This window comes from Pseudomonas sp. KH_021 (genome assembly GCF_057838865.1).
In genome coordinates, this window is the sequence record NZ_CM174477.1 from 3,996,325 (window position 1) to 4,053,462 (window position 57,138).

General features: G+C 61.3%; 47 protein-coding genes and 7 pseudogenes (2 of these 54 cut by a window edge). 27 read left to right on the forward strand and 27 right to left on the reverse strand.

Annotated elements, in window-relative coordinates; all coding sequences use genetic code 11:
• The 5 genes from AC3IX4_RS18350 to AC3IX4_RS18370 all read right to left on the reverse strand — a co-directional run.
• Nucleotides 1-636, reverse strand: partial view of an acyl-CoA dehydrogenase family protein gene (locus tag AC3IX4_RS18350; RefSeq protein ID WP_489256828.1) — the 5' portion only. The gene continues 507 nt to the left of window position 1, outside the view; 636 of the gene's 1,143 nt are visible here — the first part of the coding sequence; the start codon lies at nt 634-636; the stop codon falls past the left edge of the window.
• Nucleotides 637-705: 69 nt separating this feature from the next.
• Nucleotides 706-1,539, reverse strand: coding sequence for an SDR family NAD(P)-dependent oxidoreductase (locus tag AC3IX4_RS18355; protein WP_489256829.1), 834 nt, complete (start codon nt 1,537-1,539; stop codon nt 706-708).
• Between the two features lie 33 nt (nt 1,540-1,572).
• Entirely contained in the window at nt 1,573-2,001 is a 429-nt protein-coding gene (locus AC3IX4_RS18360) for a MaoC family dehydratase (protein ID WP_489256830.1), read from the reverse strand.
• 10 nt (nt 2,002-2,011) lie between these two features.
• A complete protein-coding gene (locus AC3IX4_RS18365) occupies nt 2,012-2,449 on the reverse strand; it encodes a MaoC family dehydratase N-terminal domain-containing protein (protein WP_489256831.1) in 438 nt (145 codons plus the stop codon).
• Nucleotides 2,450-2,492: 43 nt separating this feature from the next.
• Nucleotides 2,493-3,677: a lipid-transfer protein gene (locus AC3IX4_RS18370; RefSeq protein WP_489256832.1), complete on the reverse strand. Its 1,185-nt coding sequence runs from the start codon at nt 3,675-3,677 to the stop codon at nt 2,493-2,495.
• Nucleotides 3,678-4,176: 499 nt separating this feature from the next.
• Between AC3IX4_RS18370 and AC3IX4_RS18375 the strand changes: the two genes are divergently transcribed.
• Nucleotides 4,177-5,325, forward strand: coding sequence for an acyl-CoA dehydrogenase family protein (locus AC3IX4_RS18375; RefSeq protein WP_489256833.1), 1,149 nt, complete (start codon nt 4,177-4,179; stop codon nt 5,323-5,325).
• Nucleotides 5,326-5,387: 62 nt separating this feature from the next.
• Nucleotides 5,388-6,191, forward strand: a complete 804-nt coding sequence (locus AC3IX4_RS18380; protein ID WP_489256834.1) for an enoyl-CoA hydratase/isomerase family protein — start codon at nt 5,388-5,390, stop codon at nt 6,189-6,191.
• 101 nt (nt 6,192-6,292) lie between these two features.
• Here the strand turns inward: AC3IX4_RS18380 and AC3IX4_RS18385 are convergent, their stop codons facing one another.
• Nucleotides 6,293-9,058, reverse strand: a complete 2,766-nt coding sequence (locus tag AC3IX4_RS18385) for a winged helix-turn-helix domain-containing protein (protein ID WP_489256835.1) — start codon at nt 9,056-9,058, stop codon at nt 6,293-6,295.
• 2,319 nt (nt 9,059-11,377) lie between these two features.
• Here AC3IX4_RS18385 and AC3IX4_RS18390 point away from each other — a divergent pair.
• Nucleotides 11,378-11,545, forward strand: a complete 168-nt coding sequence (locus AC3IX4_RS18390; protein WP_489256836.1) for a hypothetical protein — start codon at nt 11,378-11,380, stop codon at nt 11,543-11,545.
• A 59-nt stretch (nt 11,546-11,604) separates the two neighbouring features.
• Here AC3IX4_RS18390 and AC3IX4_RS18395 read toward each other — a convergent pair whose 3' ends face one another.
• The 6 genes from AC3IX4_RS18395 to AC3IX4_RS18420 form a co-directional block, all read right to left on the reverse strand.
• Nucleotides 11,605-12,087, reverse strand: coding sequence for an FAS1-like dehydratase domain-containing protein (locus AC3IX4_RS18395; protein WP_489256837.1), 483 nt, complete (start codon nt 12,085-12,087; stop codon nt 11,605-11,607).
• Between the two features lie 9 nt (nt 12,088-12,096).
• Nucleotides 12,097-13,281 (reverse strand): acyl-CoA dehydrogenase family protein, encoded by a 1,185-nt coding sequence (locus tag AC3IX4_RS18400; RefSeq protein WP_489256838.1) that lies wholly within the window; start codon nt 13,279-13,281, stop codon nt 12,097-12,099.
• Nucleotides 13,282-13,307: 26 nt separating this feature from the next.
• Complete coding sequence (locus tag AC3IX4_RS18405) at nt 13,308-13,877, reverse strand: DUF2889 domain-containing protein (RefSeq protein WP_489256839.1); 570 nt, start codon at nt 13,875-13,877, stop codon at nt 13,308-13,310.
• Between the two features lie 84 nt (nt 13,878-13,961).
• On the reverse strand, nt 13,962-14,792 hold the full coding sequence (locus AC3IX4_RS18410; protein WP_489256840.1) for an SDR family NAD(P)-dependent oxidoreductase: 831 nt from the start codon (nt 14,790-14,792) through the stop codon (nt 13,962-13,964).
• Nucleotides 14,793-14,826: 34 nt separating this feature from the next.
• The gene (locus AC3IX4_RS18415; protein WP_489256841.1) at nt 14,827-16,014 is read right to left on the reverse strand and encodes a lipid-transfer protein; all 1,188 of its coding nucleotides are present in this window, start codon (nt 16,012-16,014) and stop codon (nt 14,827-14,829) included.
• A gap of 37 nt (nt 16,015-16,051) precedes the next feature.
• Nucleotides 16,052-17,098 (reverse strand): acyl-CoA dehydrogenase family protein, encoded by a 1,047-nt coding sequence (locus AC3IX4_RS18420; RefSeq protein WP_489256842.1) that lies wholly within the window; start codon nt 17,096-17,098, stop codon nt 16,052-16,054.
• Between the two features lie 302 nt (nt 17,099-17,400).
• Here AC3IX4_RS18420 and AC3IX4_RS18425 point away from each other — a divergent pair, with 302 nt between their 5' ends.
• Nucleotides 17,401-20,079: a winged helix-turn-helix domain-containing protein gene (locus AC3IX4_RS18425; protein WP_489256843.1), complete on the forward strand. Its 2,679-nt coding sequence runs from the start codon at nt 17,401-17,403 to the stop codon at nt 20,077-20,079.
• Between the two features lie 1,091 nt (nt 20,080-21,170).
• Here AC3IX4_RS18425 and AC3IX4_RS18430 read toward each other — a convergent pair.
• The 3 genes and pseudogenes from AC3IX4_RS18430 to AC3IX4_RS18440 form a co-directional block, all read right to left on the reverse strand.
• Nucleotides 21,171-21,404: pseudogene (locus tag AC3IX4_RS18430) on the reverse strand (acyl-CoA dehydrogenase family protein); the annotation flags it as partial.
• A 33-nt stretch (nt 21,405-21,437) separates the two neighbouring features.
• The gene (locus AC3IX4_RS18435) at nt 21,438-22,523 is read right to left on the reverse strand and encodes a Zn-dependent alcohol dehydrogenase (protein WP_489256844.1); all 1,086 of its coding nucleotides are present in this window, start codon (nt 22,521-22,523) and stop codon (nt 21,438-21,440) included.
• A gap of 46 nt (nt 22,524-22,569) precedes the next feature.
• A complete protein-coding gene (locus tag AC3IX4_RS18440) occupies nt 22,570-23,982 on the reverse strand; it encodes a coniferyl aldehyde dehydrogenase (protein ID WP_489256845.1) in 1,413 nt (470 codons plus the stop codon).
• 157 nt (nt 23,983-24,139) lie between these two features.
• Here AC3IX4_RS18440 and AC3IX4_RS18445 point away from each other — a divergent pair, with 157 nt between their 5' ends.
• Nucleotides 24,140-26,818, forward strand: coding sequence for a winged helix-turn-helix domain-containing protein (locus AC3IX4_RS18445; RefSeq protein WP_489256846.1), 2,679 nt, complete (start codon nt 24,140-24,142; stop codon nt 26,816-26,818).
• Between the two features lie 7 nt (nt 26,819-26,825).
• Here AC3IX4_RS18445 and AC3IX4_RS18450 read toward each other — a convergent pair whose 3' ends face one another.
• Nucleotides 26,826-27,464: a TetR/AcrR family transcriptional regulator gene (locus AC3IX4_RS18450; RefSeq protein WP_489256847.1), complete on the reverse strand. Its 639-nt coding sequence runs from the start codon at nt 27,462-27,464 to the stop codon at nt 26,826-26,828.
• Between the two features lie 11 nt (nt 27,465-27,475).
• Nucleotides 27,476-28,261, reverse strand: a complete 786-nt coding sequence (locus AC3IX4_RS18455; RefSeq protein ID WP_489256848.1) for an enoyl-CoA hydratase/isomerase family protein — start codon at nt 28,259-28,261, stop codon at nt 27,476-27,478.
• Between the two features lie 142 nt (nt 28,262-28,403).
• Here AC3IX4_RS18455 and AC3IX4_RS18460 point away from each other — a divergent pair, with 142 nt between their 5' ends.
• Genes AC3IX4_RS18460 through AC3IX4_RS18470 form a run of 3 tightly spaced genes read left to right on the forward strand, consistent with a single transcriptional unit; the run spans nt 28,404 to nt 31,622 of the window.
• Complete coding sequence (locus AC3IX4_RS18460; RefSeq protein WP_489256849.1) at nt 28,404-29,546, forward strand: acyl-CoA dehydrogenase family protein; 1,143 nt, start codon at nt 28,404-28,406, stop codon at nt 29,544-29,546.
• Nucleotides 29,547-29,554: 8 nt separating this feature from the next.
• Nucleotides 29,555-30,709, forward strand: a complete 1,155-nt coding sequence (locus AC3IX4_RS18465) for an acyl-CoA dehydrogenase family protein (protein ID WP_489256850.1) — start codon at nt 29,555-29,557, stop codon at nt 30,707-30,709.
• Nucleotides 30,696-31,622: an NAD(P)H-dependent flavin oxidoreductase gene (locus tag AC3IX4_RS18470; protein WP_489256851.1), complete on the forward strand. Its 927-nt coding sequence runs from the start codon at nt 30,696-30,698 to the stop codon at nt 31,620-31,622. Before AC3IX4_RS18465 ends, AC3IX4_RS18470 begins: the two co-directional genes overlap by 14 nt.
• Before the next feature lie 129 nt (nt 31,623-31,751).
• Here the strand turns inward: AC3IX4_RS18470 and AC3IX4_RS18475 are convergent, their stop codons facing one another.
• Nucleotides 31,752-32,492, reverse strand: a complete 741-nt coding sequence (locus AC3IX4_RS18475) for a transglutaminase-like cysteine peptidase (protein WP_489256852.1) — start codon at nt 32,490-32,492, stop codon at nt 31,752-31,754.
• Between the two features lie 198 nt (nt 32,493-32,690).
• On the opposite strand from AC3IX4_RS18475, the gene AC3IX4_RS18480 reads away from it, so the two are divergent.
• Nucleotides 32,691-32,981, forward strand: coding sequence for a hypothetical protein (locus AC3IX4_RS18480; protein WP_489256853.1), 291 nt, complete (start codon nt 32,691-32,693; stop codon nt 32,979-32,981).
• Between the two features lie 116 nt (nt 32,982-33,097).
• Here AC3IX4_RS18480 and AC3IX4_RS18485 read toward each other — a convergent pair whose 3' ends face one another.
• Together AC3IX4_RS18485 and AC3IX4_RS18490 are read right to left on the reverse strand one after the other, a co-directional pair.
• Nucleotides 33,098-33,325: a zf-HC2 domain-containing protein gene (locus AC3IX4_RS18485; protein ID WP_489256854.1), complete on the reverse strand. Its 228-nt coding sequence runs from the start codon at nt 33,323-33,325 to the stop codon at nt 33,098-33,100.
• Nucleotides 33,319-33,924, reverse strand: coding sequence for an RNA polymerase sigma factor (locus AC3IX4_RS18490; RefSeq protein WP_489256855.1), 606 nt, complete (start codon nt 33,922-33,924; stop codon nt 33,319-33,321). The genes AC3IX4_RS18485 and AC3IX4_RS18490 overlap by 7 nt, the downstream gene beginning before the upstream one ends.
• A 305-nt stretch (nt 33,925-34,229) precedes the next feature.
• Here AC3IX4_RS18490 and AC3IX4_RS18495 point away from each other — a divergent pair, with 305 nt between their 5' ends.
• The 3 genes and pseudogenes from AC3IX4_RS18495 to AC3IX4_RS18505 all read left to right on the forward strand — a co-directional run.
• Nucleotides 34,230-34,520 (forward strand): type II toxin-antitoxin system ParD family antitoxin, encoded by a 291-nt coding sequence (locus tag AC3IX4_RS18495; protein ID WP_489256856.1) that lies wholly within the window; start codon nt 34,230-34,232, stop codon nt 34,518-34,520.
• Nucleotides 34,521-34,870: 350 nt separating this feature from the next.
• Nucleotides 34,871-35,038 (forward strand): annotated as a pseudogene (locus tag AC3IX4_RS18500) (antitoxin Xre/MbcA/ParS toxin-binding domain-containing protein); the annotation flags it as partial.
• Nucleotides 35,038-35,403: pseudogene (locus AC3IX4_RS18505) on the forward strand (RES domain-containing protein); the annotation flags it as partial. The pseudogenes AC3IX4_RS18500 and AC3IX4_RS18505, both read left to right, overlap by 1 nt.
• On the opposite strand, the gene AC3IX4_RS18510 reads toward AC3IX4_RS18505, so the two are convergent.
• The gene (locus tag AC3IX4_RS18510) at nt 35,379-36,686 is read right to left on the reverse strand and encodes an Nramp family divalent metal transporter (protein WP_489256857.1); all 1,308 of its coding nucleotides are present in this window, start codon (nt 36,684-36,686) and stop codon (nt 35,379-35,381) included. The pseudogene AC3IX4_RS18505 and the gene AC3IX4_RS18510 overlap by 25 nt on opposite strands.
• Before the next feature lie 328 nt (nt 36,687-37,014).
• Here AC3IX4_RS18510 and AC3IX4_RS18515 point away from each other — a divergent pair.
• Nucleotides 37,015-37,209 (forward strand): annotated as a pseudogene (locus AC3IX4_RS18515) (Mut7-C RNAse domain-containing protein); the annotation flags it as partial.
• Nucleotides 37,210-37,840: 631 nt separating this feature from the next.
• Here the strand turns inward: AC3IX4_RS18515 and AC3IX4_RS18520 are convergent.
• Nucleotides 37,841-38,236, reverse strand: coding sequence for a DoxX family protein (locus AC3IX4_RS18520; RefSeq protein WP_489256858.1), 396 nt, complete (start codon nt 38,234-38,236; stop codon nt 37,841-37,843).
• Between the two features lie 489 nt (nt 38,237-38,725).
• Here AC3IX4_RS18520 and AC3IX4_RS18525 point away from each other — a divergent pair, with 489 nt between their 5' ends.
• Complete coding sequence (locus AC3IX4_RS18525) at nt 38,726-40,564, forward strand: multicopper oxidase family protein (RefSeq protein ID WP_489256859.1); 1,839 nt, start codon at nt 38,726-38,728, stop codon at nt 40,562-40,564.
• Nucleotides 40,565-40,600: 36 nt separating this feature from the next.
• Nucleotides 40,601-41,236, forward strand: a complete 636-nt coding sequence (locus AC3IX4_RS18530) for an SCO family protein (protein ID WP_489256860.1) — start codon at nt 40,601-40,603, stop codon at nt 41,234-41,236.
• Nucleotides 41,237-41,510: 274 nt separating this feature from the next.
• Here the strand turns inward: AC3IX4_RS18530 and AC3IX4_RS18535 are convergent, their stop codons facing one another.
• From AC3IX4_RS18535 to AC3IX4_RS18545, 3 genes are all read right to left on the reverse strand, one after another.
• Entirely contained in the window at nt 41,511-41,999 is a 489-nt protein-coding gene (locus AC3IX4_RS18535; RefSeq protein ID WP_489256861.1) for a malonic semialdehyde reductase, read from the reverse strand.
• Between the two features lie 25 nt (nt 42,000-42,024).
• Nucleotides 42,025-43,577 (reverse strand): IS3 family transposase gene (locus AC3IX4_RS18540; RefSeq protein WP_489256773.1). Its coding sequence is split into 2 segments (ribosomal slippage): nt 42,025-43,115 and nt 43,115-43,577, totalling 1,554 coding nucleotides; the frame shifts between segments, so codons are not numbered across the junction.
• A gap of 32 nt (nt 43,578-43,609) precedes the next feature.
• Nucleotides 43,610-43,813 (reverse strand): hypothetical protein, encoded by a 204-nt coding sequence (locus tag AC3IX4_RS18545; protein ID WP_489256862.1) that lies wholly within the window; start codon nt 43,811-43,813, stop codon nt 43,610-43,612.
• A gap of 674 nt (nt 43,814-44,487) precedes the next feature.
• Between AC3IX4_RS18545 and AC3IX4_RS18550 the strand changes: the two genes are divergently transcribed.
• Complete coding sequence (locus tag AC3IX4_RS18550; protein WP_489261317.1) at nt 44,488-45,906, forward strand: short-chain fatty acid transporter; 1,419 nt, start codon at nt 44,488-44,490, stop codon at nt 45,904-45,906.
• 279 nt (nt 45,907-46,185) lie between these two features.
• Here AC3IX4_RS18550 and AC3IX4_RS18555 read toward each other — a convergent pair whose 3' ends face one another.
• Both AC3IX4_RS18555 and AC3IX4_RS18560 read right to left on the reverse strand, forming a co-directional pair.
• On the reverse strand, nt 46,186-47,475 hold the full coding sequence (locus AC3IX4_RS18555) for a type II toxin-antitoxin system HipA family toxin (protein WP_489256863.1): 1,290 nt from the start codon (nt 47,473-47,475) through the stop codon (nt 46,186-46,188).
• Nucleotides 47,472-47,795, reverse strand: a complete 324-nt coding sequence (locus tag AC3IX4_RS18560; RefSeq protein ID WP_489256864.1) for a helix-turn-helix domain-containing protein — start codon at nt 47,793-47,795, stop codon at nt 47,472-47,474. The genes AC3IX4_RS18555 and AC3IX4_RS18560 overlap by 4 nt, the downstream gene beginning before the upstream one ends.
• A gap of 377 nt (nt 47,796-48,172) precedes the next feature.
• Here AC3IX4_RS18560 and AC3IX4_RS18565 point away from each other — a divergent pair, with 377 nt between their 5' ends.
• From AC3IX4_RS18565 to AC3IX4_RS18615, 11 genes and pseudogenes are all read left to right on the forward strand, one after another.
• Complete coding sequence (locus AC3IX4_RS18565) at nt 48,173-48,529, forward strand: integrative conjugative element protein, RAQPRD family (RefSeq protein WP_038612044.1); 357 nt, start codon at nt 48,173-48,175, stop codon at nt 48,527-48,529.
• Nucleotides 48,526-48,759, forward strand: coding sequence for a TIGR03758 family integrating conjugative element protein (locus tag AC3IX4_RS18570; protein WP_092234917.1), 234 nt, complete (start codon nt 48,526-48,528; stop codon nt 48,757-48,759). The genes AC3IX4_RS18565 and AC3IX4_RS18570 overlap by 4 nt, the downstream gene beginning before the upstream one ends.
• 53 nt (nt 48,760-48,812) lie before the next feature.
• Complete coding sequence (locus tag AC3IX4_RS18575) at nt 48,813-49,139, forward strand: TIGR03745 family integrating conjugative element membrane protein (protein ID WP_489261318.1); 327 nt, start codon at nt 48,813-48,815, stop codon at nt 49,137-49,139.
• A gap of 10 nt (nt 49,140-49,149) precedes the next feature.
• Nucleotides 49,150-49,263 (forward strand): annotated as a pseudogene (locus tag AC3IX4_RS18580) (DUF3487 family protein); the annotation flags it as partial.
• Nucleotides 49,251-49,478: pseudogene (locus AC3IX4_RS18585) on the forward strand (DUF3438 family protein); the annotation flags it as partial. The pseudogenes AC3IX4_RS18580 and AC3IX4_RS18585, both read left to right, overlap by 13 nt.
• A pseudogene (locus tag AC3IX4_RS18590) lies at nt 49,468-50,904 on the forward strand (TIGR03752 family integrating conjugative element protein). The pseudogenes AC3IX4_RS18585 and AC3IX4_RS18590, both read left to right, overlap by 11 nt.
• Nucleotides 50,885-51,319: a TIGR03751 family conjugal transfer lipoprotein gene (locus tag AC3IX4_RS18595; RefSeq protein WP_489256865.1), complete on the forward strand. Its 435-nt coding sequence runs from the start codon at nt 50,885-50,887 to the stop codon at nt 51,317-51,319. The pseudogene AC3IX4_RS18590 and the gene AC3IX4_RS18595 overlap by 20 nt, the downstream one beginning before the upstream one ends.
• Nucleotides 51,319-54,180, forward strand: a complete 2,862-nt coding sequence (locus AC3IX4_RS18600; RefSeq protein ID WP_489256866.1) for a conjugative transfer ATPase — start codon at nt 51,319-51,321, stop codon at nt 54,178-54,180. Before AC3IX4_RS18595 ends, AC3IX4_RS18600 begins: the two co-directional genes overlap by 1 nt.
• Before the next feature lie 16 nt (nt 54,181-54,196).
• Complete coding sequence (locus tag AC3IX4_RS18605; protein WP_489256867.1) at nt 54,197-54,946, forward strand: DsbA family protein; 750 nt, start codon at nt 54,197-54,199, stop codon at nt 54,944-54,946.
• Between the two features lie 176 nt (nt 54,947-55,122).
• Nucleotides 55,123-55,311 (forward strand): hypothetical protein, encoded by a 189-nt coding sequence (locus AC3IX4_RS18610; RefSeq protein ID WP_489256868.1) that lies wholly within the window; start codon nt 55,123-55,125, stop codon nt 55,309-55,311.
• Between the two features lie 906 nt (nt 55,312-56,217).
• Nucleotides 56,218-57,138 carry the 5' portion of an acetyl-CoA C-acyltransferase family protein gene (locus AC3IX4_RS18615; RefSeq protein ID WP_489256869.1) on the forward strand. 267 nt of this gene lie beyond the right edge of the window, so 921 of the gene's 1,188 nt are visible here — the first part of the coding sequence; the start codon lies at nt 56,218-56,220; its stop codon lies off the right edge, out of view.

The following is a 57,138-nucleotide window of genomic DNA, read 5'->3' on the forward strand; positions in this document are numbered from 1 at the left end:
GGAAGTGTCCTGGGCGTGCATGCCGACCTTGCTCAGCAACTTGCCACGGCGGAACCCCGGGGTGGTGGTGTCGACCATGAACAGCGACACACCTTTGGACCCTTGGCTGAGATCGGTCTTGGCAACCACCAGCACCATGTCGCAGGTCTGGCCGTTGCTGATAAAGGTCTTGGCGCCATTGATAACGTAGTGGTCGCCCTCCTTCACCGCGCGGGTGCGCACCGACTGCAGGTCGGAACCTGCGCCGGGTTCGGTCATGGCAATGGCACAAATGATTTCGCCGGAGCCAATCTTCGGCAGCCAGTGTTTTTTCTGCGCCTCGGTGCCGGATTCAAGAATGTAGTGCGCCACGATGTGGCTCAGGCCCAGTCCCAGGCCGCCGCCGAAACCGCTCATGGTCTGCACCACGCAAGCGTAGTGGCCGATGTTGCCGCCAGCGCCACCGTATTCCTCGGCCACATCGGGCAAGATCAGACCCAGCTCGCCGGCCTTGAGCCAGGCCGATCGGTCGGCGTAGTGCTGCTCGCGCCAGTGCAGTTCGTTCGGCTCCATGTACTCCTTGGCAAAACGCTGGACCATGTCGCGAAACTGCTCCAGGTCTTCGGTCATCCAGGGTGAACGGTAGTTTTCCAGCATTGCACAGACCTCATGTTCAAAGCGCCCCTGGCGCTGCTTCGGCGCCAGGGGTGCAGGGCAAAGGAGCGATCAGAAGTTGGAGCCGGGGCCGCCGCCGCAGTAGATGACTTGGCCGGAGCAGAAATCGGATTCAGGCAGGCAGAGCATCACCACGGCGCCTGCGGCTTCCTCGGGTTTGCCTGGGCGACCGAGCGGGATGGTCAGGGCGGCGCTGTCCAGGCGCGACTGCTGCACGCCCACCTTGATTTCTCGCCCTTCGATATTCACGGTCTTGCTGTCTTCACCGGCCAGGGCCTGGGTCAGGCGGGTTTCGATCAAGCCGAAGGCCACCGCGTTGACGTTGACCTTCAGGCGGCCCCACTCCTTGGAGAGGGTCTTGGTCAATCCGAGCAGGCCGGCCTTGGCCGAGGAGTAGTTGCTCTGGCCAATGTTGCCACCGGCAGCACCGGAGGAAATGTTGACCACTTTGCGCAGCACCTCGCGGCCTTCGGCTGCTTCTTTCTTCGCCGCGGCGCTGATCACAGGCTGAGCGGCGCGCAGGATGCGGAACGGCGCCGTCAGGTGGCAATCCATGATGGCGTACCACTGCTCGTCGCTCATCTTCTGGATCACGTTGTCCCAGGTGTAGCCGGCGTTATTGATGATGATGTCGACAGCGCCATAGTTGTCGACTGCCGTCTTGACCAGGCGCTCGGCGAAGTCGGCGGCGGTGACGCTGCCCACGCAAGCCACAGCCTCACCACCGGCGTTGCGGATGGTCGCGACCACGGCTTCGGCCGGTTCCGCGTCCAGGTCGTTAATCACCACTTTGGCGCCGTAGGCCGCCAGTTGCAGGGCTACTTCACGCCCGATACCACGACCGGAGCCAGTCACCAGAGCCACTTTGCCTTCAAGCTTTTTCATCAATCGATTCCTTAAATGCGGGTGAGTAGAGGTTCAGGCCAGGGCAACCACGGCTTCGCCGAGCAGCTTGTCTTCGCCGTACTGGTTGGCGCAGCGAATGGCCAGGCGTACACGCTTTTCGCCGTTCTCTTCGAATTTCTCGGTGACCTTGCCGCTGCAGGTGGGGACATGACCCAGTTGCGTGATACCGGTGAAGCGAACAGCCAGGCTGCGGACCTGCTGTTGCGGCACCCATTGGGTGAGCAGCCGGCCCAGGTAAGCGGCCGAGAGCATGCCGTGGGCAAATACATCCGGCATGCGCGACTTGCGGGCAAAGTCGATGTCGACGTGGATCGGGTTGTGGTCACCCGAGGCGCCGCAGTACAAAGCCAGGGTGGTACGGTTGACGGGCTGCAGCTTGAGCAGCGGTACTTCATCGCCGACCTGGATATCGGAATACTGAATGTGATTGGCAAGGGACATCGGCAATTCCTCAGCGCTGGACAAGAGACGAGCGGACATCGGCGATGTGCTCGCCATGCTGGTTGGTCACCCGTGACTCGGTGACCACAAATTGCAGGGCGCCGCCCTTCTTCTCGTAGACGTCCGAGATCACCGCCTCGAAGGTCAGCACGTCGCCGGCATAGGCCATCTGGTGGTACTCAAACGACTGCTCGGCGTGCAGGATGCGACCGAGGTCGAAATCCACCAGGGTGAGAAAGGTGTTCAGGTCGCGCCCCTCACCTTCCAGGCATTTGAGAAAGGTCGCTGGCACCGGCAGCGACTTGTGCCCCGCCGCCCTGGCGACGGCTTCGTCGGTGTAGACCGCGTCAGTTTCGCCAATGGCCTTGGCAAAGAAGCGCAAGCGGCCCTTCTCGACGTCGACGGCGAATGACCCGAGCTTGTGCCCGATCAGATTCTTGTCAGCCATGTGTCTCATTCCTCTTGTTGTTGTGGGGAAATAACAAACCGGCTCAGTTGCGGCCGTACATTGTCACCACGCAGGCGCCACCCAGGCCCAGGTTGTGTTGCAGGGCGATGTTCAGCCCGTCGACCTGGCGCTTGTCGGCGCTACCGCGCAATTGATGGGTCAGCTCGTAGCATTGGGCCAGGCCCGTGGCGCCCAATGGATGGCCCTTGGAAAGCAGGCCGCCGGACGGGTTGGTCACCACCTGGCCGCCGTAGGTGTTGTCGCCATCGAGCACGAATTGCTCCCCGCCACCGACCTGGCACAGGCCCAGGGCTTCGTAGGTCAGCAGTTCGTTGTGAGCGAAGCAGTCATGCAGCTCGACGGCACGCACGTCCTGCGGCCCGAAGCCGGATTGCTCGTAGACCAGGTTGGCGGCGCGCTGGGCCATGTGAAAACCGGCGTAGGCGATCATCGACGGCGGATCGAACGACTCCACGAGGTCGGTGACCAGCGATTGGCCCAGGATCACCACATCGCTGCGCAGGCCATGCTTTTTGGCAAAGGCGGGCGAGCAGACGATGGCTGCGGCGGCGCCACAGGTCGGTGGGCACGCCATCAGGCGGGTCATGACCCCCGGCCACATGACCTTGTCGTTCATCACCTCTTCGGTGCTGACAACGTTCTTGAACAACGCCAGTGGGTTGTTAGCGGCGTGGCGGCTGGCCTTGGCGCGAATGGCGGCAAAGGTTTCCATGCGTGTGCCGTACTTCTGCATGTGTTCACGACCGGCGCCGCCAAAAGTTTTCAGGGCGCGCGGCAGGTCGACATCGCTCGTCAGGTCGTTCATCACATGGATGACACTGGCACGGGTCATGGGGCGATCGTCCCAGTGCGACTTCAGCGCACCGGCTTGCATCTGCTCGAACCCCAATGCCAGCACGCACTCGGCCTGGCCGCTCTGCACCGCAGCGCGGGCCAGGTACAGGGCCGTGGAGCCGGTGGAGCAGTTGTTGTTGACGTTGACGATCGGGATGCCGGTGCGGCCGACTTCATACAGGGCGGTCTGGCCGCAGGTAGAGTCGCCGTAGACATAGCCCGTGAACGCCATCTGTACCTTGTCATAATCAATGCCGGCATCTTTGAGCGCCAAGCGCGTTGCCTGAGCACCCATGTCGGTATAACTCGGGCTCGCACCGGGCTTGGAGAAAGGGATCATGCCGACCCCGGCTACCACCACTTTGTCGCTCATCGATTTGTGTCCTTTGCCATGCACGTTCAGTTGGGTACCCGCCGGCCGGCTGGTGGTCGTTGTTGGCCATCCTAGAAGTGGTAATGGTGGTGCTACGACCGTCGAAGGGATGAAGTTGCAGATCAACCGGGAGGCGTTCAAAGGAACGTGGCGAGGGAGTAGGAGCAGACCTTGGTCGCGATGCAGACGCCATGGTGTATCTGACCGAGCGCGGTGAAGCTATCGTGAGCAAGCTTTACTCCCACGCCGATCTCCGTTTTACCCCGATATCGAGCAGTGAGCTTTTGATGTTGTGGGAGCCAAGCTTGCTCGCGATGAACGCACCGCGGTTTGTCTGATGCACCGCGGCGAGGCCATCGCGACCAAGGTCTGCTCCTACATGACACCCATACGAACGATGCTGCGCATAGTCCGCAGCATCATCCCTTTGGCACTCCCCGGCGCTGGGGGAGGTTCCCTAGGATGGCTGTACCGATCCCCATCGACCCCAAGGACCGCAATGAGCGACTACAGACCCTCCTGGCTAACCGAAGACATGGCCATCTTCAAAGAATCGGTGCGCCGCTTTGCCGCCGAAGAGCTGGTGCCCCATGAAGAACGCTGGGCCAAGCAGCAGCACGTCGACCGCCAGACCTGGTACAAGGCCGGCGAGATGGGCATGCTTTGCCCCGGCATCCCAGAGGAGTACGGCGGCGGTGGTGGCAGTCACGCGCATAACGCCATCGTCGGCTACGAGCTGGCCTATGCGATCGCCACGAGCCTGGGCACCAACGTGCACAGCGCCATCAGCGCCCACTACATCCTGCGCTATGGCAGCGAGGCGCAAAAACAACGCTGGTTACCGCGCATGGCCCGCGGGGAGCTGGTGACCGCCATCGCCATGACCGAACCCGGTGCCGGTACCGACCTGCAGAACGTCAAGACCAAAGCCATACGCGACGGCGACCACTACGTTATCAACGGCTCCAAGACCTTCATCACCAACGGCTACCTGGCCGACCTGATCCTGTTGGTCTGCAAGACAGACCCGAGCCTGGGCGCCAAGGGCATGTCCATCATCGTCCTGGAAACCAAGGACCTGCCGGGCTTTCGCCGCGGACGCATCCTCGACAAGCTCGGCCAGAAAGGCCAGGACACCTCCGAGCTGTTTTTCGATGACATGCGCGTACCGGTCGAAAACCTCCTCGGCCCGCAGGAAGGCCAGGGCTTTGTCCAGCTGATGCAGCAACTGCCGGAAGAGCGCATGTTCATTGCCATGAATGCGCTGGGTTCCATGGAGCGTGCGGTGGAAGAGACCCTGCGGTACACCCAGGACCGAAAAGTGTTCGGCAAGCCGCTGCTGGACATGCAGAACACCCGCTTCAAACTGGCAGAAATGCAGACCACCGTGACCATCGCCCGGACCTTCATCGACGACTGCATGAACAAGATGGTCAACCACCAACTCGATGCAACCACGGCGGCCAAGGCCAAGTGGTGGACCTCGACCCAGGCGTGCGAAATCATCGACGAGTGCCTGCAACTGCACGGCGGTTATGGCTACATGCTCGAGTACCCCATCGCTCGGCTGTACATCAACACCCGCCCAATGCGCATCTATGGTGGCTCCAATGAGGTCATGAAAGAGCTGATCGCGCGCACTTTTTAAAGCTTCGGCTCGCCCCGGCTACTGATAGCGGGGCGACTGTGACGCTGGAACGGAGATTTCTCATGCCGATACTTGAGTTTTCAAGGCACGAAGGCGTGGCAACCCTGGTGATGTCGCGCCCGGGTGTCAAAAATGCCTACAACGCCGAAATGAACACCGCCCTGCTCGATGCCCTTGAGGAGATTCGCCGCGATCCGCAGATACGCGCGGTGGTACTGACCGGCGCTGGCGACGATTTTTGCGCAGGCGGCGATGTGGGCGATATGTCGCGTATGGAATTTACCGCAGCACAATTGCGCGCACGCATGGAGGCCGTCAACCGCACAGTCATCGCCCTGGCCACACTGCCCTGCCCGGTCATCGCCGCGGTGGATGGTGTGGCCGTGGGTGCGGGTTTCAGCCTGGCGCTGGCGGCGGATTTCATTGTGGCGTCCGAGCGGGCGCGATTTTGCATGGCATTCGCGCGTATTGGCGCGGTGCCCGACATGGGCGCCACCTACAGGCTGCCGCGCCTGGTTGGCCTGCAAAAGGCCCGCGAGCTGATCTATTCGGCACGCGAAATCGATGCAGCGCGGGCCCTGGAGATGGGCATCGTGCTGGAGGTCGTGCCTAACGGCGAGGTGCACGCACGGGCAAGGGAGCTGGCGCTGAGCATGACCGCCCTGTCGCCGGTGGCGTTCGAGATGACCAAGCGCCTGCTGGACCACTCGCTGAACAATGACTTAGGTCGCCAGTTAGCCGACGAAGCCAGCGCGCAGGCTATTGCCATGTCTTGCGACTATTTCAAGCAAGCGACCGCGCGTTTCATGCGCAAGGAGCCCTTCCTGTATCGCTGGCCACGGTCGGCAAGGAGTGAACGCCAATGAACACCGCCATTCCCGATAGCGTTGCGTTGATTGTCGACGGCGAGCGTCTGGTGGCCCGTGGCAAGGCGACCTTTATTGGCAACGCCTTGCGCCAGCGCTGATCACAGCGCGGTGTTGTCGGGCAGTTTCAAGTCCAGGTCGCGCGCCTTGGCAATCGCCTCGTCGCGGCCTGTGACCCCCAGCTTGTAGAAGATGTTCTTCATGTGCCACTTCACCGTTTCCGGTGACAGGCTCAACACCCGCGCAATCTTTTTGTTCGGCAGTGCCCGGGCCACCAGGCTGAGCACATCGCACTCACGGGCGCTGAGCAGTTTCGGCGCACTGTCTTCCTCGGCAGGTTCGGCGCTGGACGCACTGTTGCGGGCAATCTCCAGAAGGCGGCGGGTGTAGAACGCCAGTACCGGGTCGAGCACCTGCTCACTCTGGACCGCTTCAAGCAGGGCGCACACCCCCGGCCAGGCATCGAGCAGGCTGCGCACAAGGCTCAGTCGATGGCCCTGGTGCAGGGCCTCGATGATCAGCTGGCGGGCCTCCTGCGGGTGGTTGCACCTTTGCTCGCTGACTGCCCGTTGCAACAGCATGGGCACCACCCGCCGCCACCGGCGCTCGCGCACCGACGTGTCGATCAATGCCGCCAGGCCCGCGCTGGCACCCGCGTAGTCACCACGGTGCAGCAACCGTTCGCTGGCGGCGCGACGGACGATGGTCCGGGTTTCCAGGGCTGTGCCCGGCCCCTGCGGATTGAGTCGCACGTCTATTTGCTCCAGGCACTGCAGCGCAGCATCGGCCTGTTGCTCATGACCACTGTGTTGCGACCAACGCATACGCAGGACCAGAGCCGAGGCCCGCAACCGATCCAGCCCATAGCGCTCGGCATGTTGCTCAAGGCGCTCAACCCAGTGCCAGGCTTGTGACTGTCGGCCGGCCAGCCAATGAGCCATGGCCAAGGTTTGCATCGCCTGCAACACGCCGTCGGGAATCGCCACCCGCTCCAACAGCTTCATCCGCGGCTCTAGCAGCTCGATCGCGGCCTCGTAATCACCGTGTTCATAGAGGGCGGTGCCGAGTAACCCGGCTGCCATGCTGCTGACGATCAAATAAGTAACGCCATGGCTTTCGGCCTCGGTGAGCACCTCACGGTACAGCTGCTCAGCCTCGGTGATACGACCTTCAAGTGCCAGGCTCATGCCGTTCAGGCAGCGGCCCATCAGGCTGCGACGCGGCGAGCCCTGCAGGTATTCGCCGCCTTCAAGCACGGCCCTGGCCTGCTCGAATTCGCTCTGGTACATGTAAAACCAGGCCAGGATATTGCTGCGCCCCGAATAGGCAAATTCATCGGCGTCGGCCGGAATGGCGAGTAACTCGGGCAGCACCTCAAGCACTGCCTCGCTGTCGTCCCGGCACAACGCCAGGCTCGCTTGCAGCACGGTGAACACATGCTGTTGCTTGCGATCCAGTGCTGGATATTGGCGTTGCAGCAGCGCCATGCTCTGCTGAACCGCGGGGAAATTGCGCGCATACAGCGACAAGTGCGCCAATACCAGTTGCAGCCCGATCCGGGTATCAGTCTGCTCCTGAGGCAAGCGACGCAACAACGCCGAAACCTGACTAAGATTGCCCCGGCTCAACAGGTCGTAGGCACAGGCCTCGACGATGTCCGCCGCCGCTTGCGCGTCGCCGGCCTGAACGGCGTGACGCACAGCCTCGTCGAGATGACCATGCTCACTGAACCAGACACGGGCGGTGGCGTGCAGGGCCGACAGGTTTTCCTCCGGCTGCGTCTCGAGGCGTTCGCGCAGCACTTTACCGAGCAAAGGATGCAGGCGATACCAGGTTTCCCGGTCGTGACTCTTGACCTGGGTGATGAACAGGTTGTCGCTGTCCAGTCGGGTCAATTGGGTGAGCATTTTCGCAATGGCCTGGGGTTTGCCGAGCAGCGTTGCACAGAGCGAGGCACAGAAGCGCTCGCAGATGGACACGCAGGTCAACAGGCGCAAGTCATCAGGTTGCAACCGCACCAGCACTTCACGTTCGAAATAGCTGGCAAATGCGCCCGGATCGCGGACCTGTACAGGGTCAAAGCGAGTGCCCTGTTTGTTTTTGAGGTCGACGGCAAACAGCTGCAGGCCGGCCACCCAGCCATCGGTCAGCTCATGCAACACGGCGGCATCGCGTGGGTCGATGCTGCCCAGTTGCTCACGCAAAAAGCGCTCCGATTCTTCAGCACTAAAACGCAGGTCGCGCAGGTCGAAATCACTCACCTGCCCACGTGCCCGCTGCCGCGCCAGGCTCAGTGGCATGCTGATGCGCGTACAGAACACCAGGTGCAGCCTGGGCGGTGCGTAATCAAGCAGCCACTGTAGCGCCTGGACGATGCGCGGATCCTGCACATGGTGCAGGTCGTCGAGCATCAATACCAGTTCACGGCCATGCTGCTCGATACTTTGCACCAGGGTGATGATCCAATGCTCTACCGCCATTTCACCGTTGTCGCGCCCGAGCAGGAAACCGGCATCACGCACCAGGTCGGCATTGATTTCGGCAAGGCTCGCTTGCAGGCAATGGGAGAAGCGCTCCAGATCATTGTCTTCGGCCGCCAGCGACAGCCAGGCGACATCGAAATTCAACGCCAACAATTCTCGTCGCCAGGCCAGCAAGGTGCTGGTCTTGCCTGAACCCGCCGGGCCCTGGATCACGACACAGCGCTGACGACGCGCCTCCAGCAGTCGTCCCAGCAGGCCTTCACGGGCGACCAGGCGGCGCGCACCACGGGGTGGAACGACTTTAGTGTCGACGTTGTAATGATCTGTGTGGTCGATGTGGGTCGATGGACGCTGTGCAGTGCCTGAATCGGGCGGTAACGGCATGATCGAAAGCTTCCAGGAGGGCGGGCAACGCGACGCCACAGTGTAAGGGCTATTGCTGTGCTTGCCGATACAGGATTCTTATCGGGCGAGACATCTAAAGTATTGTTCGCTGCCACCTCGCCTTGCCTTCCTCCCTTCATTCTCAGGGTGAACCGCAGAGTGCCTGTCAACAGATCGCACGAGCCCCACGAGGTGCCCGCCTTGGTTTTTTCTTTGTTCTTGAGATCGAGCGCCGCCCGCGCGGCGCATCGCGGCTAAAGCCGGCTCCTACATTTGTTGCAACGTGCCATGGCCTGTGAGAGTGGAGTTGTCAGCCACGCGCAATCCCCCCGAAACCACAAAAATCCAAAGCCGAACTACCAAGGCTAACAACCCCGATCCCGCAGGCCATGGCACGTTGCAACAAATGTAGGAGCAGACCTTGGTCGCGATGCGCCGCGCGGGCGGCGCTCGATTTGGGCAACAGCGCAAAACCCAAGGCAAGCGCCTGGAGGCCTTGATACAGCCTCCCTCCCTTCATTCTCAGGATGAACCGCAGAGTGCCTGCCAACAGATCGCATGACCCCCACGAGGTGCCTGCCTTGGTTTTTCCTTTGCTCTTGAGATCGAGCGCCGCCCGCGCGGCGCATCGCCGGCTAAAGCCGGCTCCCACATTGGTTGCAACGCGCCATGGCCTGTGAGAGTGGAGTTGTCAGCCACGCGCAATCCCACCGAAACCACAAAAATCCAAAGCCGAACTACCAAGGCTAACAACCCCGATCCCGCAGGCCATGGCACGTTGCAACAAATGTAGGAGCAGACCTTGGTCGCGATGCGCCGCGCGGGCGGCGCTCGATTTAGGCAACAGCGCAAAACCCAAGGCAAGCGCCTGGAAGCCTTGATGCGGCCTTCCTCCCTTCATTCTCAGGGTGAACCGCAGAGTGCCTGGCAACAGACCGCATGAGCCCCACGAGGTGCCTGCCTTGGTTTTTTCTTTGTTCTTGAGATCGAGCGCCGCCCGCGCGGCGCATCGCGACCAAGGTCTGCTCCTACATTGGTTGCAACGCACCATGGCCTGTGAGATTGGAGTTGCCAGCCACGCGCAATCCCACCGAAACCCAAAAAGATCCAAAGCCGAACCACCAAGGGCTAACAACGCCGATTCCACAGAAAATGGCACGTTGCAATAAATGTAGGAGCAGACCTTGGTCGCGATGCGCCGCGCGGGCGGCGCTCGATCTAGGCAACAGCGCAAAACCCAAGGCAAGCGCCTGGAAGCCTTGATACAGCCTCCCTCCCTTCATTCTCAGGGTGAACCGCAGAGTGCCTGCCAACAGATCGCATGACCCCCACGAGGTGCCTGCCTTGGTTTTTCCTTTGCTCTTGAGATCGAGCGCCGCCCGCGCGGCGCATCGCCGGCTAAAGCCGGCTCCCACATTGGTTGCAACGTGCCATGCCCTGTGAGAGTGGAGTTGTCAGCCACGCGCCCCCCACCCGAAACCACAAAAATCCAAAGCCGAACCACCAAGGCTAACAACCCCTACCCCACAGGCCATGGCACGTTGCAACAAATGTAGGAGCGACGGGGGCGCCTTTGGTCGCGATGCGCCGCGCGGGCGGCGCTCGATTTGGGCAACAGCGCAAAACCCAAGGCAAGCGCCTGGAAGCCTTGATACAGCCTCCCTCCCTTCATTCTCAGGATGAACCGCAGAGTGCCTGCCAACAGATCGCATGACCCCCACAAGGTGCCCGCCTTGGTTTTTCCTTTGCTCTTGAGATCGAGCGCCGCCCGCGCGGCGCATCGCCGGCTAAAGCCGGCTCCCACATTGGTTGCAACGTGCCATTGGCCTGTGAGAGTGGAGTTGCCAGCCACGCGCCCCCCCGAAATCACAAAAATCCAAAGCCGAACCACCAAGGCTAACAACCCCTACCCCACAGGCCATGGCACGTTGCAAAAAATGTGGGAGCCGGCTTTAGCCGGCGATGCGCCGCGCGGGCGGCGCTCGATTTGGGCAACAGCGCAAAACCCAAGGCAAGCGCCTGGAGGCCTTGATACAGCCTCCCTCCCTTCATTCTCAGGATGAACCGCAGAGTGCCTGCCAACAGATCGCATGACCCCCACGAGGTGCCTGCCTTGGTTTTTCCTTTGCTCTTGAGATCGAGCGCCGCCCGCGCGGCGCATCGCCGGCTAAAGCCGGCTCCCACATTGGTTGCAACGCGCCATGGCCTGTGAGATTGGAGTTGTCAGCCCCGCGCCCCCACCCGAAACCACAAAAATCCAAAGCCGAACCACCAAGGCTAACAAAGGCCCGTGGTACGTTCATCGAGGTGGATGGGGTCGTGCAGCCAGCACCGGCGCCGCGCTTCAGCCGCACACCGGCGTCTACGCCGACACCACCTCGAGCCGCTACGGTCGCCGGTAGCACCGAGGCATTGGCGGGCTGGCTGAATGATGAGCGCATCGCGCGATGGACCGCTCAAGGCGTGATGGGCGACAACCCGCAGTAACGCAGTACCCTGTCCAGGACTGCAATGCGGGACAACCAGAGTCGCCCCGCATTGTCTGCTCAAGATGTAGGCCGCACGCGCATCATGCGCAACGGCGTGTACACCATCACTGTCTCACCACGCTGATTAACCACCGAATTGCGAGTGCGCACCAGCCCCCGCCCAGGGTTGGAACTGATGCGTTGCTCTACCACCTCGCACTGCACCTGCAGGGTGTCACCGACAAACGTCGGCCCCTGCATATTCAAGTTGGCGTTGAGAAAGGCCAATCCCGAGGCCTGGAACGAGGGCGCCACCAGGCCTTCGGCGAAGGTATAGACCAGCCCACCCGGAACCACCCTTCCCGGGATTCCCATCTCCTCCCTGTCGCAAGGTTCGGCGTTGGTGAACAGCTCTTCGGTGAGCCAGGTCAAGTTGGCGAAATTCACCAGGTCGGTTTCAGTCACCGTCCGTTTTTTGCTGTAGAAGCGAGTGCCCACTGGCAGGTCATCGCAGTAGATACCGACGTGTAACGACAAGACTGAAGGTTCATCGATGGTCATAGCCACCCCTCAATAGGACTTGGGCATGCCAAGTACCTTCTCGGCAATAAAGCACAGGATCATTTCCCGGCTGACCGGGGCGATGCGCGGGATCATTGCCTCACGCAGGTAGCGCTCGACGTGGTACTCCTTGGCATAGCCGTAACCACCGTGGGTCATCACCGACGTTTCGCAGGCGTGGTATCCGGCCTCGGCGGCCAGGTACTTGGCTGCCCCCGCTTCCACGCCGCACTCTTCGTTGCGATCGAAGCGGGCCGCTGCGTGAAAGGCCATCAGGTTGGCGGCCTCAAGCTCCATCCAGCACTTGGCCAGCGGATGCTGGATGGCCTGGTTCAGGCCGATCGGGCGGTTGAAGACTTCCCGTTCCAGGGCATAGCTGGACGCGCGGGCCAGCGCCGCGCGGCCAAGGCCCACGGCTTCACCCGCGACCAGGATGCGCTCGGCGTTCATGCCATGGAGGATGTACTTGAAGCCCTTGCCTTCTTCGCCGATACGATCAGCCACCGGCACCCGCAGGCCATCGATGAACACCTGGTTGGTGTCGACGGCCTTACGGCCCATCTTTTCGATTTCATGCACATCGATACAGCTGCGATCGAAATCGGTATAGAACAGGCTCAAGCCCTCGCTCTTGTTCCTGACCTCTTCAAGTGGCGTGGTGCGCGCCAGGATCAACATTTTCTCGGCGACGCTGGCGGTGGAGATGAAGGTCTTGACCCCGTGCAGCACATAGTGATCACCATCACGCACGGCGCGGGTCTTGAGCTGGGTGGTGTTCAGGCCGGTGTTGGGTTCGGTGACCATGAAGCAGGTGCGATGCTCGCCTGCAATCAATGGCGGTAGCATGCGCAGCTTTTGCTCCTCGGTGCCGAACTCGACCACCGGGTTCAAGCCGAAGATATTCATGTGCACCGCCGAAGCGCCGCTCATGCCCGCCCCCGATTCGGCGATGGCTTGCATCATCACCGTCGCATCGCTAATGCCCAGCCCCGAACCCCCGTAGGCTTCGGGAATACAGATGCCCAGCCAGCCGTCCCGGGCCAGGGCCTGGTGGAAGTCATCGGGAAAACCGCCGACTTTGTCTTTTTCCAGCCAGTAGTCGGCGTCGAAGCGCTCGCAGATTTTCAGGATCGCCTGGCGAATTTCTTGGTGCTCCGGCGACAGGCTTGAGGCGGTGGAGTGCAGTGGCAGCATAAGAAAGGCTCCAATTGGAAATAATGTCAGGCCTTGGGCAGCCCTTGGGGCCACAACAGGCGTACGGCATCGCCGTTTTCGCGATAGGCGTGGCAGGTGCCAATCACCCAAGGGCGCACAACAATTTCGCGCTGCTGGCCACCGTCGGCCCTCAGGCTGGCCTGGGCCCGGTAGGTGGAAAACAGGGTCTGCATCGCCGTGGTGGCCATGCGTTCAAGCAACTCAGACAGGTGCGTACAGCCGCCCACGCCACCGACGATTTCCTTCATCTGACGCTTGAAGCCCGGGGCAATTTTCAGCCCTTGCAGCCGCGAATAGGCGCTGCTGATCTCGGCGCAGAACGGGCTGGCGCCTACCGCGGTGGTGGCGGCAATGCTCTGGATGACCATGTCGGTATCAATGGTCATGACCAGGCGCATGTCGTGGATGGTGCCGCCCTCACCCACCGTGTGGAACGGCAGGTCGGTGGGCGCGTTGGTCAGGTCTTGCAGGCGCCCTTCGATATCGAACAGGCCGTCACTGCGTTGGTAGCCCTGGCAAAGGATTTCACGGGTGTGCAGCAGTGTGCGGGTGAACGCTGGCGTGGTAGTCGTCATAGGACTGCTTCTCTTTGAGCCGGGTCGCACGATTGGCGGGTGTGTGCCGGGAACGACAGGCCGTTCCCGGCACGCCAGCAAGGCTTAGAAGCCGCCGCGACCGCCGCCACAGATGATGGTCTGGCCGGATACATAGTTCGATTCTGGAATACAGAACATGTACACGGAGCCGGCCGCTTCTTCGGCGGTGCCCGGACGCCCCAGGGCGATCTCGCGGCTGGCGGCAGCGATGCGGTCAGGGTGCACACCGACCTTGATGTCGCGGCCTTCGACCTGCACGGTCTTCTCTTCGGTGGTGGGCTGGGTCAAGCGGGTTTCGATAAAGCCGAACGCCACGCAGTTGACGTTGACCTTCATCCGCCCCCACTCCTTGGCCAGGGTCTTGGTCATGCCCATGATGCCGGCCTTGGCCGAGGAGTAGTTGACTTGACCGGCGTTGCCCTGAGTGCCGGATACCGAGGAAATGTTGACCACCTTGCGGAACACCTCCTGGCCGGCCTCGGCTTCCGCCTTGCTGGCTTCACGAAAGTACGGGTAGGCAGCACGCAGGATGCGGAACGGCGCTTTGAGGTGGCAATCGAGAATGGCGTCCCATTGCTCGTCGCCCATCTTCTGGATGACGTTGTCCCAGGTAAAACCTGCGTTATTGACGATGATGTCGATGCGCCCGAACGCTTGCAGCGCGGTCTGCACAATGCGCTCGCCAAAGTCTGCATCCGATACGTTGCCGATGCAGGCAACCGCGTCGCTGCCCAGGGCACGAACCTCGGCGATCACTTCTTCAGCCGGTGCTTGATCCAGGTCATTGATGATCACCCGGGCGCCCTTTTCGGCAAATTTCAATGCCACGCTGCGGCCGATACCACGGCCGGAGCCGGTGACGATGGCGACTTTTCCTTCCAGTGTCTTTTCCATGGAACCTGTCTCTTGTTGTTGAGGGAGTAAAGCGTTACGGCTTGCCATACAGGGTGACCACGCAAGCGCCCCCCAAGCCGAGGTTGTGCTGCAAACCGTGCTGCAGGCCTTCAACCTGGCGTGCACCCGCGCTGCCGCGCAGTTGATGAGTCAGCTCATAGCACTGGGCCAGGCCCGTGGCGCCCAACGGATGGCCTTTGCACAACAGCCCACCCGAAGGGTTGGTCACCACCCGACCGCCGTAGGTGTTGTCGCCATCGAGGATGAACTGCTCGGCGCCGCCCTGCGGGCACAGGCCAAGGGCTTCGTAAGTGAGCAATTCGTTGTGCGCGAAGCAGTCGTGCAACTCGACCATGCGGATGTCCTGCGGGCCGACACCGGCTTGCTCATACACCGCGCCCGCGGCGCGCTCGGTCATGTAGGCACCGACAAAGCCGGTCATGGTCTTGGGCTCGAAAGACTCCACAGGATCGGTCACCAGGGACTGGCCGAGGATCGCCACGTCGCGGCGCAGGCCATGTTTGCGGGCAAATGCCGCTGAGCAGATGATCGCCGCCGCTGCACCACAGGTCGGCGGGCAGGCCATCATGCGAGTCATCACCCCTTCCCACATCAGCTGGTCGTTCATCACCTCATCAGTGGTGACGACTTTCTTGAACAACGCCAGCGGGTTATTGGCGGCATGGCGGCTGGCCTTGGCGCGGATCGCGGCAAAGGTGCTCATCTGCGTGCCGTACTTGCGCATGTGCTCGCGCCCGGCACCGCCGAAGGTGATCAGGTTGCGGGGAATGTCGCCGGCATCGGCACACAGTTCATCCTGGATCGGCAGGTAGTCACCCCGTGGCAGCGGACGGTCGTCGAAGTTGGAACGGGTCGGCCCCGGCCGCATCTGTTCGAAGCCTACCGCCAGGGCGCACTCGACCTGGCCGCTCTGTACCGCGGCGCGAGCCAGGTACAAGGCACTCGAGCCGGTGGCGCAGGCATTGTTGACGTTGAACACCGGAATCGCGCTACGCCCGACCCGGTACAGCACGGCTTGACCGCAGCTGGTATCGCCATAGACGTAGCCGGCGAAGGCCATCTGAACCTGGTTGTAGTCAAGGCCGGCGTCGGCCAAGGCCAGGCGCACGGCTTCTGCGCCCATGTCGATGTAGCTGGGGCTGGCGCCTGGCTTGCTGAACGGGATCATGCCGACCCCGGCTACGAGTACGTGTTCACTCATGATGATGTCCTGGATGGTGGGTCAATCGATGGGGGTGTCACATCGCGTCAGCGATGAATTCATGCAGGGGCCAGTGGCCCGGGCTCGACGCAGGACCAGGTGACTGTCCCCTGCTGTCGGCCAACAGGTGCAAAAGCTGTTCTGCGCAGTTGTTCAGGGTTTGCCGGGCAAACACCGCGGCGATGGCCACCTGGCCGGCCGCCAGTGGCTGCTCCAGGTGCTTCAGTAGGTAGTGGTCGACCATCAGCCGCAGGGCCACCGTTTGCGCCTTGATGTCGGCCAGTTGACGGCGGGTAGCCGGGTGGTTCCAGGGGCGCTCGGCGCGGTCATCAGCCTGTTTGGCCTGCTCCAGGGTCAAGGCCAGCAACTGCTCGAGGTAGGCTGCGGAAAAAATCGCCACCAACAGGGACTCCTGGCTCAATGCCGCGTCCAGGTAGGCCTGGCCCTTGCCCGCTGCGCCGAGCAGGTTGGCCACCGGCACACACACATCAAGCAGACGAACGTCGATGCCACTGGTATGCTCGCGGCCTGGGACACAGTGAAGGCCCCCACGGTTGCGCTCGACCATGATCAAGCTCATCCCCGTCTCGCCATCGCCCGCTGCGGTCTGGCAGGCGAGCAGCAACAGGTCGAAGTCGCCTGCAGTGCCTTGTGTGCAGGTGCTGCCGTTGATTCGCCATGTGTCGCCCTCGCGCACGGCCTTGGCCGTCTGGGCCACGGCCAGGGCTAGAATGGCTTGGCCGCTGCAGATAGCCGGCAGCCAGCGTTGCTTCTGCTCGTCACTGCCCAGGCTTTCAACACAGGGGGCCAGGGTGTCTGAATGCAGTGCCAGCGACCGGTCATAGATGCCCGCACGGGCAAACTCCTCGCTGATAATCGCGGCATGACCGAAATCACCGCCCCCACCAAATTGCGCCGCAAGGGTCACGCAGAGCAGTCCTTCACGCCCGGCCTTCAACCACAGCGGTCGGTCCAGGCTCTCGCCAGCCCGCAGACGCGGCAGGTAGTCGCGCTCGATAAACCGGCGCACTGTCGTGCGGAACAACTCGTGGTCTTCGCGGTAAAGCGTGCGTTGAACGTCCATCCAGGAACCTTTTGTGCCGCAGCCCGATTACAAGGCGAGAACGGGAAAAGCCCGTTGCATCGTGTCCTGGTCATCGTTGCATGCGCAGTGGCTCGACGAGAGCCACCCCCACCGGGTGGGCCTGTTTCCAAGGCAGGCCCTGTGCACAATAATCGGGCAGCACCGCCCGGATGCACCTCAGACCATTGTCGCAGGCAGCACCCGCTCATCGGCGGCGCATGGCACTATGCGCCGCCGCAGAATAATAATTCGATCGCCTGCGCCGGCAGTCTGGGCCGCAGGGGACACCCGTGGAGGTTTCAATGCCAGTTGCACATGACGGGGTTCTTACCTCCAGAACCTCCACCAAATATGCCTGCCCAAAATCCGCCGAGAGCCATCTGCCACGCTCGCGCCTGCTGCAGCAAATGGCCCAGGCCGACACCACGCGCCTGATCCTGATTCGCGCCGCCGCAGGCTTCGGCAAGACCACGCTGATGCAGCAATACCGTGAACATTGCCTGGCGACCGGTAAACTGACGCTGTGGATCAACCTTGAGCCCGCTGATAATGCGTTGCCGCGGTTCCTGCGCCTGCTGGTCGATGGCTTGGCGCCGTTTCTACCGCTGGTCCTGGAGCCGGACTCAGCGCCCCTGATCGACGACCTGCTCGAGCAGATGGCTGCCAGCCCCCTGCCCTTTGCCCTGTTGCTGGACGAAGTCGAGGTCATTCAGAACCCCGAGGTGCTCGACTTCCTCCAGCAACTGGTAGAGGTGATGCCGTCGGGCAGCGTCCTGGCCATGGCCTCGCGCGCCACCCCCGCCATTGGCCTGGGCCGCATCCGTGCCCGTGGCCAGTTGATGGAAATCAGGCCGGGGGACCTGCGCTTGACCCCGGAAGAATCCATGACGTTTATCCGCGACAAGCGCCAGATCCCGCTGCGCGACAACGAGCTGGCCACTTTGTACCGGCGCACTGAAGGCTGGATTGCCGGTTTGTACCTGGCCAGCCTGTCGCTCAAGGATCGCGACGACCACGCTGCCTTCATCGACTCGTTCTCAGGTTCCAACCTGGAGTTGGCCGAGTACCTGACCGAAGACATCCTGATGCGCCAGAGCGAAGACTGTCGCTTGTTCCTGATGCAAACCAGCGTTCTCGAAGAGTTCTGCGTACCGCTGTGCCAGGCGGTAACCGGGCGCAGCGACAGCGCGGCGATGCTCGAACACCTGGACCGCACCAACCTGTTCCTGGTGCCTGTGGACAGCCAGCAACAGTGGTTCCGTTACCATCACCTGTTTGCCAGTTTCCTGCGCCACGCGCTGGAGCGCCTGCATCCCGATCAAGTCAAGGGCCTGCACCAAACCGCGGCCCACTGGTTTTTCAGTGTCGAGCAGCCCATTCCGGCGATCGAGCATCTGTTTAGCGCAGGCCTGCACGACGAAGCCGCCAAATGCCTGAACCAGCACCTGGACACCCTGATTGCCATCGGCCGCACACGCCTGCTGCTGCGGTGGCTGGACCGCATTGCCGAGCCAACCCGGGAAGCCTACCCCGACCTCAGCAAGTCCTATGCCTGGCTGCTGGCCACCACCACACGCATGAAGGACGCCATGCACGTCGCCCGCCGTCTGGAACAGGTGAGCGGACCTGACTACGCCTACGTCGCCCAGGTGTTGCACTGCCTGCAACTGGGGGCTACTGATCACGCCGAGCAGTGCTGCAGCTTGGGGCTGGCGCTGCTGGCCAGTATGCCCGCCGATGAAGTCGAGCTGTACATGGTGCTGGCAAGCTCAGTGGCCATGAACCTGGTAGCCAATGGCCGCTACGACGAGGCCCGCCACTTGTTGTCGACAGCACTGCGGCGAGATCCTCGGATCAACGTCAGCTTCCTGCGCCATACCTTCAGCGTCAACGAGAGCATCCTCGACCTTATCCAGGGGCGCTTGAGCAACGCCTTGGTACGCATGCAGAGTTCGGTGGAAACCCCGCACAGTAGCGGCCAGCGCAAACCCCACGAGGCCAAACTCTCGCTGGATATCTTCAACGGTTTGCTGATGTACGAGATTGCCGCCTTCGATCAGGCGCAGGCGCACCTGTCGCGCTGCCTGTACTTTGCCAAGCAGGTGATCTCCCCAGAGAACCAGATCATCACCCATGTACTGACGGCGCGTATTGCCTACAACAATGGCGACCGAACTACCTGGATGCGCTGTCTGGTGGAGTTGGAGCAGATTGGTCAACAGGTCGGCTCCCGTCGCTTGCAGTGCTCGGCCTGGCTGGAACGGGTGCGAGTGGCGATTCTCGAACAGCGCCTGGATGTGGCTAGCCAGGCCCTGCACTCGGCCGAACTGAACGGCGACTGGGACCGGCCGGACTTTATTCGTTTTGCCAATGATGTCGACACCCCGAGTATCGCCCGCCAGCGTTTGCGCATCGCTCAGGGCGAAGGCGCGGTGGCGGCCAAATGCTTGCGCATCGCCATTGAGCAGGCCCGACAGTGGCAGCATGTGCGCCGCGAACTGAAACTGCACATTCTGCTGGCCATGGCCCTGGACAGCCTGCAGCAACCCCAGGAGGCTTTCCTGGCGCTCAACGATGCGTTGCGCCTTGCCAGTCACGAGGGCTTCCTCGGCACCTTTATCGAAGAAGGTGAACGCCTGGCTAGCCTGATGCAACGCTGGGCCTTGGCGGGCAAGCCGCGTTGCAAGGAATTGGGTATCGAGCCTGGCTTCGTCGACGACCTGCTACAGCACCTGGGGGCCCGCACGGGTGATATGGAAACGGTCCAGGACGACAACGGTGCGCATAAAGTACTGACCGGGCGCGAGTATCAGGTCCTCCAGCTCTTGGCTGTTGGCCTTAAGAACCGCGACATCGCCGAAAAGGTGTTCCTCTCCGAGTTCACGGTCAAATCGCACCTGCAGAAGATCTACGCCAAGCTCGACACCAAAGGCCGCACCGAAACCCTCGCCATTGCCCGGGCACGTGGCTGGATTGCCTGAGCCACACAAGGTGCCTGCCTTGGTTTTTTCTTTGCTCTTGAGATCGCGCGCCGCCCGCGCGGCGCATCGCCGGCTAAAGCCGGCTCCCACATTGGTTGCAACGTGCCATGGCCTGTGAGATTGGAGTTGTCAGCCACGCGCCCCCCACCCGAAACCACAAAAATCCAAAGCCGAACCACCAAGGCTAACAACCCCTACCCCACAGGCCATGGCACGTTGCAACCAATGTGGGAGTCGGCTTTAGCCGGCGATGCGCCGCGCGGGCGGCGCTCGATTTAGGCAACAGCGCAAAACCCAAGGCAAGCGCCTGGAAGCCTTAAAACGGTCTTCCTCCCGTCATTCACAGGGTGAACCGCAGAGTGCCTGTCAACAGATCGCATGAGCCACACAAGGTGCCTGCCTTGGTTTTTCCTTTGCTCTTGAGATCGAGCGCCGCCCGCGCGGCGCATCGCGACCAAGGTCTGCTCCCACATTGGTTGCAACGTGCCATGGTCTGTGAGAGTGGAGTTGTCAGCCACGCGCCCCCCCCGAAATCACAAAAATCTAAAGCCGAACCACCAAGGCTAACAACCCCTACCCCACAGGCCATGGCACGTTGCAACAAATGTAGGAGCGACGGGGGCGCCTAGACCTTGGTCGCGATGCGCCGCGCGGGCGGCGCTCGATTTTGGCAACAGCGCAAAACCCAAGGCAAGCGCCTGGAAGCCTTAAAACGGTCTTCCTCCCGTCATTCACAGGGTGAACCGTAGGGTGCCTGTCAACAGATCGCATGAGCCACACAAGGTGTCCGCCTTGGTTGTTCCTTTGCTCTTGAGATCGAGCGCCGCCCGCGCGGCGCATCGCCGGCTAAAACCGGCTCCCACATTGGTTGCAACGTGCCATGGCCTGTGAGAGTGGAGTTGTCAGCCACGCGCCCCCCCCCCGAAACCACAAAGACCTAAAGCCGAACCACCAAGGCTAACAACCCCTACCCCACAGGCCATGGCACGTTGCAACAAATGTAGGAGCAGACCTTGGTCGCGATGCGCCGCGCGGGCGGCGCTCGATCTCAAGAACAAAGGAAAAACCAAGGCAAGCGCTTGGAAGCCTTTTTACACAGCGGCCATCAGTTCGCTGTAGGCCTGCAGGTGATGGTCGTCATCACCCAACTGCCGCGCGACCATCAACAGGTGCTTGGCGTGATGCGACAGCACGTATTCCCAGGTCAAGCCGATACCGCCGTGCAGTTGAATGCCCTGGTCGGCGACATAGCGCGCCGCGCGGCAGACAACAAACTTGGCGGCAGCCAGGGTGCGACTGCGCTCATCGCTGTCAGGCTGGTCGGCCGCCGCAGGCCAAGGCACTGCGGCGGCGGGCAGTTACTGGTCGAAGACGATGACCGAGCGGGCCAGTTCGCCCCGCCGCAGTTCGTTGAAGGCGTCGTTGATCTGCTCAAGCTTGATGCGCTGCGAGATCATCTCGTCGAGTTTCAGGCGGCCCTGCATATAGAAGTCGGTGAGCCGTGGCAGGTCGACCGGGAAGCGGTTCGAGCCCATGAATGAGCCCTGGATACGGCGCTCGTGCAGCAGCATCAACGGGTCGATATCCAGTTTTACACCCGGTTTGATCATGCCGATGATGGTCGCGCAGCCGCCACGGGCGAGCATGGTGAACGCCTGTTCGGCGGTTTGCTTAAGGCCGATGCACTCAAAAGAATGGTGTACGCCGCCCCGGGTCAGTTCCTGCACCTGCTGGACCGGGTCGCCGTTTTTCGGGTTGATCACATCGGTGGCGCCGAACTGCCTGGCCAGTTCCAGCTTGGAGTCCTGCATATCGATGGCGATGATGCGCCCGGCCCCGGCCAGCGCTGCACCGTTGATGGTAGCCAGGCCGATACCGCCGCAGCCGATCACCGCCACCGTCTCGCCAGGACGGACTTTGGCCGTGTTGAATACCGCGCCGGTACCGGTGGTGACCGCACAGCCGAGCAAGGCCGCGCGGTCCAGGGGCATGTCGCGGCGAATGGCAACCAGGGCGTTCTCATGCACCAGCATCTGCTCGGCATAGGCCGACAGGTTGATGAACTGAGTCATCGGCTTTTGCACGTAGGTCAGGCGCGACTCTTCGCCCTTGCCACGCTTGGTGTCTGGCGATACGCACAGCGACAGGTGGCCGGTGACGCAGTGTTCGCAATGGCCGCAATAGGCCGACAGGCAGGTCACCACATGGTCACCCGGCTTGACCGTGCGCACCAACGAACCGACCTGTTCGACAATGCCTGAGGCTTCGTGGCCCAGCACCACCGGTGCCGGGTGGGGATAGTGGCCGTCGACAAAGTGCAGGTCGGAATGGCAAACACCGACGGCAACGGTGCGAACCAGTACTTCGCGCGGGCCGGGCTTGCTGATACCCACCTCTTCGATGGTCAAGGGCGAGCCAGGGGTATGGAATACGGCAGCTTTCATATTATTGTTCTCTTTAATAGCGGGGCCGGACAGTGACGAGGGCGATTCAGCGCTTGATCAGTGAGCCGACCAACTGGCGCACCTGATCGGTATAGGGCGGACGCATCAGGTCCGGGCTATCGGCGGCACGTAGCACGGCCTTGGCGTGGCTGAAGGTACGGAAGCCATCGAAGCCGTGATAGGCGCCCATGCCACTGGCACCGACACCGCCGAATGGCAAAGTCTCAACGCCTGCGTGACGCAGTACATCGTTGACGCACACGCCACCGGACGTGGTGCGGTTGAGTACGAAGGTTTCTTCCTCGGCATGGTTGCCGAAGTAGTAGAGCCCCAGTGGCCGCGGACGGCTGTTGATGTAGGCGACCACGTCCTGAATGTCGTTGTAGGGCTTGATCGGCAGCAAGGGGCCGAAGATCTCGTCCTGCATGACCTTGAGGCTGTCATCAGGGTCGATCAGCAAGGTCGGCACGATTTTGTGGTGGGGCTGGTCGGCAAAGTTTTCCTCGGCCGGGTTCAGTTCGAGGATTTCCACACCGCCAGCGCGGGCTTCACTGAGGTAATCCTGCAGCCGCTGAAAATGCCGGGCGTTGATCACCGAGGTGTAATCCGGGTTGTCCTTCAGAGACGGGTACAGCCTGGCCACCGCCGCTTTGGCCAAGCTGACGAACTCTTCCACCTGCTCCTTGGCGACGAACACATAATCCGGGGCCAGGCAGATTTGGCCTGCATTGTGCAGTTTGCCGGTGATGATCTTGGTCACTGCCGCTGGCAGGTCAGCAGAGCGGGATATGATCGTCGGCGACTTGCCACCCAGCTCCAGGGTCACCGGCACCAGGTTCTCGGCCGCTGCGCGCATGACCTGCTTGCCGATGCTGGTGGCACCGGTGAACAGCAGGTGGTCGAACGCCAGCCCACAGAACGCTTGGCCGACAGCGGCGCCACCGGTGACGATGGCCACTTCGTCTTCGGCATACACCGTGGGGAAGATCCGCGCGATCACGGCGTTGGTGTTCGGGTTGAATTCTGACAACTTGATCATCACCCGATTGCCCGCCGCCAGGGCGCCGGCCAGGCCATTGAAGATCATGTTGCCGGGAAAATTCCAGGCCGTGAGGATCCCGACCACACCCAGCGGCTGGTACCGCACCCAGGCTTGGCCGCGGTCGGTGTGGCGCGGCTCATCGGCCATCCACTCGGCAACCTTGCTCTTGGTGTACTTCATCGATGCCAGGGGGCTCAGTACGTCGAACATCCGTGAGAAGTCCTCACTGCGATGACCGAAGTCGGCGACCAGGGCAGCAATCAGCTCCTCGTGGTGATCCACGAGCAGGCCGATGGCACGATCGATCAGTTCGCAGCGCTGCCCGGCGGTCCAGGGCTCATTGGCGAGGCTCGCAACACGTTGTTTTTCCAACAGGGCACGAACGTCGACACCACTCAGGTTTTCTTGGGCACTCATGCGGTTTCGTCTTCCTTAAAAAGGGATCGGTTCGAGAGCTGCCAATCGCGTATAGGCGCCGTTACACTCACGGCTAGAACCGCGATTCGGGGGCTGCTCTGGATGTTTGATACTAGGAAGGCCGACACCGCCCCGACGACAACCAAAGGTAGGATGCATGGAAGGTTTTCAACGTAGTTCCAACGAACCAGTACAGGGAGTAGTGCCGTTCATTCGACCGGGCAAATTCCTTGCGCCGTCGTACCTTGCGGGGCGACTGGAACGCCCTGCCCTGCTTCCTGGCGAGCACCAGCAGGACCTGCGCCTGCTGTTGATCAGCGCCTGCGCCGGCGCAGGCAAAACCACCCTGCTCGCGCAGTACCAGGCGCAGAGCCTCGCCGAAGGCAAGCGGGTGTTGTGGTGCACGCTGGACGAGACGGACAACGACCTGCCGCGCCTGCTCGCGACCCTGGGGCGCGGCTTGGGTGAGCTGGGCCTGGCGGCCAATAGCTTTGGCACCGCCGACCCAGCCCAGACCCTGCTGGAGCAAATCGCCACGTGCCCGGACGCCTTTGCGCTGCTGCTGGACGACGTCCAGGCCATCGACAACCCTCAGGTACTCAGCTTTTTCCAGCAATTGCTCACCATGCTACCCACCCACGCCACCCTCGCCCTGGCCTCGCGCAGCACTCCGGCGCTCAACCTGGGGCGCTTGCGTGCTCAAGGTCAGTTGCTGGAAATCGGCAACGAGGCGTTGCAGCTGAGCCTTGAGCAAGCCGGCCAGTATTTGCGCGAGGTCCGTCAGCTGTCATTGAGCCAAGATGACATCACCAGGCTGTACCAGCGCACCGAAGGCTGGATCACCGGCCTGTACCTGGCCTCGCTGTCGTTGCAGCGCCACGACGATGCGCCAGCGTTTATCGATGCTTTCAGCGGCGCCAGCCCGGCATTGGCCGAATACCTGGCTGAGGATGTGCTGGCAAGGCTTGATGAAGCCAGTCGCCAGTTTCTGCTTGAGACCTGCGTACTGCAGCAGCTCACTCCCGCCCTGTGCGATGCCGTCGGCGCGCGCAACGACAGCCAGGCCATGCTCCAGGCCCTGGGACAAGGCAACCTGTTCATTGCCGCAACCGACGAACAACGCCACACGTTTCGTTATCACGGCCTGTTTGCCGAGTTCCTGCGCCACACCCTGAAGCAACGCCATCCCGACCGGTTCACGCAGTTGCACCACGACGCGGCGCGTTGGTATTTCGCTGCCGACCGCCCTGTAGAGGCGCTGGAACACCTGTTCGCCGCCGAGGATTTCGATGAAGCCGCCAGCCAGTTGGTCCTGCATATCGACACATTGCTCGAGAACGGTCACGCCGGCCTGTCGATGCGCTGGCTGGCGCGTATCCCCGAGCACATTCGTGAGCAACACCCCGGCTTGGGCATCGCCTACGCCTGGGCACTGACCCATGCCCGTCGCTATAAAGAAGCCCTGCACCTCATGGAAAGCCCGGCATTGGCTGACCAACCCCACCATGTTCGCTGCCTGTTGCTGCTGATCAACGATCGGGTCGCTGAGGCCATGCAAACCAGTGAGGAACTGCTGAAGCGTTTGCCGACGCATTCCGGCTCAGCCTTTAGGGTCACCGCCTTCGTGCTCGCCTCTTGCATGCTCTTCAGCGGTCGTTACGACGAGGCCCGGCAATTGCTTGGCAGCGATAAACTGCGTGAAGCCCAAGGCGAGTCGCCCTACTTGCGGGATGTCACCGATGGCCTGGAGGCCATGCTGGATATTACCCAAGGGCAGCTCGACAACGGCCTAAGCCGATTGCTGGCCGCCCACCGACGCAATCGAGAGACGCTGACCGGCACCTCGCCGCTCGGTTTCCCGCTGGGCTTTCCGGTGTTGCAGACCACTTTGTGCCTGGTGATGTACGAAACCGACGCCCTGGAGCAGGTGCAACACAAACTCATCGAACTGTTGCCCTACGCCCGGGACTATGGGGGTCCGGATTCGTTGATCACCACCCATGTGCTGTTGGCCCGTATCGCCTACCTGCACGGGGATCGACCGGGGTGGATGCGCTACCTGGCCGACCTGGACCAACTGGGTCGAATCGCCGGTTCCACCCGTATTCTGTGTTCCACCTGGCTTGAGCGAGCGCGCGTCGCCACCCTGGAAAAACGCCTGGACACCGCCGACCATGCCATGCGCTCGGCCGAGCAACTCAGTGATTGGGACCAGCCTGGGGTCGTGATGACGGCCAACGATGTGGACACCCCCTTCATCGCTCGCCAGCGCCTGAATATCGCTCAGGGCGTCAGCAACCCGGAGGACATCCAGCAAGCCCTGGAGCAAGCGTTACAGCGCAATCAGCACCGACGCGCGCTGAAGCTGCGCCTATTGCTGGTATTGGCTTTTGAAGCTCACAAACAGCCTGCAGAGGCCCTGGAGCAATTGACCCGTGCCTTGCGTGCCGCCAGTGCAGTGGGCTTTATCCGTACCTTTCTCGATGAAGGCGCCACCTTGGCGGCGGTGCTGGAACGTTGGTCAGTGACTTACCATGGCCAGGAAACCGCACTGGGGATCGAGGCCCGTTTCGTCGCCCATTTGCTGCAACGCAACCAACAAGCGGCCGCGCCACAAGCCAAAGCCGAGGACAGTACGCCCAACAGTCTGTCTGCGCGTGAATTGCAGGTGCTGCGCCTGCTCGCACTGGGTTATCGCAACCGCGAGATCGCCGAAAAAATGTTCCTCTCGGAACTGACAGTCAAATCCCACCTGCGCAAGATCAATACCAAGCTGGGCGCGGGCGGCCGTACCGAAGCCGTATCGATTGCCCGGACCCGAGGCTGGCTCGACTGATCGAGGGTCAGCAAGCCAAGGCCGTGTCGAGGAAATCGAGCAACTGCCTGTGCAGCACGGCCAGCTCTACACCTTCTGGATCGAGCAGAAACTGCAACATCGAACCGCGCAGCGTGCCGAGGATCAGCACGGCGCTGGCCAGAGGGTCAATGCCTGCGCGAATCTCGCCCTTGGCAATGCCTTCGCTGATGCAGGTGGCCAGGTGCTGTTGCACCGAGCGGTTGTACTGCGCCAGGATCGGCGCGGTTTCCGAGTCCTGGGTCACCGCTTCAGTCATCAATGACAACAGCGCGCGGCTGTTGACCCAGCCACTGTCGCTGCGCCCCAGGTAGACGCTGACGAAGCCCTTGAGCGCATCCAGGCCAGGACGCCACTTGGGCGCCTCGACCTGCACCAGGCTCATGAAGTTGTCATTGACGTACCCCGCCAGGGCCCGCAGCAGCCCGGCCTTGCTGCCGAAATGGTGAGTCGCCAGGCCACGGCTGTAGCCGGCCTCCTCGCCGACTTCAGACAGGGTCATGCCGACCCAGCCCTTGCGCGCCACGATCTCTCGCGCCGCCTGCAACAACCGTTGTTCAGCTTCGCAACGGCGCTCGGCCTGGGTACGGCGCGCACCGCCAGGGACAGTTTTATCAGCGGGTTCCATCGGGTATTTCCTTACTCACCAGTAAAAACGGGTTGGCGACGTTCGGCCATGGCACGGGTGCCTTCGGCAAAATCGGCACTGACGATCTGCCACTCCTGCTCACTGGCTTCACGGTCAATGATCTGGTCCACGGCATCGGCCAGGCCCATGCGCAAGGTTTCGCGACTCGACATCACAGCACCTGGCGCGCTGGCCGCGATTTCCTCTGCCAGCGCGCGGGCGGCCTGGCGCTCCTGGCCAGGCTCGGCCAGCACATCGGCAAGGCCAATGCGCACCGCCTCACGGCCATCGATACGCCGGCCAGTGGCAATCAGCAACGCAGCCATCTGCGGGCCGATCAAGCGCGGCATGGTAACCGAAATCCCGAAGCCCTGATGAATCCCCAGGCGGTTGAAGTTGGCCGAGAACCGGGCTTTTTCGCTGGTCACACGAAAATCACCGACCAGCGCCAGGCCCAGGCCACCACCCACTGCCGCGCCTTCGACCACACAGATCAGCGGTTTGCGGGTGCGGAACAGGCGCACAGCCGATTTGTAGACGCGCCGAGGGTATTGCGGGTCGCCCGCGTCGGCGCCAGAGAAATCAGCACCGGCGCAGAACACGTTGCCCTCGGCTTCAAGGATGGTCACCCGGCAGGCGGGCAATTGATCAAGGTAGTCGAGGGTATCGGCCAGGTCCTTGATCAACTCGGCATCAAAAAAATTCAGCGGCGGGCGGCCAAAACGCAAGGTCGCAACATGGCCGTCGAGCGCCAGGGTAAGGCCGCGGCCAGGAACAAAGGGGGATTGAGTAGACATGCACGCTCCAGATCTGAACACAGGAATAACGCCTGGCAGCCACTTGATTCGCTGTCGGAGTTGCTGCTAGCTTATTTACTTGCTATCCGTTCAGCAAGTTAGAAAACCACACCCGCCCCTTCAACGACATGAGCACAACGCCATGCAGGCACTCGATATCCGCCGCTGTCACCTGGACGCCAAGGCCAATACCTTGCGCGCCGAGGTGCGCGAATTTCTCGCCGATGCGCTCAAGGATTTCCCCCCCGAACAACGCGCACGCAACTGGAACGGGGCTGACCCCGACTTCAGCCGCAAGCTGGGTGAGCGCGGCTGGCTGGGCATGACTTGGCCCAAGCGCTACGGCGGCCATGAACGCAGCGCCCTGGAACGCTACGTGGTGCTGGAAGAGCTGCTGGCCGCTGGCGCACCCGTGAATGCGCACTGGATCGCCGAACGCCAGTCTGGCCCCTTGCTGATGAAATTCTCCCCCGACGTGCTCGCCCCTCGACTGTTGCCGGCCATTGCCCGAGGCGAGTTGCTGTTCTGCATCGGTATGAGTGAGCCAGACGTTGGCTCGGACCTGGCCTCGGTGCGCACCCGTGCGCAAAAGACCGAGGGTGGCTGGCGGGTCAATGGCAGCAAGGTCTGGACCACCGGCGCCCAGCGCTGTCACTACATGGTGACCTTGTTGCGTACCGGCCCCAAGGAGGCCGACAACCGACATGCCGGTCTCTCGCAGCTGCTGATCGACATGCAGGCCCCTGGCGTCACGGTGCGGCCGATCTACAACATGCTCGGCGAGCACGATTTCAACGAAGTGTTCCTGGAAAACGTGTTTGTTCCCGACGACTTCCTCATCGGCCAGCCAGGCGATGGTTGGAAGCAAGTGGGCGCGGAGCTGGCGCTGGAACGCAGCGGCCCCGAACGCTACCTCAGTTGCACCCAGCTGTACCTGGAAATGCTCGACGCCGCCGACCCCGAGGACGCCCGTCATCGCGTCAGCCTCGGCCGGGTCGCGGCGCGCTATGCCGCGTTGCGGCAGATGTCCCTAGGCGTGGCAGGCATGCTTGCCCGCGGTGAAAACCCGGCGACACCCGCGGCATTGGTCAAGGACCAGGGCGCGCTGCTCGAACAGTCATTGCCCGACCTTGCCCACGAGCTGTTTGGCGGCAGTCGCCAACCCGGCAGCTCTCTCGACCAGGTAATGCGTTACCTGACCCAAACCGCCCCGTCGTTCTCCCTGCGTGGCGGCACCCGCGAAATTCTTCGTGGAATCATTGCCCGAGGATTAGGCCTGCGATGAACCAGCCCATGAACATTGAAAACGCCGATAGCAGCGCCCCGTCGCCCTTGCAATCACTGATCGCCGACAGCGTTCAGCGTCTTTTTTCCGATCAGGTTACTCCCCAGTTGCTGGCGCGCTTCGAGGCCGGAGAACCGGCCAGTGAGCTGTGGCAACAGGTTGTCGACCTCGGCCTGCCCATGGCCCTGGCGGCCGAAGACGCCGGTGGCAGTGGCGCCAGCTGGCTGGAAGTCGCTCCGGTACTGCGTGCCCTGGGTTATTGGAATGTGCCGTTGCCCTTGGGCGAAACCATGCTCGCCGCCCTGCTGTTGTCCTGTGCCGGCCTGCCGGTGCCCGACGGTCCCATCAGCCTGATCCAGATCGGCCGCCTCGGCGATCTACGCCTGGACAACGACAACCTGCTGCATGGCCGTTGCATCAATGTGCCCTGGGCAGGCACTTGCCAGTGGGCAGCCGTCGCCGATGGCCAGGGCCGGGTGGCCCTGGTCGACCTCCACCAGGCCGAGGTCAGCCACGAAGCCGGGAGCAACTTTGCGGGCGAGGAGCGCGGCACATTGCAGTTTGCCGCGGCCCCGGTGCAGGCCATCGCGCCGCTGCAACTGGCCGATATAAACGAACCTGCCTGGGTACTCGGCGCCTTGGCACGGGCCTGCATGATGGTCGGCGCCCTGGAAGCAAGCCTCGACCAGGCGGTGGCCTACGCCAATGAGCGCGTGCAATTTGGCAAGGCCATTGGCAAGTTCCAGGCGATCCAGCAGCAACTGGCGCACATGGCCGGTGCCATTGGAGCAGCACGTACCGCGACCCAAGTCGCCTTGCACAGCGCTGCCCAACTGCTGCAGGCAGGAACAGATGAGCGCAGCAGCCTGGCATTCGATGTTGCGGTGGCCAAGGTGTGTGCCGGTGAAGCGGCTTCGCTGGCAGCGTCTGTCAGCCATCAGGTCCACGGCGCCATCGGCTTTACCCACGAACACAGCTTGCACTACAGCACCCGACGGTTGTGGTCGTGGCGCGACGAGTTCGGCAGCGATGCGCAGTGGGCCGATGTGCTTGGCCAGGCGGCCATCGCGGCGGGCAGCCAAGGATTTTGGGCGGGCCTGACTTCCCGCGATCTGGGCTTGCCAGCCCCGCCAGTGGAGAGCAACGCCCATGCCACTGCCTGACCCGTTGCGTCAGCGACTGCGCCTGCCAATGCTGGGCGCTCCACTGTTCCTTGCTTCGACCCCGGCGCTGGTTGCCGCCCAGTGTCGGGCCGGAATTATCGGCGCCATGCCTGCGCTCAATGCTCGCAGCCCGCAACAGCTCGATGACTGGCTGGCGCAACTCACCGAGCAACTGGCGGCTGTGCCTGCGCCGTTCGCCATCAACCAGATTGTCCGGCGCAGCAACACCCGCCAGGACCAGGATCTGGCGTTGCTGGTCAAACACAAGGTGCCGATCGTCATCACCAGCGTCGGTGCGCCGGGTGAGGTAGTCGATGCCGTACATGGCTACGGCGGCCTGGTATTCCACGATGTGGTCAGCGTGCACCACGCCCACAAAGCGGCCGAGGCTGGCGTCGATGGCCTGGTCGCGGTCTGCGCTGGTGCCGGCGGGCACGGCGGCACCCTCAACCCGTTGGCTTTCGTCAATGAGATACGCCGTTTCTTCAATGGCATCCTGTTGCTCGCCGGGGGCATCACCTCTGGAAAGGACCTGTTGGCCGCCCGCATCATGGGCGCGGACTTGGGCTACGTTGGCACGCGGTTCCTTGCCACCCAGGAATGTGAAGTCGATCCCGACTACAAAAAGATGCTGCTCGCCGCCAATGCCGACCAGATCGTCAACACCGCACTGTTCAGCGGCCTGCGTGCCAACTACCTGCGGCACAGCATCGTGCGCTGCGGCCTGGACCCGGACAATCTTCCGCCTGTGCCTGAACAAGGAGGAACCAGCGGGCACAATGGTCATAAATTATGGAAAGACATCTGGGCCGCCGGGCAGGGTGTTGGCAGCATCGACGATATTCCGAGCGTAGAGAGGCTGATCCAGCGATTCGAGCAGGAGTACCAGCAAGCCGCCGCCGTGATCCCTTGATGGATGTCCAGTTTTAAGACCACGAGCATCGGCATAGTCGGATGCGCTTCGGTTGCCGTCCGGTCCTCGATACGCTCGTTGATCGACTTTCTGGGCAAGACATTCGAATTAGAGCGACTCGTGGTCGCTTTATCTCAGCACGCTTCCTTGAATGGCTGAAAGGTGAAGTGGCGGCGACAGGCTGATCCCCTGGCCACTGACCATGGTAAAGCCTTCGTGCCTGAGCTTGGTCATCAGGTTCGACCAATGCGGCAGCCGTTCGGCCGTGCCGACCTTCTGCAACTGATTGTGCTCGAACCGATAGAGGTCAACGTCCCCGAAGGCGAACTGCAGCTCTAGGTCAAGGCGTTGAGCAATGGGAAGAATGGCCGGGGTGATGTTGTCCAGCAGTACCGGCGCTGCCGCGGTATCCGACCAGTAGCCGAGCACCATGTGCGCCTGTTTTGCCGAAGTCTGCACGGTGTAGACCAGACGCAGACTCTGCTCGGAAATGCCGAGCAGTCGCAAGGTGAAGTACTTGGCCAGGGCGAAGTCCTCGCAGTCGCCAGCGCCCTGCTCGAGGGTTTCCAGCGGCGAGGCCCAGTAGTCGACTTGCCCCCACACGTCTGAATCTTCGCCATAACGGATATGGCGATTGAAAAACGTATTCACCAACTGCAGTTTTTCAGCGTCGCTCAGTGCGGTCGAATCAGCGATCAGGGCATGCCAGTCCTGGAGCCGATGGGTGGCTTGCTCGTTTCGATGCGCGCTCGGTGTGGCTGCCGCGGCTTTGGCGACACCCACGATCAGCCCGCTACTCAACAGCAGGCCGAGCAGCATTTTCCGCCGGTGCTCCACCAAAATCGACACGAGAAAGTACAGTCCTATCAAGTAACTCTCCAAGGCACCATGGCATGTGACAAAAGATTATTGCTGAGAGAACTCAACAGGCATTTCCACCATAAGGCCTTGCCCGGTCAACAGGCAAGGTACGTCCGTCGGCTAACAGGAAAACTTGGCGGGGCGGTTGTAACAAAGCGCCTTCCCATCCATCCGAATACGGGAACACCATAAATGGAGGATCGCACCATGAAATCGATACTGTACGTGACTACACTGGCGGCACTCATGATGGGGCCGGGCATGGCACTGGGCGAAAACGGCAGCGACCGCCTGATAGATTCTCGCCTGCAAACACAAGGGTTGTTCAGCAATAGTCCCAGCCAGGACACCAGCGATCCTTATGTTCAAATGATCAAGACACAACCTACCGCTTCCGGGGTTGAGCTCGATCAGCAAGACCAGCAGCTCCAAATGTCGGAACCCGATTTCGAGTCGCCCATCCTGAGGGACAGAAAGCTCTATCGCAGCGCCCATTGAGGACATGTACGTGCAGCATGAATCAAGACACGAGATGCTAGCCCAGCCAGTATCCTCATCTCCGGCACACGGATGTGCCCAATGCCCCCCACCTCACGCGCTGTTTACAGCACGACCTATCGATCGGACTGGTTGAGTTTCTTCATGATGGCCTGGCTGTCTACGGCTTCATCCTTGAAGGGAATGTTCTGCAGCATTCGGGAGGTCAGCTCGAGTTGCTTGATGTACAGTTCGCAGCGCGAGCATCTGCGCAGATGCATGTGCATTGCCCAGCGGGTACGAAAATTCAGATGCCCCTCGATAAACTCGGAGCCCAATTCCGAGACTTCGTGGCAGGTCAGCATGTTCCTTCCTCCTGAAAGTGATTGAGCATAACTTGCATTTGCTGACGCCCCCGGTGCAACAACACGCGGATATTACCTTCGGTCAAACCCAGGGCTTGAGCGATTTCGTCGTAATCCAGGCCTCCCAATTCACGCATCAGTACCACCAGTTGCTGGTTGCCAGGCAACAGGCGCAGGTGCTTGTGGATGCACGCGTGCAACTCTGTCTCGGTCAACAGCGCCTCTGGGCTTTCGTGATGCCATTGGCAGGGTGGGGTTTCCCAGGCGCCCTGCTCGTTGAAGCGTTGGCTGATCGGTGAACTGGCGTCGTCGCTCCAGCTCTCCAGGGGAACTTCACGCCCTCGCTTGCGCCTCATTGCATGAGCCTCATTGATGGCGATCCGGGCCAGCCAGGTTCGCAGCTTGGCCCGACCCTCGAACTTGTTTATCGCGGCCAAGGCCCTCAGCCAGGTTTCCTGCGCTACATCATGAGCCGACTCCGGTCCGACCAAAGGTATGGCCATGGCGACCAGGAAGCCATGATGAAGCTTGATAACGGCCTCAAGGGCGTCGCTGTCACCTTCGCGCAGCCGTTTGATCAGTTTCTGCTCATCGTCCACGAGCTTGTCCTCAGGTAACCCGTCGAGTCGTGACGTAGTACATCGCAATTACAGAATAGCTTCGCTGGCGGTGGCCTACCCATCGAGTTTGAAATCACCGCAGAACAGATCAATGATTGCACCTAGGCACCGACCTTGATTGCCAAACTGGCAAATTGGCAAAATATGCCACTTGCTTGCAATGCAGCCACCGCGCTGTAACAGGCACACCACGGTGATGCCATCGCCGGCAAGCCGCGCTCCTACGTTTCCTGTAGGAGCCAAGCTGCTCGAAATAACCTGTTTGTCCACAGTTGGAGCTAATGATGGCGACGCGAAACGTTGTGCTCACCCCTCACCAGGAACAGGTTATCCATGACCTGGTGCAGTCCGGCCGCTATCAGAATGCCAGCGAAGTGATGCGAGAAGGTTTGCGGCTATTGGAACAGCGCGTCGCCGAAGACACCGCCAAAATTGAGGCCCTGCGTCAGGCGACCTCGATCGGCATCATGGATCTTGAGCACGGGCGCTTTACTCAGTTGAACGAAGGGGATCTGGAGCACTACCTTGAGGGCTTGAGCCTGGAGGCAACCCTCCCCGCGAAAGAGAAACACTGAGCATGCCGCAGTATCGAGTGGAATTACTGAAACGAAAAAAGGACCCTAAGGTCCTTTTTTCAATGACTCACAGAATCCAAAGGAACCCTGCAAATCTATATATGGAGCGGGAAACGAGACTTTAATCTAGTCTATAACCATTTGATTAACAAAGGTTTTTTCGTATTCCCCTCTCAGGAATGGACTTGTTCGACCGACCTGTCAACAGCTACAGGAAAAATTATTCCATGCTGTGCTACTGAGAGCCAACTACAGCCAATTAAGGAAACCGTCTACAAGCCAAAACGATCAAAATATGGACACAGGCCTAACCGAGCGCATTGGCGTCGATGATCCAGGCGCTGCTGGACACCCTGAGCATCATCTTCAGCAATAACCGCGACCGCGCCTACAAATGGGTCAGTAGCCCGAACACCGCCGCCCCGTTCAATGGTTAGTCGGCACTTGCCTATATGCTGGCCGGCCGGGTGGTGGACATCGCTGTCGTGCGTCGCTACCTCGATGGAGTCCGCGGCTGATGGTGCCGGAACAGACGCTCCCGGAGTGGGACCGCCTACCGGATGATTAACAGCACGTTTCCACCGTTTACCCTGCTTGAAGACGTGCTCGATCCCGAGGACCTGCAAACCGCTTACGCCCTGGAAGCCCTGACCAACGACCGGTTGCTGCAAGAAGCCGGCGTGCTCTCCAGAGTGCTCCCGGAAGACCGAATCTCCGGGCCCGGTTCATCACCCGTCATGGCGCGTTCACCCATATCGGCAAAACCAGCCGTTTCACCGACGGCATCCTTATCTCGGCATGCCCCCGAATGCGCGTCGCGCGGCAAAGCCAGGCGGCTTCTGCCGCGACCGCAGATCCTCAAGCTGCGAAGAGCGGCGCAAGCGCCTTCAGCAATTGCTGGACGCCCAGCACGATGAACAGCAGCGCGGTGAAGCCGAGCAGCACATTACTCAACACATTGTTGCCCCAGCCCTTGGGCGCGCGTTTGCCGTTGAGGAGCCCAAGCAGCGTCACCGCCAGGAATGGCATGAACATGGAGCCCAGTACGCCGTAGGCCAGGATCAGGCCGATGGGCTGGTTCAGGAGAAAGAGCACCATGGGCGGAAAAGTTAGCCAGAGCACGTAAAAGCGGAAGTACTTACCGCCGATGCGGGTGTCTGGATGGCCTGACGCTTTGCCGCGCATGTTGCCCCAGAAGTCCGCAAACATCAGCGACACTCCGTTCCAAACACCGATGACGGAAGAAAACGCTGCGGCCCAGAAGCCAACCAGGAAGGCGGTGCCAATGAATTTGCCGTACCGTTCGTTCAGAACGGCGGTCAGGTCGAGCAGACCGGCGTCGCCCGCGCTCAATGAGACGCCGGCAGCTCGGACCACTTCAGCACCGACGATCAGCATCGCTATCACGAAGACGCCGGTGAGCACATAGGCCATGGCGTTGTCGATGCGCATGACCTTCATCCACTTTGGTGTGTACCAGCCCTTCTCGCGCAGCCAATAGCCATAGGCGGCCAGGGTGATGGTGCCGCCGACGCCGCCCGCCAATGCGAGCGTGTAGATCAGGCCGCCGGCCGGGATCATTGGCACGAGTCCTTGGAACATCTCCGGGATATTCGGCGCGGCGATCACGGCCAGGCCGACGACGGTCACGAACATCAGGCCGACCAGCACGGCCGTGACTTTCTCGAAGAATGCGTAGTGGCCGAACCACACCATGGTGAAGCCGGCGAGCCCCATCACCACCGCCCAGATCTTCAGATCAATAGCCGGGAAGAGTGCTGCCAGAGGCATTGCCGCCGAAGACATGGCTGTTGCGCCGTATACGAAGCCCCAGATCATGATGTAGGGGCCGAAATACCAGGTCGTCCACCGCCCCAGCGATTGCCAACCCTCAAAGATGGTTTTGCCGGTCGCAAGGGTGTAGCGGCCAGCACCCTCGACCAGGATGATCTTGAGGATCACACCCAGGATCACCGCCCACAAGAGCCCGTAGCCGTAGCGTGAGCCGGCGACCAAGGTCGCCACCATGTCGGCGGCGCCGACGCCCGTAGCGGCAACCACCAGCCCAGGGCCTATCACCCGCCACTTCGCCGGCAGACCGCCATCGTCGTCGATACGTTGCTCTGGCTCTGACCGCGCTTTGGCTGTGCTCTGCTCAATGTCCATCGGGGCGCCCTCTGACAGCTTGTGTTTAATCGAGAGTAGACGTTATCAGGGCCGGTCGCTGCGTCTGGGGTAATCGCAGAAAATGGAGATGTTTGTACGCTAAGCCATGCTGATCTGCTGCAAGCATTGTCCGGCACTGTTGCGTCCGGTTGAAGTCTGCCCCAACCGGGCGTCAGGCCGGCCGCTCGTGCCGCGTCAGAGTCTGGCGACTGATCATGCGCCACGACCGGCGCTCACCGTGAGTGAGGCTGGCCGAGGCTCGCATATTGGCGCGCCGACTCACTACATAATTTTGTCTACACCCTCTAGGGAGGCGCTGATTAATTCACCATTCAGCCTGTGCCTTCATTGCAACCTGCCGCTGCACGAGATCAGCCCGGAACTGGCCCGGCCGCAGGTGCCGCCACGCATTGGCGCCCTCTATTCGCACTTCCTGCGCTGCGACGCCTGCCAACGGGTTTACTGGGAGGGTTCGCACTGGCGCGGCATGTGTGCACTGCTGGCACCTCTGCTGGACCGATAGCCGAGCGCATCGGGCCGGCTGCGTTGCCAAGGATAACTGGCTTTTGCATCAGGTAGATAACGGCCAGAAGCGGCCCTTGACGAAAGGCCGCCATCGAATTTCCCTCGCCCACTTCTGCTTAGAGTTGGACTCGGATATTCCCTCTGTCTTGTGTTCGAGTCGGGTGGGCCGACGTAATTCGCTTGATATGTGCGAAATCGCACGCCATTTGACCACCAGAAGCATTCCCGTTGACCAGGCATACCACCCATTTGCATTGGCACTGACCAGCGATGGATGCCGTATCAGGGGGCATGCCGAGATAAAGGAAAATTAGGACATTGGTTCTATAAATGATTGAATTTACTATGCCTTTTATCGGGCTGGGTTAACAACTATCGTGGTCGTTGACGCTGTAAAAGTGAGCCGGCGCGGCGTGTGGTCGGCAGCGATGCTGCCGCGGCCTGTTTTGCCTGCCACACCTCCGAAAAAACCACGATTACGTGTTCAGCCGCGCGCGGGATTGAGCCGGCATCGCATTGGCGCGGCTGACACCGCCGGCGCCGCGCGGCGTGCGACGCCGAATCCCGGCCGGACAGGCCCCTTCGGCGCGACCGCGCGAGGCCCAATCGCACCCCGGCTTATTCCGGCATCACCGGCGATCGAGGCTCCAGGCGCCGCCCCCGGCCGCCGCCAGGTAGAGAAAGATGAAGCAGAACAGGATAGCCGGCTCGCCCCCATTCAGCAGCGGAATCCACCCCCCGGGAGCATGGCCGATGAAGTAGGCAAAGGCCATTTCACCAGACAGGATAAAGGCGGTCGGCCGAGTGAGCAGGCCGAGCAATAGCAGCAGGCCGCCTACCACTTCGAGCACCCCGGCGAAGCCAATCAGGGAAAACAGATTCAACCCATCGAAAAAGGCGACATGCGGGAAGCCGAACAACTTGGCGGTGCCATGCTGGAGGAACAGGAAGGCGGTGACGATGCGCAGCACGCTCAACAGGCGCGGGGCCCAGAGCGTATTCAGTTGGTCGATGAGCGCAGACACGGGAGGTTCTCCTGAGCGAGGTCGAGCGTCGCAGGCAACGCGTAACTGCAGTGAGGCACAGATTCTGAAGAAGTAAAGGCAGCGGGCAGCCACACCCGCCGTCCGGGCCCGGGTCGTGGAGGGCATGCCTCCAAACAGCGACCCTGTGCCCCCCGTTCACCCCCAGACCTGGGGACATTCCCACCCAATCCCCCCCCCGATCCCCCCCAACGGGGCGCAACGCCGCGCACGCCGTGGTTGCGCGCGCACTGCCGAAGCAGCTGCCGTCGGTGGCATGGCATTTGCTATGACCCACTGCAGGGGCCTGCCATTACGCCTATCTCCGCGCCGCAACCTGCAGCATAAGGTGACCCAGCATGGACAGCACTGCAATGCATCACCGGGTAGCCACGCTACTCTCGCCAACCCGCCTCAGCTCCGCCCTTCACGGACCGCCGCTCGCCATGGCCTTGCCTTGCCCCACGCCTGACGAGTAGCCGGAGAAGGACGATGAACACCAGTGACCGCAAATCCCCCGATGCCCAACCCGCACCTGTCGATGACCGCCCGAGCAGACGCTCCTTTCTGAAGCTGGGAGCCGCAGCCGTGGCCGCGCCCGTGCTCCTGAGGCAGGGTGCGGCCCTCGGTAAAGGCGGTGACGATGACATCGGCGCGCCGGTGGTACCACCCAGCCCCCCGACCACCCCTTGGGTCGAGCAACTGCCGAATGCGATCACCCCGCTCCAGGCGATCAGCGCGCTGAGCCCCGAGCATCAGGTGCAAGCCGATCGGGGACATGGCGAATGTGGCCGCGACGCCCATCAGCGCTATGACGAGCTCTGCCAAGTCGAACCGGCCCAATACGAGCTGCATGCGGTGGAACGCAGCTGGGTGTTCAACCCCGCCCTGCCCGCGCAGCCGGTGTGGAGCTACCAGCCCAGCGTGCCAGCGCCGGAGATGTTCTGTCCGGTGATCGTGGCCCGCTACGGGAGCCCCTTATTGCTGCGCATGCACAACGATCTGCCGCACGATCACCAGGGCTTCGGCACCCCGGAAATTTCCACCCACCTGCACAATCTGCATGCACCGTCCGAGAGCGATGGCTTCCCCGGCGACTACTACAGCGCCAACAAGGCCGGGCCGACTCTCTCCGCCCCGGGTAGTTACAAGGACCATTTCTACCCCAACATCTGCGCCGGCTACGACGAGTTGGGCAATGGCCGCGGGGATCCACGGGAAGCCCTCGGCACGCTGTTCTTCCATGACCATTGCCTGGACTTCACCGCCGCCAACGTGTATCGCGGCCTGGCGGGTTTCTACCTGCTCTACGACGAACTGGATTCGGGCGACGAAAACGACCCCAACCCTAACGCACTGCGTCTGCCCGCTGGCATTTACGACTATCCACTGAATATCTGCGACCGCCGTTTCGACCGAAAAGGCATGCTCTACTTCGACCAGCTCAACCCTGAGGGCACCCTCGGCGACAAGGTCCTGGTCAATGGCAAGATCGAGCCGGTGCTGAACGTGGCGGCGCGCAAGTACCGTTTGCGCCTACTCAACAGCGGCCCCAGCCGTTTCTATGCGTTCTACCTGGTCGACGCGAACAACCGCGTGCAGCGATTCACCTACATCGCCAACGACGGCAATCTGCTGCCAGCGCCACTGTACAACCAGACCAAGGTGGAGCTGGGTGTGGCCGAACGCGGCGACATCATAGTCGACTTCTCCCAGTACCCGCTGGGCACCGAGTTGTACCTGGTCAACCGCTTGCGCCAAGAGAGTACCCGCGGCCCGAAGGATATCCGCGCGCCAGGCACGCCCATCCTCAAACTGGTGGTCAACCGTGCCGCCCCCGACAACAGCCGTGTCCCGGCCAAACTGCGCGAACTGCGGCCCATTACCGCCGAGGAACTGCAGAAGGCGAAGGTGCGGCGCTGGGAATTCGGCCGTAAGGGCGGCCTGTGGACAGTCAATGACCGGATCTTCAACGTCCAGAAACGCAGCGCGGAAATCCGACAGGGCAGCTGCGAAATCTGGGAGCTGGTCAGCCCGAGCGGTGGCTGGCATCACCCGGTGCATATCCACTTCGAGGAAGGGCGCGTGCTCAGCAAGGTCGTCGATGGCAAGAGCGTGCCGGTGCCGGCCCATGAGCAAGGGCGCAAGGATGTCTTCGTCCTTGGGGAGAACTCGTCAACGCGCGTCTTCCTGCGCTTTCGCGACTTCGTCGGCAAATACGTCATGCACTGCCACAACATGATCCACGAGGACCACATGATGATGGTGCGCTGGGACATCGTGGCCGAGGACGACAGCAGTGGCAGTGACGGAAGTGGTAGCAGCAGTTGAACGCGCGCCCTCATCCCTGACTTCGGAAACGAATCGATGAACACTCGCAGAAACCTCCTGGCTGGCCTGGGTACCGCTGCACTCGGACTGGCCGCCTGGCACGCCAGCAGCCCCGACTGGCAACTCACGCCGCGCACCACGCGAACCAGTGGCGACGGCCACCTGGCAAACCCGTTGCCGAACGTGACGCTGTACACTCACGAAGGCAAAGCGGTGAAGTTCTACGACGACCTGATCCGAGATCGAGTCGTGCTGATCAACATGATGTACACCTCCTGCGGCGATCGCTGCCCGACCATCACCGCCAACCTGAAGGGCGTGCAGAAACTGCTCGGCGATCGGGCCGGACGCGATGTCTTCCTCTACTCCCTGACCCTGCAGCCGGAACTGGATACCCCGCGGATGCTCAAGGAGTACGCCGAGCAGCACCGGATCAAACCGGGCTGGCAGTTTCTCACCGGCGATCCTGCCGATATGGAGCGGCTGCGCTACGGGCTGGGTTTTTACGATCCCGATCCCCTGATCGACGACAACAAGGCCAGTCATACCGGCATGGTGCGGATCGGCAACGACCGCTTCAACCGTTGGTCGATGGCACCGGCCCTCGCCGCGTCCGAGCAGATCCTCAGCACGCTCAACCACCTGGACCACGCGGTCGTGCACACAGCCTGAGATGCCGGGCCTCCCGGTTGCGGACGGAAGCCGGCGTGGTGGAAGGTTCTTCGGCTCCTGGTACTTCCCGGCTTCTGCCAGTCTCACGCATGAAGGCTTGACGCCGGCAGGTGTTGAATGTCCTTTAAGGGTGTCGAATGGACTTCAATTCAACACCCCTTTTGCGTTTCCGGCTTATACGGTTCTCAGCGACCCGGCGGGTCACCGTGAAGTCGATCTCCGGGACACCTTGGAGCATTTCGCTCGGGACTGCCACGCAGGCTCAAGACGTCGCTCAGAGCAGTTTGCACGCCTCGTCGAAGTCTAGGCGTGGGCTTCGGGGGTGCAATTTTGCTGGATCACCGTAACCTAAATTACAGAGAAAGTTGGTTTTGACGTGGCTGTCGGAAAAGTGCTCCTGTTGGAGCTCAGGATGGGACCCAACAGATGGGAAGAACTCATGGTCGACCAGAGCTTGGTCGAAGCCGGACATCGGGCCACAGTCCAGTCCAACGGCGCGTGCGGCGAGCATGAAATACGCGCCTTGCAGCGAGCTGTTGCGCCGCGCGGTTACTTCGGCTAGTTCCGGTGTGTCCACGAACCAGGCTCGTGCATCCGTGTGCGGAAACAATTTGGGCAGCTTTTCGTAAAACTTGCCGTCATAGGCGATGATGGCGGTGACGGGCGCGCTCATCGTTTTTTCTATATTGCCCGGTGACAAGGCGGGCAGAAGCCGTTGCTTCGCCTCTGGGGTGCGCAAGAACAAGATACCGGCGTTTTTCAAGGTACTTGTCGCTTCAACCGTCTAACTATGCCGCTCTTTTCTCGACCTGTTGCTCTCGATCCGGGTTCAACAACACGGTACCGATCGGCTGCCAGTTACGCGTCCGGCCTGACCACCGCTCCGGCTTTTTCTCCTTGGCTCGCTCATACAACTCATGCCGTCGGGCCAGGACCTGATGGTCCATTCCTCGATGCCGCTCGGCTGGCGTGACGAACCGGATACGGCTATGCCGGTGCTCGTGGTTATACCAGCGCATGAAATCCCTCACCCAAGCGCGTGCAGCGTCCAAGCTGGCAAAGCCATCCGGCGGCCATTGCGGGCAGTATTTCAGCGTTCTAAACAACGACTCCGAGTAGGGATTGTCGTTGCTGACCCGCGGTCGGCCCCGCGAGGGCGTGATGCCCAGGTCATACATCTTGCTCAACAGCGTCACCGATTTCATCGGCGCTCCGTTGTCCGAGTGCAGCACCAGAGGCTCGCGCAAACACTGCTCGCCGCTCACGCTGCGTTGCAGCAGCGCAGCGGCTTTCTCGCCGCTTTCCGCGTCGTAGACCTCCCAGCCCACGGCTTTGCGGCTGTAAATATCTTCGATCAAATAGAGGTAGTAATACTTTCCACGTATCGGCGACGGTAAATAGGTGATGTCCCACGACCACACCTGATTGGGCCCTTTGGCCGCATGCGTCGTCGGTGCGGCATGCCGCCTGGGGCGTTGGCTACGACCTCGGTGTTGCTGTTGACCCGCCGCCCGCAAGACGCGATAAAACGTCGCCTCCGACGCCAGATAACGCCCTTGATCGGCCAGGCGCGGCACGATCTGACTCGGCGGTAGATGGGCGTACTCAGAGCTGTTGCACAGCGTCACAATCACCTGTCGCTCGCCCTCGCTCAGTGCGTTACAGGGCGTTGGCCGCACGACCGTCGTTCGAGCATCGGCCTGAACGACTTCAGTTTCGGTCCAGCGTTGCAGGGTTCGCGGCGATAAACCGACCTCCTGGCAGGCCCGGATTTTTCTGGCTCCCGCCATGACCGCTTCACTCAGCCAGTCAACGAACAACTGCCGTTGCGGCAAAGACGTCAGTTGTCCTCGTTGTCGGTCCCCCAGTAGTCGTTGAGCTTTTTTCGCAGCACCAACAACGCGGCTGTTTCAGCGAGCGCCTTATCTTTGCGGCGCAGTTCTCGCTCAAGCTCCTGGATACGCTTCTTATCCTTGCGCGACTGCTCTCGATCCTCTTTTTGCAGGGCTTTATCCGACTTCTGGCCGGTAATGAAGGCTTGTCGCCACGCGCTGATTTGCTCGGGGTAAAGGCCTTTGCGCCGGCAATACTCGCCCAGGTCGATCTCGGACAAGCTGGCGGTTTCAAGGACGACAGCAAACTTGGTTTCGGCTGACCAGTTCTCGGTCAACGGCTTGTTTTCGGACACTGCATTTCCTTCAGAACTGAGCTGCTTGCGCCAGTTGGACAAAGACATTTCGCTGACCCCTTCGCGCCGAGAAACCTCGGCCATCGACAGGCTCAGTGGGGGAAGCAGCATCTTGAGCAATGCGGCTCTGCGTTCAGGTGAATAATACGGCACGACCAGTCTCTTTCCGCCCCCGATATGCTTTTTTAGGAAAAATCGGAGAGGCGACAACTATCCTGACACCGGGGGATACGCGCCGGCGAGCAGTTGACGCTCGTAGGCCCCCATTTCATCAGCTCATAAAGTTCGCGCAACACGTTGTCGTTGACGGGCGTGGGCAGCCAGCCGTTATGAGTGCGCGCCTGGCGAAACAGCAAATCGATCCCTTTATCACTCAATCGCTCGCTCATGCTGGTCTCCTGTAAACGATGGGTTCACGCTATGCCGTGAAGGCGACGAAACGGCAACGGACCTTAGAGTTTAGGCTCTGGTTTTGGATGTATCCAGGGCTTGCTCGCCAATCAAACCGCGCAACCAGCCTACCGCTGGGGCCTAATGACTGCGTGGGTGCCAGGCCAGGAGGGGATGTCCTGAGCGAGCCCCTATAGATCAACCGCTTACGGCGCAGTTGTCCTAATTTTTCCCTTATCTCGGCATGACCCCATGTTCGCCTTCTCACTGACGATGAGTTGGCGGTCGACTCTCCCGCCCGGCCGGATTAGGCATTTCTCGTACAACGCCGGATCGTCGGCTAATAACGCGCTACACGGCGTTTTTCAAGACTGTTCGCCCCAGCAGCATGCTGTGATTTGTCTTTTGGCCAAACAACTTCCAACGTGTGTTTTTGGCGACTCTCGCCGGGCTGACCATCTCATTATGGCGCCCATGGTCTACGTAAAAACGCCCGGGAACAACCCGTTAGACCAAAGTCTTATAGGCGCAAAATAGCACCGCCCAAACCGCCTGCTTGACTTATTCTTGGGGATTGGCCGCAAGGGCCTGCAAGGTTCTGCGGCAGCACAATAAGCATAAGAAACGAGGTATTTGCGTGACCCCTGATATCCAAGACAGCCGCTCTGTTTGCGTGCCCCCTGATATCCAAGACAGCCGCTCTGCGCGCTTTGCCTTGGGCTGTTCAAATTTTGCCGAACGCTGGTTTCCCGACTCCTGGGTGTTTGCCGCCCTGGCCGTGATCATCGTCGCCGTGGCGACCATGATCATGGGCGCCAAACCGACTGACGCGGCCATGGCGTTCGGTGACGGCTTCTGGAGCCTGATCCCGTTCACCATGCAAATGGCCTTCGTGGTGATCGGTGGCTACGTGGTCGCCAGCTCACCGCCAGCGGTGAAGCTCATCGATTGCCTGGCCCGAATCCCGAAAAACGGCCGCTCGGCCGTGGCCTGGGTGGCGCTGATCTCCATGGTCGCGTCACTGCTGAACTGGGGGCTGTCGCTGGTGTTCGGTGGCTTGCTGGTGCGGGCGCTGGCCCGTCGCGCCGATTTGCGCATGGATTACCGCGCCGCCGGTGCCGCGGCTTATCTGGGGCTCGGCGCAGTCTGGGCGCTGGGGCTATCATCTTCCGCCGCGCAGTTGCAGGCCAACCCGGCCAGCCTGCCGCCGTCGATCCTGTCAATCACCGGGGTGATTCCCTTCACCCAGACCATCTTCCTCTGGCAGTCCGGGGTACTGTTGCTGGCGCTGATCGTGGTCTCGCTGATCATCGCCTACGCCACCGCCCCGGGTCCGAACAGCGCGCGTGACGCCAAGGCCTGCGGGGTCGATCCCAGTTTCAGCCTGCCGGCGCCACCACCGCGCAGCCGCCCCGGCGAATGGCTGGAATACAGTCCGTTGTTGACGATTTTACTGGTGTTGCTGGCGGCCGGCTGGCTGTTCCATGAGTTCTCGACCAAGCCTGCGATCAGTGCGATTTCCGGCCTGAACACCTACAACTTCCTGTTCCTGATGCTTGGCGCACTGCTGCACTGGCGCCCACGCAGCTTCCTTGAGGCCGTAGCCCGCGCAGTGCCAACCACTACCGGGGTGATGATCCAGTTCCCGCTGTACGGCTCGATCGCCGCACTGATGACGGTGGTCAAAGGTGGCGACGGGCAGAGCCTGGCCCATCACATCTCGACCTTCTTCGTCAGCATTGCCTCCCATGACACCTACGCCCTACTGATGGGTGTGTACTCGGCAGTGCTAGGCTTCTTCATCCCGTCCGGCGGCGGCAAGTGGATCATCGAAGCGCCCTATGTGATGCAAGTCGCCAACGACCTAAACTACCACCTCGGCTGGGCCGTGCAGATCTACAACGCCGCCGAAGCCCTGCCCAACCTGATCAACCCGTTCTACATGCTGCCGCTGCTGGGCGTACTCGGACTGAAGGCGCGAGACCTGATCGGCTTCTCGTTCGTCCAGTTGCTGGTACACACGCCGCTGGTACTGGTGCTGCTGTGGGCCCTAGGGACGACGCTGGAGTATATGCCGCCGGCGATGCCATAACCGAAAGTTGACCGCACCTGCTCGCAAGGAGCAGGTGCGATCACCCGCGCGCTTGACGCATATTGGGTTGTAAGCCGGAACCGATGGAATGCAAGCCGACGCGGCTGAATGCAAGTTCGCTCGCAGCTAATATGAGCCTTGGGGCATCGTCAGTCACAGTTAATCTGAGCTGGAAATCGCGTTGATTGCGAGCACGGCTGTTTTCGATTGCAAGCCATTACACTTAGGTAGCTCCGAACCACTAATGATACGGAGCTACCCGACGTGCTGACCGGTATTTCAGGCCAGTAATGCCTGCGCCGCCTCCATTTGCTCGTGCTCAAACGCTGGCGCAAAATCGTCCAATTCGCTCGCTTGCAACCCCACCACAGCACTGAGCGCAATCTGTCGCCAGTCCAGCACGGCGTCATACACTTCTGCCAGCACGGCCAACGCATCCGCCCGACTCAACGAAAAATAGGTGCTCCGCGCCAGCAGCATCTCAAGATCGGTGATCGGTCCATCTTCCTCCGACAGCCAGGTTTTCGACTCTCGCTCTTTGTCCGGGAAGGGATTGACGTCGAATGCCGGTGCCAGCCGCCAGAGCCCCTTTTCCACATGAAGAAAGCCATGGTTCTGCAGGTGGTCATCCACATTGGTGATCAGTAGGTTAAAAACCAGTCGCCGCCACAACTGCTGCACATCCGCGGTCGGTGCATGCCCCACGGAACGGATAGCATCGGCAATTTCGGTATAGCTTCGATCCTCTTCGCGCGACGCCTGCAGCAAAGACGCGGCGGACTGGTATGGAATACGCCCATCAGCACCATCGCGATCGAAACGGCGGATGATAGCGACCGGTACGCCATCCAGCTCTATGATACGGGCCGGGGCGGCATTGATACCTGCTTGTTTTGCCAAGCATAAGGCCAGCACTTCGCCGCGCGTCACGCTACGGGTGTCGCCCACGCTTGGGAATTTTCCAATGGCGAGTGCGCCATCTTCGTCGACCACCGTGCTCTTGGGGCGCATCCCGCCGAGCGATGTGCCTTTGCCCTGAAGGTAACGCAAATCTTCAGTGCTTTCCTGACCTTTCTCAACTGCCCGGCTGGCTTGGTAGATGCGCTGCAATTCCAGCAGTGGCGGTGTAGCGCGCCGTCCATCTTCAATCGTCCGGCAATATCGTCCATTCTGATCGCGCAGTCTCAGCGCGCCGATCCGGCTGAAATCGTCAACCGCCAGCAGGTAGTCCATCTCTGTCAGCGACGCGAGCGATGGATTACCCTTACGACGCTTGGCATGGTCACGTGCGATGACCCGGCGTCCCCAAGCGTCCGGTGCCGTATCGGCAATGGCGAAATGAAAGACCGAATCGTGAGCTGAGGGAGCTCTACGTGGCTGATAACCCGAGATCAGGCTGAGATCGGCAGAGACATTGAACCGATCCTGATTCCCCAACCATCCCTGCTCATAGGCAAAGGTGGTGTTCTCGCGGCGCCCCTGCTTGACGTAAATAAGAGTGCCAACAGGTATTTCCGCCTTACCAAGACAGACCTGAACTTGCTGGCGAACTGAAGTAACCGACTTCATAATGCCCCCGATGTCGGCGGTTTACTGCGTACACGTTTAGGCAATTGTTCATCCATCAGCGTCAGCCCGATGTCGTCGTGCGCCGTATCCAGCAGGTTGGCCAGCGCCTGTACCTCACCGAACACGTGCAAGGCGCGGGCGAAGAAATGAATAGGCACCCGCATATCCCCTTTCTCCATGCGCCGAACAGTGGATACAGAAGCCCCCATTCGCTCTGCAAGCGAGGCCTGTGAAATCCGTCGACGCCTGCGTGCAAGCTCAATGTCGCTGCCGAGCTTGCGGAGCGCCCGCTCGACGGGTAACGGCAGTGGTGTACTCATTTATCATCCTTATAGGAACGCTTAAGGCTATTATCAGTTCCCATGAGAACAATTACCTCACGCCTCGTTACTGTTGTCAATAAACATCCCATGGGAGCGCTAGTAAGCGATTAGCACTCCAATCAGAATGCTAAAGTGAAATCTGACAATATATCAGCCCTTAGCGTCCACGATTTCGATACGCAGAGACACAGATGAAGAGATAGCTGTTCTGCGATGAAACAGTCGCCCCTGCCACTCTCTTCAGAATGCACAACGCAACACCACCGAAAAAATGTATGTAAGGAAAGTGGTGAGGAGTAACTCCCCATTGTTTGCGGCTTTCCACCAGCCATCCCCGCAGCATCGAGCCATTCGAGTCCATCGGAAATGGCGCAATGGCAAGGTTTCACAATTCGGCTTACGCATGGCGACGTCCTGTCGTAGCGTTGCTGCTCACCAGTATCTTCATCACTCAGCTCGTCGCCGCAGCTGACGATGGGTATGAGCGTGAACACCTGGCGGCCGTCGCCCGCCAGCTCGACCTGCTTGACCGTCTGGCCAAACAATCCGCCAGCACCGCCCCCGAGTCACGATCCCGCTATCACTTCGACTATCGGCGTCTGGACGCTGACCTGCAGCGCATGCAGTCGGGCATCAACGACTACCTGACGCCCCAGCGTGCACAGCCACGCGATCCCTCTGCACTGCTTGGCGATTACCGCCAGGACGCCGAACAGGAGGATGACCGATGAACGCCAACCAGCTTGCCGCCTTTCAGGCCAATGCAGGCTTCACCCCCTCTGCTGTCGCCGGCGTACTGCTCGGTGTCGTGTTCGCAGTCCTGCTGCTGTGGGGCGTATGGGCCCTGCGCACAGCCTATGTCGGCTGGTCGGAACAGCGGATTTCCCAGCGTCAGTTCCTCGGCGTTGCGGTGAGATTTATCGCGATGTACGTCGTGCTGACTTTTTTCCTGCTCTCCTAATGTAAAGGCTCACATCTATGAACCCGCTCTCGCATCGCTTGCATTCGGTACGTATGGCCGTCCTGGCCTCGGCATCCGCACTCGCGATGCTGCCAGTGCTTGCCCGGGCCGATCTCCCAACCCTGGAAGATCCGTCACGGGGCACGGGCTCGGGCATCATGGAGACGCTGCGCAATTACGGTTACGACATCGTGATGCTCGTCGCCTTGCTGGTGGTCGCGTCGATGTTTGTCGGCGTCTGCTACCACGCCTACGGAACCTATGCGGAAATCCACACGGGCCGCAAAACCTGGGGGCAATTCGGCCTGACGGTGGCGGTGGGCGCCGTCCTGCTGGTCGTCGGTATCTGGCTGCTCACTGAAGCCACCGGCGTCCTCTAGGACTCATGCCATGAGCGCGCATCAGGACATCCGACCTGACGGGACGGTGGTGTTTCTTCCACACCGTCTCAACCGTCACCCTGTGGTCGTCCGCGGCCTTACCGCGGATGAGCTGTGGATCTGCGCGAACTACAGGGTGATTTCATGACCGCAGCGTTTCAGCATTCAACGCTGGGACCTGCCGCTACCCCGGAAGATACCTCGGTGGTTTACCTGGTGACCCGAGGGCATGGCGTGGCCGAATCTCTGCTGCCGACAGTCAGCCCGATCAATGCGGCGCTGAACCTGTCGCCCCCCTCAACGCCGCCCCCGAAGGACGGAGGTCGTCATGAAAGGTAACGGTCTACTGAAGTGGCTGATGGTGCCCATGGCGCTCTTGCTGGTGTTCGTCGGGATCAAGCTGTTTTCTGGCAGTAACGGCCAACCGGCCAGTGAGGGAACGCCCCGGCTGACACCGCAAGAGGCAAAGGTGTTGGGTATCGAGGGCGACACGCCCCGCGACACCGTGGCGACGCTGGTAGGCCAGGTCAAACAACTGCGTACTGAGTTACAGAGTGCGATGACTGTTAACAGGACGCAGAAGTCTGAAAACGAGCGGTTACGTCAGCGTGAAGGTGCAATCGACCGGCGCATCCAGAGTGCGCTGGAGACCGAACGCAACCAGTTGCGCAACGACCGCGAACAGGTCTCCAGTGAGCGGCAGCAAGCCCAGGGACTGTTGCAGGACCTGCAGCGCCAAATCGAAGGGCTGTCCAGCTAGCGTGACGATGCCGACCTTCCCATCGGTCTGGGCCTGCAACCCGGGGACGGCGATGGACTCGGCAGTGACGGCATTCGCTGGATTGAACCGGATGACGCCAGGCGCGATGGCAAAAGTGGCTCCTCCGGCAAGCGCGACAGCTTCAGCTTCCCCACCCGTTTCGGGTCCGCGCAGAAGACGCTGGAAGCGACTCGGGAGACCGTCGTGGAAGCTGGCAGCAAGGCGGCGGGTGTATCCACTGCAACGCCGGTCTACACCGTACCGACCAACGCGACGCTGATGGGCTCGATCGCGATGACCGCCTTGATCGGGCGCGTGCCGGTAGACGGTACGGTGAACGACCCCTACCCGTTCAAAGTCCTCATTGGTCCCGACAACCTCACCGCCAACGGCATCGACCTCCCTGAGGTGGCCGGTGCCGTGGTCAGCGGCACCGCCTCGGGCGATTGGACGCTGTCCTGCGTGCGCGGCCAGGTCCGTAGTGTGACGTTTGTGTTCCATGACGGCACCATCCGCACCGTGCCCGAAGAGGGCGAACGCGGCGATAACCGGCAGCAAGACAACAGGGGCAGCAACACTACCCAGGAGGGCCTGGGCTGGATCAGCGACCCCTACGGCATCCCGTGCGTCTCTGGAGAGCGCCGTAGCAACGCCCAGCAGTACCTCGGCAGTCAGGCGCTGATTACTGCCGCGGGTGCCGGCGCCGCCTCGCTAATCAAATCGGATAACGACAGCGTGGCCGTGGTGGCCAACAACAACGGCTCAATGGGCACCGTGGGTATTACCGGCAACGAAGCGATGGGCCGCATCCTCGCGGGCGGTGTGCAGGACATGTCGCAGTGGGTGAACAAGCTCTACGGGCAGGCCTTCGCGGCCGTCTATGTCAAGCCCGGCGCCCAGGTCGCCGTCCATCTCGAACAACCCCTCAGCATCGACTACGCCCCCAACGGTCGCCGCGTCGATCACCGTCTTGGAGGTGCTCCCCATGCACAGGATCTGGATTAACGGCCTGACGGTCCTCATGGTGGCCGTGGCGCTGGCCGGCTGCTCGACCAGCAAGGAAAAGATGCTGCCGCATGACGGCAACACCATGCTCGATATCTGGAACGAGGAGACCGGCGGTGCCGCGCGTAGCGGGCAGAGCGCGCAGCAGTTGCTGGACGCCCGGCAGTCGCTGCGCAGGTCACTCACGCAAGACGATGTGAACGCGGCGCCGACCGTCAACGCAAGCTATACCCGCACCGCACAGAACGAGATCTACCGGCAGTTTCACCGCCTGCCCAATCCGGACCTTATGATGTACGTCTTTCCCCATCTGGCAGGCACTGATCCCGCTCCCGTCCCCGGCTATACAACCGTCTTTCCCCTGTACCAGCGGGTTCAGTACGCCATGCCCGGTGAACGGGTCGAGGATTACTGATGCGCTGGCCATTCTCCCGTCGCGTACCTGAGGCGGCTCAGGCAGACAGGCCAGATGTCTGGGAGCGGCATATTGCCGAACTGCAGGCGCACGGCATTCCGCCGCCGGGCAAGCCCGGTGCCACGCGGCGGCGTCCCGCAACCCAGGCTGACGAGCTGGCGCTTTATGACGTCGCGCCCTCGTTCGCTGATCTGTTGCCCTGGGTCGAATACCTGCCCGATTCAAAATGCATGTTGCTCGAAGACGGCGTCTCCGTCGCGGCATTTTTTGAGTTGATACCCGTCGGTACAGAGGGCCGTGAGGCGGCCTGGCTTGCCCAGGCGCGCGACGCCCTGGAAAACGCACTACAGGACAGTTTCGATGAACTGGATGACTCGCCCTGGGTGATGCAGCTTTACGCTCAGGACGAGACCGACTGGAACCCGTACCTTGCCTCCCTGCGCAGTTATCTCCAGCCACGGGCACAGGGCAGCGCCTTCAGCGAGTTCTACCTGCGCTTTTTCGGTCACCATCTGCGGGCCGTTGCCAAGCAGGGCGGCCTGTTCGAGGACCGCACAGTCACCAAGTTACCCTGGCGCGGCCAAACGCGCCGCGTGCGCCTGGTGGTGTATCGGCGTGCTGGGAGTACGCCCGCCCGACGCGGGCAATCCCCCGAGCAGGCATTGAATGTCATTTGCGACCGGCTGCTCGGCGGCCTGTCCAATGCGGGCATACGCGCCCGTCGCCTGCAGGCGGCAGATATTCATGCCTGGCTGGTGCTCTGGTTCAACCCTCGGCCGACAATGCTCGGACCCACGTTAGAAGACCGCGAACGCTTCTACCGCCTCACGGCCTATCCGACGGAGTCCGAACCCGGCGGGCTGGAACTGGCCAGTGGTACGGATTTCGCGCAGCGCCTGTTTTTCGGCCAGCCCCGCTCTGACGTCGAAAACGGCCTGTGGTACTTCGACGACCTGCCCCACCGAACCGTTGTTGTCGACCGGTTGCGCACGCCGCCCAACACCGGGCACATCACCGGGGAAACCCGCAAGGGCGGTGATGCGATCAATGCCCTGATGGATCAGATGCCCGAAGACACCGTGATGTGCCTGACGATGGTCGTCACGCCGCAGGACATTCTTGAGGCGCACCTGAATCACCTGGCGAAAAAGGCGGTTGGTGAAACCCTGGCCTCGGAACAGGCATTGAAGGACGTCCAGCAGGCGCGCGGCCTGATTGGCAGTGCACACAAGCTGTATCGCGCCTCGCTGGCGTTCTACCTGCGGGGTCAGGACATGGCAGACCTCGATACCCGCGATCTGCAACTGGGCAACGTCCTGCTCAACGCAGGCCTGCAACCGGTACGCGAAGAAGATGAAGTCGCGCCGCTCAACAGCTATCTGCGCTGGTTGCCCTGTGTCTATGACCCGGGCAAAGACAAACGTCAGTGGTACACGCAGCTGATGTTCGCGCAGCATGTAGCCGACCTGGCACCGACCTGGGGGCGCAGTGCCGGCACCGGCCGCCCCGGGATCACCTTCTTCAACCGTGGCGGCGGCACCATTACCTTTGATCCGTTGAACCGACTCGACCGCCAGATGAATGCACACCTGTTCCTGTTCGGCCCCACCGGTTCAGGCAAGTCGGCCACGCTCAACAACATCCTCAACCAGGTCACCGCCATCTACCGGCCACGCCTGTTCATCGTGGAAGCCGGTAACAGCTTTGGTCTCTATGGTGAGTTCGCCGCGCGCCTGGGGCTGTCGGTACATCGCGTCAGGCTTTCGCCCGGTGCAGGCGTGAGCCTCGCGCCCTTCGCCGACGCCTGGCGTTTGGTCGACACACCCAGCCAGGTCCAGACACTTGACGCCGACGCGCTCGATGAAGAATCCGCCGAGGGCGATGCCAGTGCTGACGAGCAACGCGACGTGCTGGGTGAACTGGAAATCACCGCGCGATTGATGATCACCGGCGGGGAGGACAAAGAGGAAGCCAGGATGACCCGCGCCGATCGCAGCCTGATCCGCCAGTGCATCCTCAAGGCTGCCCATCGCTGCATGGCAGCAACACGCACGGTACTGACCCGTGATGTACGCAATGCGCTGCGCGAACGCGGTCACGATTCGACGTTGCCCGAGACACGTCGTACCCGTCTGCTGGAAATGGCCGATGCGATGGACATGTTCTGCCAAGGCGTCGATGGCGAGATGTTCGACAGGCCGGGTACACCCTGGCCGGAAGCCGATATCACGGTTGTCGACCTGGCCACGTTCGCGCGCGAGGGCTACAACGCGCAACTGTCGATTGCCTACATCTCGCTGATCAACACCGTCAACAACATCGCCGAGCGCGACCAGTTCCTCGGCCGCCCGATCATCAATATCACCGATGAGGGCCACATCATCACCAAAAACCCGCTGCTCGCGCCCTACGTGGTCAAGATCACCAAGATGTGGCGAAAACTGGGCGCCTGGTACTGGCTGGCCACGCAGAACCTGGACGACCTGCCGAAAGCCGCCGAACCCATGCTCAACATGATCGAGTGGTGGATTTGCCTGAGCATGCCGCCCGACGAGGTGGAGAAGATTGCCCGGTTCCGCGAACTGAACGCCTCGCAAAAGGCCCTGATGCTGTCCGCGCGCAAGGAAGCCGGAAAATTCACCGAGGGGGTGATTTTGTCAAAATCAATGGAGTTGCTGTTCCGGGCGGTACCGCCCAGCCTGTACCTGGCGCTGGCAATGACGGAACCCGAAGAGAAAGCCGAACGTTTTCAGTTGATGCAGCAGCACGGCATCAGTGAACTGGAAGCCGCGTTACGGGTTGCCGAGCAGATCGACCGGGCGCGGGGCATCGAGCTGCTGCGCTACGACCTGTTTGATTGACGCCGAGGAGCCCGCCATGCCTTCGCCCACTCTTCTCCTCTACCGCCGGTGGCCGTGCGGGGTCTGGCTGCTGGGCTGGGTGATTGCTGGCCTGCTCGTGCTCTGGCTTTGGTCATGGGCCGACGAGTCGCATGAGACAACCCACACGTCGGACGCCACCGCTGCCCAGCACCCGGCCGGCCCACCTTGGCGCTATGGACGCATGAATGCGCGCTTCACCATTGTCGAATACGCCGACCTCGAATGCCCCTACTGCAAGGCCTATGACCCCATCCTGCGGCATTGGATCGACCAGCACCCGGAGGTGAATCTGCAATGGCACCACCTGCCGCTAGCCATGCACGAGCCGGCAGCGACTCGACAGGCGCGTCTGGCCGAATGCATCGGCGAGTCCCACGGCCATGAAGCGTTCTGGCAAGCCATCACCTGGATCTACCAGCACACCCCCAGCGACGGCCAGGGCCTGCCGCCCGACACCGAGTACCACGGCCAGGACCCAACCGTGCAAGCCTGCCTCGCCAGTGAGCGGCCCGACACCATCATCCAGGGGCAGGCCAACGAAGCACGCCACAACGGCGTGAGCGCCACCCCGACCCTGCACCTGATCGACCACTACAGCGGCCAGTCACTGACCCTGGCCGGCCCGGCCGAAGGCGACGCGTTGCTGTCAGCCTTGGACCTATTGGTGGCCAACGATACAGCGCCAAGAACAGCACAACCTCATCACCAAATGCCTGCCGACGTCGTCGGCGACATGCCCAGATAGCCCGCGGTCTTCAAGGCTATGGCGCGGTTTCGACCGCGCTGACTGCACGCCAGTTCGCCACGCATCCCCCGATGCGAACGGCCATCCGCGCAAGCGGTGGTGGATGCCTATCGTCACAGTCCCCGGAGGGTCCGCCCTCCAGGGACGGCTGCCTCCGATTCCTGAAGGAGGTTCCCATGTCCACATCTCTCGCCATGATCAGTGGTAGTGCTTCACTCAATCCCGTCGGCACACCGGACGACGACCAAATCATCGAACAGGCATTGCTCATCCTTGAGCAGCGCGTATTCAAGCGTGGCCCCTCGCTGCAAAGCCCGCTGGATGTACGCAATTTCCTGCGGCTGAAAATCGCTGCACAGACTTGAGCAAAAAATATCTGGCACGCTCATAGGTTAAAATAGCCGGAAGGCTTGGCAGATGTTTCTCCCCGTAAATTGAGCGACTGCTGACTTAAGCCAAGGAGAGAAAACTTATTCCAATCTCATGCTATTAATCCAAATCTCACAAGCAATTTCCCGGCGATACCCGCATGGTTTCGTTAAAAGTGCCCGTAGGCAAGTTTGGTATTAGTCCCAATGCGTCGCATGAGAAGCTGACGGCGACGCTGGCGGATAAGGATAACCTGGACAACCCCAAAGAGTTCGGACGGGCGCCAGTGAAACCCGCCTATCTGGCACGCATGAAGCCAGGCAGCCAGGACTACAATTTCGCCTTACATTCCGTCCGAGATCATCCCTCAAGGACTCCCGGACCTTAGCGATCCCTCGCCACGGTGACCTCCTGACGGGTTGGCATGCCCCTACAACTGGGGCCAACCCTTGAAGCCCACAGGTAGAGAGCAAGCCGCATTGGCCTGCTGACAATACGACGACGCGTACTGCATGGGCATACGTCTGTCAGTAAGGCCAGAAGCTATGACCCCCGCCCACGCACCAACAAACAAAAAACACATCAGAATTGTTTTTATTTTCATGTTTTTTCTCCGCATGCACAACCACGCCCTGGTTCTCAGGCCGGAACGCAGTCATACGATTAATCAGACGCCAATTCTTTTCTTGTACGTTTACTTCTGGGTTCGTGAAGCCAATTCAACCCCTAATCGAGGAGTCAACTGAATTTAGGACAAAAGCTGGGGATACGCAATGTTTTACAAACGAACAAAATTGTTTTTTAATCTAGCGTAGCTACAACCTTGTTCTCCGAAGCGAAGCACTGACCTCGCCTTCCCTTCCAGACACCGCTCGACAGAGCGCCCCAGCACAGGACAGACCATGGCTTCGCGTCAGATTCTTATCGCTTCCGCCGTCCGCACGCCCATCGGATCCTTCGGTGGAGCATTGAAAGATATCCCCTTAAGCACGCTCGCAACCACGGCATGCCGTGAGGCGCTGCTGCGTTCGAACATTGATCCACAAGAGATCGGTCTGGTGACCATGGGCAATGTGGTCCCCACCGAACCCCGGGATGCCTACCTGAGCCGGATCGCGGCGATTGATTCCGGTGTACCGCTGCACGCGTCGGCCTTCAACGTCAACCGCCTGTGTGGTTCAGGCTTGCAGGCCATCATCAGCGCGGCGCAGAGCATCCTGTTGGGCGACGTCGATGTGGCCATCGGGGCCGGCGCCGAGAGCATGAGCCGCGGGCCTTTCATGGTGCCAGGTATGCGTTGGGGCAGCCGTCTGGGTGACACCCCGATCATCGATTACATGAACGGCATCCTCCATGACCCCTGGGGGAATTTTCACATGGGTGTCACCGCCGAGAATGTCGCCGAACGCTACGGCATCAGCCGCCAGCAGCAAGACGCGCTGGCCCTGGAGAGCCAGCGCCGGGCGGCGCGCGCCTCCGCCAACGGCTACTTTCGGGAGCAAATCGCCGCAGTCGAAATCAAGACCCGCAAAGGCACTCTGCTGTTCGATTGCGATGAACATATCCGCCCTGAATTGAGCCTGGATCAATTGGCGGTGATGCGGCCGGTCTTCCGGAAATACGACGGCACCGTCACGGCTGGCAATGCGTCCGGCCTGAACGATGGCGCAGCAGCCCTGGTGCTGGTCGAAGAGCAGCGTGCCAGCCAGCTTGGCCTGCAACCGCTAGCTCGGCTGGTCGGTTATGCCTGCGCCGGGGTGGACCCGGCCTACATGGGTATCGGCCCAGTCCCGGCGGTACGCAAGGTACTGGAGCGCACTGGA

Coding starts and splice junctions, on each gene's coding strand:
- AC3IX4_RS18355 (WP_489256829.1), bottom strand. CDS start 1,539: ATGAAAAAGCTTGAAGGCAAAGTGGCTCTGGTGACTGGCTCCGGTCGT.
- AC3IX4_RS18360 (WP_489256830.1), bottom strand. CDS start 2,001: ATGTCCCTTGCCAATCACATTCAGTATTCCGATATCCAGGTCGGCGAT.
- AC3IX4_RS18365 (WP_489256831.1), bottom strand. CDS start 2,449: ATGGCTGACAAGAATCTGATCGGGCACAAGCTCGGGTCATTCGCCGTC.
- AC3IX4_RS18370 (WP_489256832.1), bottom strand. CDS start 3,677: ATGAGCGACAAAGTGGTGGTAGCCGGGGTCGGCATGATCCCTTTCTCC.
- AC3IX4_RS18375 (WP_489256833.1), top strand. CDS start 4,177: ATGAGCGACTACAGACCCTCCTGGCTAACCGAAGACATGGCCATCTTC.
- AC3IX4_RS18380 (WP_489256834.1), top strand. CDS start 5,388: ATGCCGATACTTGAGTTTTCAAGGCACGAAGGCGTGGCAACCCTGGTG.
- AC3IX4_RS18385 (WP_489256835.1), bottom strand. CDS start 9,058: ATGCCGTTACCGCCCGATTCAGGCACTGCACAGCGTCCATCGACCCAC.
- AC3IX4_RS18395 (WP_489256837.1), bottom strand. CDS start 12,087: ATGACCATCGATGAACCTTCAGTCTTGTCGTTACACGTCGGTATCTAC.
- AC3IX4_RS18400 (WP_489256838.1), bottom strand. CDS start 13,281: ATGCTGCCACTGCACTCCACCGCCTCAAGCCTGTCGCCGGAGCACCAA.
- AC3IX4_RS18405 (WP_489256839.1), bottom strand. CDS start 13,877: ATGACGACTACCACGCCAGCGTTCACCCGCACACTGCTGCACACCCGT.
- AC3IX4_RS18410 (WP_489256840.1), bottom strand. CDS start 14,792: ATGGAAAAGACACTGGAAGGAAAAGTCGCCATCGTCACCGGCTCCGGC.
- AC3IX4_RS18415 (WP_489256841.1), bottom strand. CDS start 16,014: ATGAGTGAACACGTACTCGTAGCCGGGGTCGGCATGATCCCGTTCAGC.
- AC3IX4_RS18420 (WP_489256842.1), bottom strand. CDS start 17,098: ATGGACGTTCAACGCACGCTTTACCGCGAAGACCACGAGTTGTTCCGC.
- AC3IX4_RS18425 (WP_489256843.1), top strand. CDS start 17,401: ATGCCAGTTGCACATGACGGGGTTCTTACCTCCAGAACCTCCACCAAA.
- AC3IX4_RS18435 (WP_489256844.1), bottom strand. CDS start 22,523: ATGAAAGCTGCCGTATTCCATACCCCTGGCTCGCCCTTGACCATCGAA.
- AC3IX4_RS18440 (WP_489256845.1), bottom strand. CDS start 23,982: ATGAGTGCCCAAGAAAACCTGAGTGGTGTCGACGTTCGTGCCCTGTTG.
- AC3IX4_RS18445 (WP_489256846.1), top strand. CDS start 24,140: ATGGAAGGTTTTCAACGTAGTTCCAACGAACCAGTACAGGGAGTAGTG.
- AC3IX4_RS18450 (WP_489256847.1), bottom strand. CDS start 27,464: ATGGAACCCGCTGATAAAACTGTCCCTGGCGGTGCGCGCCGTACCCAG.
- AC3IX4_RS18455 (WP_489256848.1), bottom strand. CDS start 28,261: ATGTCTACTCAATCCCCCTTTGTTCCTGGCCGCGGCCTTACCCTGGCG.
- AC3IX4_RS18460 (WP_489256849.1), top strand. CDS start 28,404: ATGCAGGCACTCGATATCCGCCGCTGTCACCTGGACGCCAAGGCCAAT.
- AC3IX4_RS18465 (WP_489256850.1), top strand. CDS start 29,555: ATGAACATTGAAAACGCCGATAGCAGCGCCCCGTCGCCCTTGCAATCA.
- AC3IX4_RS18470 (WP_489256851.1), top strand. CDS start 30,696: ATGCCACTGCCTGACCCGTTGCGTCAGCGACTGCGCCTGCCAATGCTG.
- AC3IX4_RS18480 (WP_489256853.1), top strand. CDS start 32,691: ATGAAATCGATACTGTACGTGACTACACTGGCGGCACTCATGATGGGG.
- AC3IX4_RS18485 (WP_489256854.1), bottom strand. CDS start 33,325: ATGCTGACCTGCCACGAAGTCTCGGAATTGGGCTCCGAGTTTATCGAG.
- AC3IX4_RS18495 (WP_489256856.1), top strand. CDS start 34,230: ATGGCGACGCGAAACGTTGTGCTCACCCCTCACCAGGAACAGGTTATC.
- AC3IX4_RS18510 (WP_489256857.1), bottom strand. CDS start 36,686: ATGGACATTGAGCAGAGCACAGCCAAAGCGCGGTCAGAGCCAGAGCAA.
- AC3IX4_RS18525 (WP_489256859.1), top strand. CDS start 38,726: ATGAACACCAGTGACCGCAAATCCCCCGATGCCCAACCCGCACCTGTC.
- AC3IX4_RS18530 (WP_489256860.1), top strand. CDS start 40,601: ATGAACACTCGCAGAAACCTCCTGGCTGGCCTGGGTACCGCTGCACTC.
- AC3IX4_RS18545 (WP_489256862.1), bottom strand. CDS start 43,813: ATGAGCGAGCGATTGAGTGATAAAGGGATCGATTTGCTGTTTCGCCAG.
- AC3IX4_RS18555 (WP_489256863.1), bottom strand. CDS start 47,475: ATGAAGTCGGTTACTTCAGTTCGCCAGCAAGTTCAGGTCTGTCTTGGT.
- AC3IX4_RS18560 (WP_489256864.1), bottom strand. CDS start 47,795: ATGAGTACACCACTGCCGTTACCCGTCGAGCGGGCGCTCCGCAAGCTC.
- AC3IX4_RS18565 (WP_038612044.1), top strand. CDS start 48,173: ATGGCAAGGTTTCACAATTCGGCTTACGCATGGCGACGTCCTGTCGTA.
- AC3IX4_RS18570 (WP_092234917.1), top strand. CDS start 48,526: ATGAACGCCAACCAGCTTGCCGCCTTTCAGGCCAATGCAGGCTTCACC.
- AC3IX4_RS18575 (WP_489261318.1), top strand. CDS start 48,813: ATGGCCGTCCTGGCCTCGGCATCCGCACTCGCGATGCTGCCAGTGCTT.
- AC3IX4_RS18595 (WP_489256865.1), top strand. CDS start 50,885: ATGCACAGGATCTGGATTAACGGCCTGACGGTCCTCATGGTGGCCGTG.
- AC3IX4_RS18600 (WP_489256866.1), top strand. CDS start 51,319: ATGCGCTGGCCATTCTCCCGTCGCGTACCTGAGGCGGCTCAGGCAGAC.
- AC3IX4_RS18605 (WP_489256867.1), top strand. CDS start 54,197: ATGCCTTCGCCCACTCTTCTCCTCTACCGCCGGTGGCCGTGCGGGGTC.
- AC3IX4_RS18610 (WP_489256868.1), top strand. CDS start 55,123: ATGTCCACATCTCTCGCCATGATCAGTGGTAGTGCTTCACTCAATCCC.